Origin of the sequence: Candidatus Poriferisodalis sp., assembly GCF_965208555.1 — a bacterium.
GTDB lineage: Bacteria > Actinomycetota > Acidimicrobiia > Acidimicrobiales > Poriferisodalaceae > Poriferisodalis.
The window spans coordinates 572,551-629,736 of sequence record NZ_OZ242342.1 but is presented as its reverse complement, the minus strand read 5'-3'; the positions used below and the strand labels follow the sequence as shown (position 1 = coordinate 629,736).

Below are 57,186 nucleotides of genomic sequence, written 5' to 3'. Positions count from 1 at the left end.
CTCTACCTGGGTCGCGTGCGGCGTGTGCTTCCAGGCATGGAAGCGGCGTTCGTCGACATCGGCACGCCCAAGCAGGCCGTGCTGTACCGCGGTGATCTGACGGTTGCATCCGACGAGAGCGATGACGACGGAGGCTCCGAGCGCAAGCGGGCCGGCGGGAGGCGAGGACGCTCCGTGGCGGGGCCCGCGATCGGAGAGCTGATCAAGAACGATCAGACGATCATGTGCCAGGTCATCAAGAACCCGATCGGCCACAAGGGCGCCCGTCTGACCACCGAGGTGTCGCTGCCGGGCCGATTCGTGGTGCTGATCCCCAACAGCAGCGCGATGGGTATATCCCGTCGTCTGCCCAGCCGCGAGCGACGCCGGTTGCGCAGCCTGCTGGCCAAGGAGATCCCCGATGGGTTCGGGGTCATCCTGCGCACCGCTGCCGAGAACGTCACTGCCGCCGAGATCCGCCGCGACATCGAACGGCTGACACAGCAGTGGACGAAGATCAGCGAACTGGCCAAGCGCTCCGATGCGCCCACGCTGCTGTTCCGGGAGCCGGAGCTGGCGGTGCGCATCATCCGCGAGCAGTTCACTGCCGATTTCCGTGAGGTGGTGATCGACGACCCGGCACTGTTCTCCCAAGTCAAGGGCTACATGGAGGCGGTAGCGGCACCGCTGGTGGACCGCATCCGGCTCTATGACCCGGTTGCTGAGCGGCTGCCGCTGTTCGAGCGGGTGCACGTGGCGGAGCAGGTGCGCAAGGCCACCGATCGCAAGGTGTGGCTGCCGTCGGGCGGATCGCTGATCATCGAGCACACCGAGGCGCTGACCGTGATCGACGTGAACACGGGTCGCAACGTGGGCAAGTCCAGCCTGAACGAGACGCTGTTCCAGAACAACCTGGAGGCCGCCACCGAGATTGCCAAGCAGCTGCGGCTGCGGGACATCGGCGGGATCATCGTCGTGGACTTCGTGGACATGGATGACAAGCACCAACGCGAACGGCTCATGTCGACGCTGAATGAGGCGCTGGCCCGGGACAAGACCCGCACCGCCACGGAGCCGATTTCGGACATGGGCATTGTGCAGATGACCCGGATGCGCACCGGTGAGGGACTGCTGGAGTCGATGTCGGATCCATGCGATGAATGCGAAGGACGCGGCATCCGGTTGCGCGAGTCGCTGTTCGCCTGATCCGGCGCCCGATCCTGGGCAAGAAATCCACTCGCCGATCGAGCGACCTCATCGGTATCCTCTCCAACCGATGTACGCAGTCATCGCTACCGGCGGCAAGCAGCGCCGCGTCGAGCCCGGCCAGCGGCTCGACGTTGAGTTGCTCGCGGTGCCGCCCGGCGAGGAGGTCACCTTCGCGCCGGTTCTTGTGGTGGATGACGGCGCAGTGCTGGCGACGCCTGACGAGCTCGTGGGCGCCTCGGTGACGGGCCGGGTGGTCGGCGAAACCAAGGGGCCCAAGATCGACGGTTTCACCTACAAGAACGCCACGACCAACCGGCGCAGGTGGGGACACCGGCAGCGCTACAGCACGGTCGAGATCACTGCGATTGCGAGGGACTGACCATGTCGAAGACCAAGGGCGGAGGCTCGACTCGCAACGGCCGCGACTCGGTGGCAAAGCGTCTCGGCGTCAAGGTGTATTCGGGGCAGACCATCGACGCCGGCGGCATCATCGTGCGCCAGCGGGGCACCAAGTTCCATCCAGGACGGAATGTCGGGCGCGGCAAGGACGACACGCTGTTCGCGACGGCTCCCGGTGTCGTGCGGTTCGGCTATCGCCGTGGACGCCGGCTCGTTGACGTCGTCCCGTCGTAGTTCTCGCGCACTTCATCCCGCACCTGTAGGCGTCTGCGAGGACGCTGTACGGGCTCAGCCGAGAATGCCTGAGACGGGCGAACGCCGATGAGCGACTTTGTCGATGAGTGCCAGTTGCACGCGAAGGGCGGCGACGGCGGGGCGGGCTGCGTGTCGTTCCGTCGCGAATCCCACGTGCCGCGCGGCGGACCGGACGGGGGCGACGGCGGACACGGAGGTGATGTGTGGGTTGTCGCGGACCGCAATGTGGCATCGCTGCTGGCGTTCCGGGACTTCCCGTTCCGGCGCGCCACCGACGGCGGCCACGGCCAGGGGCGCAAGCGGCATGGCCGCAAAGGCGCCGATGAACTGGTGAGCGTGCCCGAGGGCACCATCGTGCGAGATCGTGATGGCACCGTGCTGGCAGACCTCGTCAACGCGGGTGACCGCTGGTTGGCGGCACAGGGCGGGCGTGGCGGCCGGGGCAACACCCGCTTCGCTTCGAACCGGATGCGCGCCCCTCACTTCGCCGAGCAGGCGGAGCCGGGCGAAGAGCGTTGGCTCGGTCTCGAGCTGAAGCTGATGGCCGATGTCGCTCTGGTGGGTTTCCCGAACGCGGGCAAGAGCACCTTCATCAGCGCGGTGTCGGCGGCGCGGCCAAAGGTTGCCTCGTACCCGTTCACGACCCTCACGCCCAGCCTCGGAGTCGTCCGGCTCGACGACGGCGCCGGAGCTGGCGCGGACAGCTTTGAGATGGTGATCGCAGATGTTCCCGGCTTGATCGACGGCGCGGCGCAGGGCAGGGGTCTCGGACACCAGTTCCTGCGGCACGTCGAGCGAGCCCGAGTACTGCTGATCATGGCTGACTTGGCGGAGGTCGCCGATCGTGATCCGCATGAGCAGGTTGATGTGCTGCTCGGTGAACTCGAGCAGCATGACCCCGCACTCGCGTCTCGCCGGCGGCTGGTCGTCGGCACCAAGGCCGACGTCGCCCATCTCGATTGGGACGGGCCCCGGCTCAGTGCCGTCACGGGCGAAGGCGTGGCCCCGGTACTCGGTCGGCTGCGTGACCTGGTCTGCGAAGCCAGGGCGGTCGACGCAGCCCCCGCCCAGTACGTCGTGCACCGCCCCGAGCCTGCCGGCATCACCGTGCTGCGTCTCGCAGACGGGGTCTTCGAGATCGAGGGTCGTCAAGCGCGCCGTGCCGTGGCGTTGTCGGATCTCACCGACCCTGCCGCGCTTGCCTGGGCGCAGCGCCGCCTGGAGAAACTCGGCGTGTCCCGGGCCCTGGCTCGCAACGGCGCCCAGTCGGGCGACCTCGTGCGCATCGGCAACTTCGAGTTCACGTACGAGCCCGACACATGAGACGCGGCACATGAGGCACGACACATGAGACATGACAGCATGACGCGGGTCGCTGCCATGAGCTCGGCGAGACGGCAGGATTGACGTCGATGGCTGCTCCCTTACGGCTGATTGCCAAGATCGGGACGTCGTCCATCACCACATCGGATGGGCGTGTCGACCTCGACGCCGTCGCGAAGCTGGCGTCGGACGTAGCGGATGTGCGCGCTGCTGGTCACGAAGTGATCGTGGTCACCTCCGGCGCGATCACCGCGGGGGTGCAACGGCTGAACGTCGAGCGGCCCGCTGAGCCTGAACGGCTGCAGGCATTGTCGGCAGTCGGTCAGATCGACCTGATGGCCTCGTACCGCGAGCTGTTCGCTGCCGAGGGCATGGTTGTCGGCCAGGTATTGATCGCCCCGCACGACTTCCGCGACCGGGACCAGTACCTCCACGCCCGGGCCACGTTCCATCATCTGCTCGATCTCGGCGTCGTGCCGGTGGTCAACGAGAACGACGCGATCGCCGACGACGCCATCCGCTACGGCGACAACGACCGGATCGCCGCGCTCGTCGCAAACCTCGTGCGCGCTGATGCGCTGATCCTGCTGACCGACATGCCCGGCGTTCTCACTGCAGACCCGAACATCGATCCCGACGCCTCGCTCATCTCGGAGATCCTTGAAGTGAGCCCATCGCTGCAGGCAGCGGCGGGCTCGGCGAATGCGGTCGGCAGCGGCGGCATGGCCTCGAAGCTGGCAGCCGCCCGGATGGCCTCATGGAGCGGCGTGCGCACGGTGATCGCCTCAGCCCGCCGCCCCGATGTCGTCGCCGATGCCGCCGCAGGCCGGGCGGGCGTCGGTACCACCGTGCCCGCACGGGATGCCCGAGTCTCCGCCCGCAAGCTGTGGATCGGCTTCGCTGTGGCGGCCCGCGGATCAGTGACCGTCGACGACGGAGCCCGCCGAGCTGTGTCGACAGGCGGCACATCGCTGCTCGCGGCCGGCGTTGTCGGGCACGCAGGCTCGTTCGCCGCCGGGGAAGCGGTCGACATCGTCGACTCGCAGGGGGAGATCTTCGCCAAGGGCTTGGCGGCCATTGACGCCGACGGCTTGCGGGTCACTGCAGGCCTGCGCAGCGACCAGTTGCCTGAGGGATTGCACCCGCTCGTCGTGCACCGTGACGACCTCGTCGTCTTGGGGTGATTCAGGGCGATGCCACTAGTCTGCTCGGGTGCCTGACGCCCAGACGCCCATCGCGGCGGCGATGCCAGCAGCCCCGGCAATGACGGTGCTCGGCGAGCGCGCGAAGGCCGCTGCGACGGTGCTTGCGCAGGCATCCGGCGCCGTACGCGACGAGGCCCTGCTGTCTGCAGCGGACCTGCTGGAGGCGGCAACCGACAGGATCCTCGCCGCCAACCGCGACGACGTGGCCAGCGCCGAGGCTGCCGGCACGTCAGCGACACTCATCGACCGGTTGCGGCTGGACCATGGCCGCATCTCGGCGATGGCTGCAGGCCTGCGCAATGTGGCGGCTCTCGCTGATCCTGTCGGTCAGGTTGTGGACGGGTGGGTGCGACCGAACGGGCTGGCGGTGGAACGGGTTCGGGTGCCGCTGGGTGTGGTGGCGATCATCTACGAAAGCCGACCCAATGTCACCTCAGATGCCTTCGGCCTCTGCCTGAAATCGGGGAACACGGCGTTCCTGCGGGGCTCGAGCGCCGCGCTGAACTCCAACATGGCCATCGCCGAAGCGCTGCGCGAAGGACTGGTCAAAGCCGGCTTGCCCGCAGACGCCCTGGTGCTCGTCACCGATACCCGCCACAGTGCCGCCGCTGAGTTCATGGGCTTGCGCGGCTACATCGACTGTCTCATCCCCAGGGGCGGTCCGGCGCTCATCGCCTCGGTCCTCGCCAATGCCACGGTGCCCTACGTCATCGACGGCGATGGCAACTGTCATGTCTACGTCGACGCCCAGGCAGACCTGGACATGGCTGCGGGCATCGTCTCCAACGCGAAGCTCAGTCGGCCATCGGTGTGCAACGCAGCCGAATCGCTCGTTGTGCATAGGGATGTGGCCGCGGATTTCCTGCCTCGGATCGTCGAGGACCTTGAAGGCGTCGAGCTGGTGGGCGATGAAGCCTCCCGCGCCATCTCGCCCCAGATCGGTCCCGCCAGCACCGAGGATTTTGCCACGGAGTTTCTCGCACTCAAGATGAGCGTGGCCGTCGTCGACGATCTCGATGGGGCCATCGATCATGTCAATCAGCACGGCACCGGCCACAGTGAGGCCATCGTGACCGGTGATCTTGCCGCCGCTCAGGAATTCACCCGCCGGGTGGACGCCGCTGCCGTGCTCGTCAACGCCTCGACACGCTTTGTGGACGGAGAGGAATTCGGCTTCGGCGCAGAGATCGGCATCAGCACCCAGAAGCTGCATGCCCGCGGCCCGATGGGCCTCGAGCAGCTCACGACCACCAAGTTCGTAGTGACCGGGACGGGTCACACGCGGGGCTGACCGTGCCGACAGGTGGCCGCGGCTGCCACACTGTCTGACCGGCCCTACTGCCGACAACCCGGCCAGCGACCCAGCCCCGGCGGTCCAGCGCCCCGCCCACTGCCCAACCAGACAGGGGAGACACCCAGAATGAACGAGACAATGTTCGGAGACCTCTCGGGTGTCCGCGAAGGCCTGGCCAAGGTCGAGTATCTCGCCGACGACGGCATCGCCAGCGTGGTGTTCCTGGCGGAGCGACTCGGCAAGCCGGTGCTCATCGAGGGACCCGCTGGCACCGGCAAGACCGAGCTGGCCAAGTCGGTGGCAGCCATGAGCGGCGCCCGTCTCATTCGACTGCAGTGCTACGAGGGTCTCGACGAGGCCAAGGCGCTGTATGAGTGGAACTACAAGAAGCAGCTCCTGCGCATTCAGGCCGACCGGGGCGTCGATGCCGAGCACGAGGACTGGGTAGAGCTGCAGGACGACATCTTCCAGGACGAGTTCCTGCTCACCCGACCGCTGCTCGAAGCGATCAGCGCCGAGGACAAGGTGGTGCTGCTGATCGACGAGGTGGACCGCGTCGAGATCGAGACCGAGGCGCTTCTGCTGGAGATCCTGTCGGACTACCAGGTGTCGATTCCCGAGCTCGGCACGATCATGGCCAGCCAGATCCCGCTGGTGTTCCTGACCTCCAACAACACCCGCGAGCTGTCCGAGGCGCTCAAGCGGCGCTGCCTGTTCTTGCACATCGACTATCCCGATCTTGAGCGCGAGAAGCAGATCGTCCTCACAAAGGTTGCGGGCATCAGCGAGAACCTGGCCGAGCAGATTGCACGCGTCGTGCGCTCCATCCGCCAGCTCGAGCTGAAGAAGGCGCCGTCGGTGTCGGAGACCCTGGACTGGGCTCGGACCTTGGTGCTTCTGGGCATCGAGAACATCGACGTCGAGCAGGCCAAGGAGACACTCCACATCCTGCTCAAGTACCAATCCGACATCGAGAAGGCCGCCAAAGAGCTGACGGTCGAGGCCTAGCCGGCACCGGCACAGGGACGGAGGTCAGCCATGCTGGACCTGCTCAGCGGTTTCGTGGGGGAGCTGCGCAACGCCGGCCTGCCGGTCTCGTTGACGGAGAACCTCGACGCCATGGAGGCCGTCAAGCACATACCCATCGAAGATCGCGACGCCTTCAAGTACGCGCTCGCTGCCACGCTCGTGAAGAACGAGCAGCACTGGCGGGCCTTCGAGACCGTGTTCGAGGTGTACTTCTCGCTGCGCGGACCGGAATACAACGTCGGCGACGAGGAAGGCAACGGGGAATTCGATCCCGACAATCTCGAAGAGTGGATGTCCCAGCAGATGCAGGGCATGGGCGGTCGCGGGGGTGGACAGGACATGTCCCCCGAGGAGATCGCCGAGATGCTCTTTCGGGCGCTGCTGAACGCGGATGAGGCGATGATGGCGGCCATGGCCCGAGCAGCGGTGACGCAGTTCGCGGGCATGGAGCCGGGCCGGCCGGTCGGCGGCACCTATTACCTGTACCGGACGCTGCGCAATCTTGATCTCGACGGCATGCTCGATCGGCTGATCGAGGAGTCCTCTGAGCGGTACGAAGGCGAGATGACGCCGTTGGCAGAACGGCTCGAACGCGAGGAATTCGAGAACCGCATCGAGCAGCTCAAGCGGGAGATCGAGGCCGAGATCCGGCGTCGCCTGGTGGCCGACAGGGGCGTCGAGGCGATGGCCAAGACCCTGCGCAAGCCGCTTCCCGAAGACGTCGACTTCATGCATGCCAGCCGGGAGGAGATGGCCAACATCCGCAAGGCCATCCAGCCGCTCACCCGCAAGCTGGCAGCGCGCCTGGCGCGCAAGCGCAAGCACAAGCGCCGCGGACCCCTCGACTTCCGGGCCACGGTGCGGCGCTCGCTCAGCTACGGCGGTGTGCCCGCCGAGCCGCGCTTTCGCCACCCGCGGCCGAACAAGCCCGAACTCATCGTGGTGGCGGACATCTCGGGCTCAGTCGCAGCATTTGCCCGCTTCACCTTGCACTTGGTGTATGCGCTGCAGAACCAGTTCTCCAAAGTGCGCTCGTTCGTCTTCATCGACGGCATCGACGAAGTCACCCACATGTTCCAGAACGAAGAGGACATCACCAATGCGGTGCACCGGGTGAACACCGAGGCTGACGTGGTCTGGGTCGATGGCCACTCCGACTACGGCCATGCCTTCGGCGTCTTCTGGGAGAACTTCGGCAAGGACGTCAATGCCAAGTCGACGATGATGTTCCTGGGCGACGCCCGCAACAACTACCACTCGACGAACGCATGGGTGCTCAAGGAGTGCCAGAAGCGGGCCCGTTCGGTGTTCTGGCTGAACCCCGAGCCGCGCTCGTACTGGGACACGGGCGACTCGGTGATCACCGAGTACTCGACCTACACCGACGGCGTGTTCGAGTGCCGCAATCTGCGCCAGCTCGAGGGATTTGTCGACAACTTGGCGTAGCCGACCGGCTCAGCCGGCTCCGTTTCTCGCTGACGCGAGCAGGTCGGAGGCCAAGAAGGCCAAGTCGAGTGACTGGCGGCCGTTCAGGCGAGGATCGCACATGGTTTCGTAGCGGTCGCCGAGCTGATGCTGCGCCAGCTCGTCACCGCCGCCGATGCACTCGGTCACCGCATCGCCGGTGATCTCGAGATGAATGCCTCCAGGCCATGTCCCGGCAGTGGCGTGAGCGGCGAAGTACTGGCGGATCTCGGCCAAGATCGCATCGAAGTGGCGGGTCTTGACCCCGTCATCGGTGCTGAACGTATTGCCGTGCATGGGGTCGCACTGCCAGACCACCGGGTGGCCGGCGTCGGTGACTGCTCGCAGGATGGGATCGAAGCACTCCGAGACGTTGCCTGCTCCCATGCGGCTGATCAGGGTCAGCCTGCCCGGGATCCGGTATGGGTTCAGCGTTTCGCACAGCGCCAACGCCTCGGCGGGTGTGGCGGAGGGACCCAGCTTCGCCCCGATCGGGTTGTGCACCCCTCGCAGGAACTCGATGTGTGCGCCATCGAGCTCGCGCGTGCGCTCGCCGACCCACAGCATGTGAGCGGAGCAGTCGTACCAGTCGCCGGTGATGCTGTCGGTGCGGGTGAGCGCTTCCTCGTAGCCCAGCAGCAGCGCCTCGTGGCTGGTGTAGAGCTCTACTTGGCGCATGGCGCTGTCGTCGGTGTCGAGCCCGCAGGCGTTCATGAACCGCAGCGCCGCGTCGATGCCACTGGCCAGTACCTCATAGCGCTGACCAGCTGGGCTGGACGCCACGAACTCTTGATTCCAGTCGTGCACCTGGCGCAGATCGGCGTAACCGCCACGGGTGAAGGCCCGCAACAGATTGAGCGTTGCCGCAGAGGTGCTGTACGCCTCCAGCAGGCGGGAGGGATCAGGCGTGCGGGCCTCGGATTCGAACGCGATGTCGTTGACGATGTGGCCTCGGAAGACGGGCAGCGTCTCGCCGTCGCGGGTCTCGGTGGCTGAACTGCGCGGTTTGGCAAACTGGCCGGCGATCCGGCCCACCTTCACGATGGGCAGCCCTGCCGAGTACTGCATCACTACGGCCATCTGCAGGATCACCTTGAGACGGTCGCGGATCTGGTCTGCGGTCGAGAGCTCGAACGACTCGGCACAATCGCCGGCCTGCAGCACAAAGGCTTTGCCAGAGCACACGTGCCCGAGCAGCTCGGTCAGCCGCCTTGCCTCGCCGGCAAACACCAGCGGGGGCCGCCGCCGCAACTCGGCCAGCGACGCTGCCAGCGCGTCGGCGTCGGGCCAGATGGGCTGCTGGCCGGCGGGCCGTTCGGCCCATGAGCCCGGATGCCAATCTGGAGCGCGCTGCGAAGACCCGGCGGGGCTGGGCGCGCCGGATGGTGAGGCTGCGTCGTCAGACAGCGTCTGCGTCGGCATCGATGTCTACAAACTCGCCGTCGGCGGCGAGGCTCTGCAGCTCATCGACGGCGCGCTTGACCAGGCGACGTGCCGCCTCGGCGGTTACGCCGAGTTCTTCGCCGATCTCGCGGTAGCTGCGCTGCTCGCCGTCGATGAGGCCGTTGCGGCGCTTGACCGCATATTGAGCCCGCTCGTCGAGGCGACCGAGCATTGAGTGCACCATGGTCTTGCGCGCCGATTCGATGGCGTAGTGCTCCGGGCCGGGCGCATCGTCACCGATGAGGTCGATGAGCGCGCTGTCGCCGTCGTCGCCGACGGTCTTGTCGAGCGACGTGGGAGTGCTGATTCGCTGCAGCCATGCGTTCTCGTCGTCGAGCGAATCGCTGTCGCCCCCGTTGTGCCGCAGCGCGGCCCGCAACGTGGCGGACCGATCCGAAGGCAGGCGGATGAGGCTGCCCTTCTGATCGAGCGCTCGCCCGATGGACTGGCGGATCCAGAACGTGGCGTAGGTGGAGAACTTGAAGCCACGGCGCCAGTCGAACTTCTCGACTGCGTGTTCGAGGCCGAGGTTGCCTTCCTGGATCAGGTCGAGCAGTTCCAGCGTCGGGGGCAGCGGGTAGCGGCGGGCGATGGACACCACGAGGCGGAGGTTCGCCCGGATGAAGCGGTCACGTGCGGCCGCGGCCGTCTGCACCGCCTTGCGCAGTTCGCGCCGCTCGGCCACGGACAGTTCCTCGTCGCTGTCGAGGCGCGCCCTCGCATCGCGTCCTGCTTCGATCTGCTGGGAGAGCATCCGCTCGTCTTCTGCTGTGAGCAGCGCCACCGCACCGATCTCGTTCAGGTACTGGCCAACTGAATCCATGACATTCACTCCAACCGGCAGGGGGCAGCCGGTTCTTCGTCTTCGGTTGCATGCCGCCCTGGCATGCCACCCGGTGGGGGGCACCGGGTATGTTCGGCCCTCGCCGGACTGCCGCAGCCCAGACTCAGGCGTGGAACCGCCATGGCGGCGGAACCGATCTTGCTTGTACGCCCGCATGCGATGCCAGGCCCGAGAACCCGGACCGTGTGCAGCACTGCTTTGGGCGGACGTTCAAAAGTAGCACACAGCGCATGACGCGCGCAAGCAGCCGCCACCGGCGGGTGCCAAGAGAGGCAGCCGAGCGCCGGTGTGCGGTGCAGATGTGATGTGAGGCGTGACTCTACACTGCTGCGGTGCCGCCGCGACAAGCGATCTTCGGGGGCACGTTCGACCCGCCCCACGCCGGTCACGTTGCCGCTGCGATCTGCGCGCGGGAGCAGCTTGATGCCGGCGCGCTCCACGTCATCGTGGCGAACGATCCGTGGCAGAAGTCAGCCGAGCGGATCGTGACCCCGGCCCATCACCGGTTCGCCATGGCGCTGCTGGCCTTTCGCGACCTCGACGGCGTCGTGGTGAGCGATCTGGAGATCCGGCGAGGCGGGCCGACCTACACCATTGACACGGTCGCGGAGCTCGAGCGACCGGGAACCGAGACGCTGCTGGTGATGGGTCCCACTGCAGCGAGCGGCGTGTCGACCTGGCACCGTGCCGACGAGCTGGCTGAGCTGGCGACGCTCGCAATCCTGCAGCCGCGAGGCGAGCCGCCCCTTGGTGTCGAAGGCTGGCGCACCTGCACGGTGGAGATGGAACCCATTCCGGCGTCAGCCACGCAGGTGCGCGGACTGCTGGCCCGACGCCGCCGACAGGACATCGCCTCCGAGGCGGCGCGGCTCGTGCCACCTGCCGTCATGGGCTACATCGCGGAGCACAGGCTCTATTCTCCGTGAACGTGGCATCGGTTCCGCAGGCGTCCCCGGCTTCTTCCGGGGTTCACGCCGTCGGACAGGGTCTGATCAGCCCGGACGTCGGCGTGCCACCGTTGGTTCAGGCCGCGGCGGACGGCGCAGCAGAGATGTCCGCCGAGCGCGTCGTGGCGCTCGACGTGGGCGATGTGCTGGCGATCACCGATTGGTTCATCATCGCGAGCGCTCCCAATGTGCGGCGCGTGCGACGCATCGCCGAGTTGATGGAAGCGCACGTGAAGGCGGCCGGAGGTTCCGGACCGATCCGAACGGAGGGTCTCGACGACGCGCAGTGGGTACTGCTCGACTTTGGTGAGTTTGTGGCGCATGTATTCCACGAGCCCAGCCGCGAGTACTACGACCTCGAGCGCCTGTGGTCAGATGTGCCTCGACACGAGTTCACCTGAATCCAGATCACTGAATCACTTCGGCCGTGCCCGCCCGGGCGAGGGCGATCCAGGTACGTCCCGGTGTCAGCGGCACGATGAGGGCGTTGTCGGAGCGGAACACCGTCACGTCGAGCTCGGACCGGCGCTCCCAGGTGCCCCGCACCAGCATGCCGTCGCTGAAGATCCAGGCTTCCCCGCTGCCGGTCAGCACCGGCTCCGGTGTTGCGGCGTTTGCGGGGCTCTGGCGATACCGAACGAATTGCACGATGACGTTCTCGGGCGCAATGCGCACGCCGTTGAAGTCGGTGTGGTCCTTGCCGTTCTGTGTGCGAGCCCAGCCGCTCGCAGCGGCGTCCCAGCGGTATGACGCCTTGATCTGGCCGAAGTCGACATCCACGCCGCTGACCGCTGTGCCTCGCGGCAGCGGTTCGCCCTCGGCACGGAACCGCAAGTACTTCGGCGGCGTCCTGCCCTCAGCAGCGCCTGCGGCATAGATGCGAGCAGTGTCGGTGATGAGATTGTGGGGTGCGTTCTTTTCCGGCGAGCGCTCGAAGACTCCCTTGGCGATGGGGGCCCCGTCGATGATGGCGATCGCGTCGACCCTGCGGAGCGCCCGCGCGGTGTAGTCGTTGGCGCCCGAGTTCACGAAGATCGGCCGGTTGAGATTGGACAGCAGCGCAAAATCGCCGGTGCGAGCCGATCGGACAGGGCCGACCACCTCGGCATTCGTGGAATGGAAGATCGCTGCGAATCGTGTGAGCCGGGCTTCGACGAGTTCCTCGTAGACGACGTCGGCTTGGTTGAGACCCCATTGGGGCAAGGCGCGGGGGTGGTTGTCGATCTTCACGACTGCGGCGGGTCGCAGCAGTTCGGTGGGTGTCGGCAAGCCGGTGAACGGCGCGGTGAACTGCGGCGCAGCCGTCGTGGTAGCGGCAGCAGGCTCGGCAACGGCCACCGACGTGACTGGCGCACTGGTGGTCGCCGGAGCGGTGCTGGCGGAGGGTGCGACCGTCGTCTGTGTCACGGTCGGAGCTGTTGAGGTGGTCGGCAAGGTATCGACGACGGTCGTCGGCGGCACCGTGATGGACGAGCACGCCGAAAGCAACATCAAAACTGCGAGCCAAGTCACCCAGCTCCGGTGCGCCATGACTGCAGAGGCTCGCCTATTGCGACAGATCCTCACCGCGCCCGGGTTGCCTTCGGCGAACGGTTCACGGACACGCTCCAAGGGTCTGCTCCTCGACAATTGCAGCAGGGCCACCGGGGCCATCCGACCGAACATTCACCATACCGGTCGCCTCTCGACCGACGGTGGCACACTGCCTCCATGACGACGCTCGTCTCCGGCGGAGCCGGATACGTCGGAAGCCACGCAGTAGTTGCCCTTCATGCGGCAGGACGCCATGTCGTCATGCTCGATGATTTCTCCAACGCCCGCCCAGACGTGGTCGCCGAGCTTCGAATGCTGACGACTCCGGATCTGACCGTCATCGAGGGCGATGCAGCAGACGGCACCGCAGTCCGGCGGCTCTGCGACGAGCACGACGTCGATTCGATCGTGCATTTCGCGGCGCACAAGAGCATTCCGGAGTCGTTTGCTGATCCGCTGCGGTACTACCGGAACAACCTGCTCTCGACGCTGAGCCTGGCCGAGATCGCGGTCGAACGCGGCATCGATCGCTTCGTGTTCAGCTCGTCGGCAGTGGTGTACGGCACCGCCGGGCAGTTGCCCGTCACTGAGGAGACACCCCCTGCGCCTCAGAGCCCGTACGGCACCACGAAGCTGATGTGCGAGCGCATCCTCGCTGACGCAGCGGCATCCTCCGGTCTGCGGGTCGTCATCTTGCGCTACTTCAACCCTGTCGGGGCGCACGGTTCGGGACGCATCGGAGAGCTGCCGGTCGCCGCCGGCCAGAATCTCGTGCCCGCCGTCATGCGCGTGGCGCTGGGGGAGAGCGACCGGTTGCAGGTCTTCGGCGATGACTACGACACCCGCGACGGCACGGCCGTGCGCGACTTCGTCCATGTGATGGATCTCGCCGAGGGGCACCTGGCGGCGCTGGAGGCCGATCTCGGCTCCCATCAGTGCCGCGTATTCAACCTGGGCACAGGGGTGGGCACCACGGTTCTCGAGCTGGCTGCCGCGGCCGAAACCGCCACCGGTCGGCCGATCCCGTACGAGATCACGGCCCGCCGGCCGGGTGACATCGTCGAGTCGTGGGCGGACTGCAGTCGCGCTGCCGATGAACTCGGCTGGAATGCGGAGCGCGACGTGGCCCAGATGCTGGCCGATCACTGGCGATTTGTGAACTGCCGCCCCGATGCCTCCGCGTACTAGCTGAGGCAGTGCCGCGAACGCTGCGCAGCAGACCCGCCTCACTCTGCCAACGCGGCCCCCGAGATCAGCGTGTACTCCTCGCCGACGGCGAGCGGCGCGGCCATCGATTCGGGCGGCACGAAGGAGGGCACCCGGTCGTTGCGAACCAGGATCACATCGGTCGCGGCGACTTGGCCGAGGTTCGACTCGTCGAGCATCCACACCGGCAGGTCGAGGTAGTACGAGATCCAGCGGGGTGTCCAGATGCCCGAGGTGAACCACGCCACCTCGGCCTCGGCGACCCGTGGCTCATCCCGTGCCTGTTCCAGAACGGCGCCGGCGTCTGCTGGACGCTCGAGATAGAAGTCCCGCGTTGAGCCTGTCACCACGAATGCCAGCGTCACCAGCGTCACTGCCGCCGCGGCAGCTCCGAGCGGCGCTCGGAACCTGGCAGTGGGGCCGCGCAGCAGTCGACCGACTGCGTCAGCAAGCGCCGCTATGCCGATGGATGTGGGGGCCACCCATGGGAAGTTCCACAGGCGATGGATCCACGCACCCTGCTGCAGCGCGAACGTCAGCGACATGGCCACGGCGAGCGTCACCACCACCGGGCCGCGGGTTCGACGATCGACGAGTCCCGCAATCAGCGCTGGGAGGAACAACAGGCGCAGCCACCATGACGTCAGCAGCTCGTGACCTGCGAAGGTCCACTGGCGCTGGAGGAATTCGCCGAAGGTAAACTGGGCCTGTTCGGCGGCGGTCGAGACGTCGTTGCCGGTCCGGAACGCGACTCTCTCGCTGAGCTCGGAGATGTCGGTCGCGTTCAACAGCCAGCCGGCGGTCAGCAGGCAGCCCAGCAGCGCCCCTGCGGTGACCGCGGTCAGGGCCGGTGACCACCCGAGGCGCAGCCACCCAGCCATCCCTGTCTTTGCCATCGTGAGAGGGCTGTGGCCGGCTTCGGTACGTCGCCGTCGCAGCGTCCCGATGAACAGCCAGGGCAGCAGCAGTCCCAGCGATGCGATGGCAATCCAGGAGTGCATCGCCGTGAGAGCAGCCAGCGCGCCGGCGCCTGCGAGCGCCCAGGGTGATGGCCGTTCGGCCTGGCGCAGCCATGCGATAGCCGCTGTCAGCGCCAGCAGCATCGAGAAGCTGATGCCCATGCGGGCGTACACATAGAAGAAGCCCGTGCTCACCATGACCAGCAAGGCGAGCAGCGTCGGTCCCCATCGCATGCCCACGGCGCGCAGCAGAGCGGCCATGAATGCCACGGTGGCGGCGCCGAGCAGGAAGTCGGTGATGCGCACCGCGGGCGGGCTGTCGCCCAGCGCGCCGACCGAGACGATGGTGAGGAACTGCTTCAGCGGTGGGTGATGTGCGTAGGTGACTGCTTCGATCGGCGGCTCGGCACGTGGCGGCACCTCGAATTCGGCCCGGATGAACGGGTCAGTCCTCGCACCCAGGCTGGAGTCAAGCGGTCCGAGATCCCAGAAGTTGCGTGCCTGGATTCCCGCACGGCCGAAGATCCGGCCGTCATCGCTGTTGCCCAGCGGCAGGTTGAGGTCGGGTGCCCACAGCAGCAGCACGCCGAGGCAGATGAGGACCACGACGGTCCAGCCCGAACGCAGTCGAGCCATGGGTCGCCTAGACGCTGCGCCGCTGGGTGAACCGTCCCGCTGTTGCACCAGTTGCTTTCCGCTCTTGTTCGCTGCGATGCCGATCGCCGCACCCACCGTCCGGAGGGGCGCAGCGTAGTATCGGCCCGATGGTGGTCCAGGAGCAGCATCGACTGCCGGACGCCACACCGGACATCGCCGCAGGACGTGTTCCAGCCAACCATGAGCACCGCGTGAGCGCATCCGTTGTGCCGTCCCGACGGCGGGGGTTCCGATTCCTGTACGTCGTCGACGCCGCGACGCTGTTCGGCCTGATGGTGGCCATCACCGTGGTCCGCTTCGGACTCGACTGGCCCACCTACCCCCGCACCCACTACCTGATCGGGTTCGGGGTGGCCACGTTCCTGCACATGACCGTCTACTACTTCGGCGGGCTCTACGAGTTCGAGCAACGCCTGGGACATCGGCCGTGGCTGCCGCGCGCCATGCTGCTGACGTTCATGGCGGTGGCTGGCGATGCCACGGTCACGCTGCTGACGGGCCGTTACCTGATGCCTCGGGGCAATCTGGTTGTGCTCGCCGTGGCGGGGGCCGTGCTGATCTCGTTCAATCGCTGGGGTGCCCGCCGTGTGCGCCTCATGCGAATCGGCCGGCCTCGGATGCTGCTCGTTGGCACGCCTGACGACATTGGGTCGGCCACTGAGCACCTTGCTGACGCTGAAGCCGATGCAGTGGTCGCGGGCAGCTTGACCGATCCTGCGCTGATCATCCCCGAAGCGGATCGCCTGCGTGCCACCGAGCTGCTGCTCCTGTCCGGCCAGCCGCTCGAGACCATCTACCCGGAGCCGCTCGGTGAGTTGGAGCTGCGCGATATCGGCGTCTTCCGCCGGATCACGCCGGCCGACACCTTGCTCGGACTGCAGCGCAGCCGCCAGATCGGCGGCATGCCCTTCGTGGCGCTCCGGGAGCACGCACTGCCGGTGTGTCGCCTGCGCTTCAAGCGGATCTTGGACCTGGCGTACCTGGCTCTGCTTGCCCCGTTCGCGTTGCCGCTCACTGCGGCAGTTGCCGTCTACGTCAGGATCGCAGGTGGTCAGGGTGTGGTGTACCGGCAGGAGCGAGTAGGGCGCGGCGGGGTGCCGTTCGTGCTGCCGAAGTTCCGCACGATGGCGCGGGACGCGGAGACCAACGGTCCGGTGCTGGCTGCCTCGAACGATCCGCGGGTGATGAGGGGCATGGGTTGGCTGCGCCGCACCCGTCTCGACGAGTTGCCGCAGCTGTGGAACGTGCTGACGGGCACGATGTCACTGGTGGGGCCCCGGCCCGAACGACCGCAAATCGTCACCCGGCTGGAACGCGAGATCGCCGGCTACGGCAGGCGCCATGACGTGCCGCCAGGCATCACGGGGCTCGCGCAGACGCAGGGCCACTACCAGACCGATCCGGGCTACAAGCTGGGCCACGACCTGCAGTACGTCGTGAACTGGTCGCCGGTGCTCGACTGGGAGATCATGGCGAAGAGCCTCGTCGTCATGGCTCGTCGCAACGCCCGGTGAGCGAATCGGCCCCGGCCGGCCAGCCGCATGTGACCGTTGTGATTCCGGCGCGCAACTGTGCCGCGGAGCTGCCCGGATGCCTGGATGCGGTGAGCGCGCAGACGTACCGGGGAGAGCTCGACGTGGTTGTGTCGGTGGCATCGAGCGCCGACCACACCGGCCGTGTCGCTGCGTCGGCCAGCTGCGCGTGGCCGTTGCTAGTCATCCAGAATCCCGCTGGCAACACGTCATCAGGACTCAACGCGGCCATCGGCGCTGCCGCCGGCAACGTCATCGTGCGAGTCGACGCCCAGGCCCGAATCCCCGCCGACTACGTGGAACGGGCGGTGGCGACCTTGAAGCGCACCGGCGCCGCGAACGTGGGCGGCGTGCAGCGGCCCGTGGGCAGAGGCGAATTGAGCCAAGTCATTGCCGCAGCGCAGTCCTCGCCATTCGGGGGAGGCCCGGCCGCCTTCCGGCGGGGGAGCGACGAGGGGCCTGCCGACACGGTCTACCTGGGGGTGTTCGACGCCGCGGCGCTCGAGTCCGTCGGCGGATTCGATGAATCATTGGAGCGGAACCAGGACTACGAGCTGAACTGGCGTCTGCGCGAGCAGGGCCACGTGGTGTGGCTCGACCCTGCACTGGTCGTCGACTACCAGCCTCGGTCGAGCTGGGCGGGGCTGGCGCGCCAGTACTTCGACTACGGGGCTTGGAAGCGCGTGGTGATCGGCCGCCATCCTCGCTCGACCCGACCTCGGCAGCTCGCCGCACCGGCCCTGGTGGCTGGCTTGGTGCTGTCGGCGTTCGAGCTGCTGCGTGGCCGCCTGCGCGGGGGGCTTGCACCGGCCGCGTACCTCGCCGCGTGCGCGCTCGCCGCGGCCCGGCTGCACACCAGGCTGCCTGCAGCTCGCGACCGGCTGCGAGCTGTGGCGGCGTTCGCGGTCATGCATCTCTCGTGGGGTGCGGGCTTCTGGTTCGGGCGGCGAGCCGGGAGCCGGTCTCAACCGGACCGCGGCGCAGACCCCGCTTCGGCCTGATTGCGCCGACCCGCGGGCCGCAGCCGGCTTCGGAAGCCGGGTGTCGCCACTCAGTACGCTCACTGCCATGCCGCCCACTTCCATGAACGACATCGTCATCCGGAACGGGACAGTGGTGGACGGAAGTGGTGGTTCGCCCCGCATCGCAGACGTTGCTGTCTCTGATGGCGTGATCACCGATGTCGGCGCGGTGACCGGCCGGAGGCGCCGCGAGATCGACGCCGATGGTCACCTCGTGCTGCCGGGCTGGGTGGACATCCACACCCACTACGACGGCCAGGCCACCTGGGACCCTGAGATGACACCGTCGTCGTGGCACGGTGTGACCACTGCGATTTTCGGCAACTGCGGCGTCGGCTTCGCTCCGCTGCAGCCCGGCACTGAGGACTACCTCATCAACCTGATGGAGGGAGTCGAGGACATCCCGGGCACGGTGCTCGCCGAGGGCATCGACTTCCGCTGGACCAGCTACCCGGAATACCTCGATGCGCTTGCGGCGACCCCCCGGGTGATGGACGTCGGCAGCCAGCTGCCCCATGGCGCGCTGCGGTTCTTCGTGATGGGCGAGCGCGGGGCAGATCACGCGGAGGTGCCGACGGCCCCCGAGCTCGATCGCATCACCGATCTCGTGACCGAGGCGCTGGACGCCGGGGCGCTCGGCTTCACTACCAGCCGAACCACCAAGCACAAGGCTGCAGACGGTCGTCTCACGCCGTCGCTGTCGGCAGGCGATCCTGAGCTTGCTGCCGTCGCCAGCGCGATGAAGCATGCCGGTGCCGGGGTGCTGCAAGTGAATTCCGACTTCGGGCCCGGCGAGTTCTCCACACTGAGGGCGGCAGCTGAGTTGTCAGGCCGGCCGCTGTCGGTGTTGCTGCTGCAGGTCGACAACGCACCGGAGCTGTGGCGCGAGACCCTGGCCGAGATCCACGCGGCCAACGCGGACGGCGTTGCAGCGAACGGCCAGGTCGGCTGTCGCCCGATCAGCGTGCTGCTCGGGCTCGATGTGTCGGTCAACCCTTTCGGCAATCACCCGGCGTACCGCGACATCGCGCACTTGCCGGCGAAGCAGCGAGCGGCCCGCATGCGCGACGACGAGAGCCTGCGTCGGGCGCTGATCGAAGATCGGCCGGCGGACGGGTTCAGCAAGTGGATGGATTACGCGCTCACCCGTGCTTTCGAGCTTGGCGAGGTGCCCGACTACGAGGCCGATCCCCGTGCCTCGGTCGCGGCCCGCGCTGCCGAACTGGGCGTCAGCCCGTGGGAGCTGGCACTGGACCTGCTCTCGGACGGCGACGGCGACGCCCTATTGCTGTACCCATTCGAGAACTACACCGGCGGCAGCCTCGATGTGATCCGCGAGATGCTGGCCGATCCGCACACCATCTGCGGCATCGGCGACGCCGGTGCGCACGTCGGCACGATCTGCGATGCGTCATACCCGACGTATCTGCTGACGCACTGGGCTCGCGACCGCACCCGCGGCGAGGGCCTGCCGCTGGAGTTTCTGGTGCACAAGCAAACCCGTGTCAACGCGCTTGCGTACGGGCTCGCAGATCGCGGCCTGCTCGCACCCGGCTATCGAGCCGACATCAACATCGTCGACTTCGACGCGCTCGGTGTGGGTCGGCCGGAGTTGGTGTACGACCTGCCGAGCGGCGGCAAGCGCCTGATCCAGCGGTCGACCGGTTACCGCCACACGTTCGTGGCCGGGACCGAGGTGTCGGCCGACGGCGAGTTCACTGGCGCCCGTCCCGGGCGGCTCGTGCGCGGCGCCCAAGCGGACCCAGCGAATCAGTGAACCAGTGACGGCTTCGCCATCGCCGGAGGCCGCTGGCGGATCCGAGCTGCCACTGGCTGGGATGGTCGTACTCGATCTGACGATCGCACGTGCAGGGCCTACGGCTGTGCGCCAGCTCGCGGATTGGGGCGCCGACGTCATCCGGGTGGATGCTCCCGTCGACGGCTTCGAGGAAGGCCGGGAGGCCTCGCCGGATCACCTCAACATCCACCGCAACAAGCGCTCTGTGGTCATCGACCTGAAGAACCCATCGGGCCAGGAGCTGCTTCATCGGCTTGTCCGCTCGGCCGATGTGCTGATCGAGAACCTGCGGCCGACGGTCAAGTACCGGCTGGGATTCGATTGGAAGACGCTGCACGACGTGAACCCTGCCCTTGTGATGGGCTCCATCTCGGGGTTCGGCCAGGACGGCCCGTACGCCACCCGGGGCGGCGTGGACCAGATTGCCCAAGGCCTCGGCGGGATGATGGCGGTCACGGGACTGCCGGGACACGGTCCGGTGCGTGCCGGCGTGGCGATCAGCGATGTGACCGCCGGGTTGCAGCTTGCGATCGGCGTGCTCGTTGCGCTCCTCGAACGGGGTCGTACCGGTGAGGGGCGTTGGGTGCACACGTCGCTGCTGGAGTCGATGATCGGCATGCTCGATTTCCAGGCAGCTCGCTGGACGGTGGCGGGGGAGGACCCGCCGCAGGCCGGCAACGACCACCCGACGATGATCCCGATGGGCACCTACGAGGCAGCCGATGGCTACATCAACATTGCGGCACCCGGCGGGCGGCTGTGGCGGGCGTTCTGTGCCGAGATCGGCAGGCCTGATCTGCCCGATGACGAGCGTTTCTCGTCAACCAAGCTGCGCTCGGCCAACCGGATGGAGCTGAACAAGCTGATCAGCGAACGGCTTGCCACCGCAAGCAGCGACGAATGGGTTGAGCGTCTCAATGCCGTGGGCATCCCGTGCGGACGTGTCAACAGCGTGGCCGAGGCGTTCGCCGATCCGCAGGTGGAACATCTGGGCATGGCCGCGCCGGTGCATCACCCGGTGATGGGCGACATCCGCATCGTGCGCAATGCCACCCAGATCGACGGGGTGCCCGGAGACATCCGGCGGCCCAGCCCCGCGCAAGGCGAGCACACCGACGAGATCCTGACCCAGTTCGGCCTGGAGCCCGACGAGATCGCAGCCCTGCGCGAGGCCGGCGCCGTTCATTGAAGCAGCCTGCAAGAACCAGCGGGAACTACCCCGCAGTTTCCTCCATGAACTGCGCGATGGCAGCCGGCGAAGTTCGCCGACCGCGACAGGTCTGACGCCTTAGATGCTGGCAGCGGCCTCGAAGCCGATATCGAGGTCGGCGATGATGTCGTCGATGGTCTCGATGCCGACCGACAGGCGCACCAGGTTCGGCTCGACGCCGGTGTCCGACTGCTCCTGGGGAGTCAGCTGGCTGTGCGTCGTGCTCGCCGGGTGGATCGCCAGGCTGCGCACGTCGCCGATGTTGGCAACGTGGCTGTGCAACCGCAGGCTCTCCACGAACTTCTGACCGGCCTTGATGCCGCCGTCGATGCCGAAGGCCAGCACCGAGCCTGCGCCGTTGGGCAGGTACTTGCGTGCACGCTCGTGGTACGGGCTCGATTCCAGCCCCGCGTAGAGCACCCACTCGACCTGCGGGTGACCCTCGAGATAGTCGGCCACCGCCACGGCGTTGGCCACGTGCCGCTCCATGCGCAGCGACAGCGTCTCGATTCCCTGCAGGAACAGGAAGGCATTCATCGGCGAGACAGCAGCGCCGATGTCACGCAGCAGCTGCACCCGAGCCTTCAAGATGAACGACCCTGCGCCGAGAGCGGGCCAGTAGGCCAGCCCGTGGTAGCTGGGGTCGGGCTCGGTGAACATCGGGTGCCGGCCCGAAGCGCCGAAGTCGAACGTGCCGCCGTCGACGATGAGACCGCCGATCGAGGTTCCGTGACCGCCGATGAACTTCGTCGCCGAGTGGACCACGATGTCGGCCCCGTGTGCCAGCGGCTGGCACAGGTAGGGCGAGGGCACCGTGTTGTCCACGATCAGCGGGACGTTCACGTTGTGCGCTGCATCAGCGACTCCCTCGAAGTCCAAGATGTCGTTCTTGGGATTGCCGATGGTCTCGCCGTAGAAGGCCTTGGTGTTGTCCCGCACCGCATCACGCCACGAGTCGATGTCGTCGGGGTCCTCCACGAAGGTGACCTCGATGCCCATCTTCGGCAGCGTGTAGTGGAACAGGTTGTAGGTGCCCCCGTACAGCGATGGGCTTGCGACGATGTGATCGCCTGCCTCTGCCAGGTTGAGCACCGACAAGGTCTCGGCCGCTTGGCCCGAAGCCACTGCCAGCGCCCCCGGAAGCCCGACGGCTGTGCGCACGCCGCCCTCGAGCGCGCTGATGCGCTCCTCGAGCACGTGCTGGGTCGGGTTCATGATCCGGGTGTAGATGTTGCCGATCTCCGCCAGCCCGAACAGGTTCTGAGCATGCTCGGAGCTGTCGAAGGTGAACGACGTGGTCTGGTAGATGGGCACCGCGCGGGCGTTGGTGGCGCTGTCAGGCGCTTGGCCCGCGTGGATCATTCGTGTCTCGAACCCCAACTCGGTGAGTGGGTCTGTAGGTGTTTCGCTCATGTTGAGCTCCATTTCTTACGCCCCATAAGGCGGGCTGTGCCTGACCCGGCGGGATTGCCGAGCGCGCAGCACTGTACCGGCAAAACCCGACCTGTCCAGTCGGATTTTCTGTGACAGGTCCGTGTCGGATTTCAGGCGAATTCTGGGCGGCTCAGAATCCGGTCTGCTTGTCCACGACGCCTTCGAGCGGCCTGCCGTCACGCAGGGCCACCAGATTCCGGCAGAAGCGTTCAAGATTTCGCCTGGCGCGGTGCTGGCTGGCGCCGGCGGTATGCGGGGTCATGACGCAGTTGTCGAACGTCCACAGGGGGCTGTCCGGAGGCAACGGCTCGACCGGTGCGACATCGAGAGCGGCCCCGCCGATCCTGCCCGCTGCCAGGGCCCGCTCCAGCGACGGTCCGTCGATGATCTCGCCCCGGGTCACGTTCAGCAGGATGGCGCCGTCGGGCATCAGCGCGAACATCTCGTCGTTGAACATGCCCTTGGTCTCGGCGGTCAGGGGCAGTCCCACTGCCAACACGTCGCTCGTGGAGACGATGTCACCCAGCGCCTCAGGTCCGCCGACGGTTTCGACGCCCTCGCCGGGCGGCACCGGGTACAGATCCATGGCCTGCACACCCATGCCGAACGCGGCGGCCCGGCGGGCGATGTGCCGGCCAGTGCCGCCGAATCCCAGGATGCCCATGGTGAGGCCTTCGAGTTCCAGCTCGCTGTAGCGCATCTGTTCCCGGAGCTCGTTGTCCCATCCGTCCGGGCCGAGTTTCACCGCCGTCGCGATGCGCCTCACCAGCGCCAGCAACAGGCCAAAGGCGTGGTCGGCCAGATGGCTGCCGACCAGGCCCTTCTCACCGGTGAGCACGACGTCGCTGTCGAGGAACTTGGGGTACATGAACATGTCGACGCCCGATGCCGTCGCATGGATCCAGCGCAGCTTCGGGGCGGCGTCGAACAGCCACTCGGGAACGATGCCGAGGATCACCTGTGCGTCAGTCGCCAGCGGAACCCCGTCTCGGGGCCGGTCCACGATGTTCACGACGGCGTCCGGCCCTGCTGCGTCGCGAATGGCAGCCTCGTCGGCGGGACTGACATCGGGCAGCGTAAGCGTCTTGGTGACGAGCACGTTGAGCGGCCCGACAGGCACATCGAGAACGGTCGGGCCGGGGAGCCCAGAGCTCATAGGACTGGCACTCATGAGATGACCGCCTCGACTGCGCCGATGCCGCTGTAGTCGGTGGACCACCTCTGCCCGGCCTCCACCCGGAAGCGGGCATATGCGCCGGTGATCACGCACTGGCGCGGCTCGAGCGCCAGACCGAAGCGGTGCAACGTGGCTGCGAGCCGGGCGATCGACAGGTAGGGGTTGTCGACTTCGTCGACCGCCGTGCAGCTGAAGCGTTCCTCGCCGTCGCAGGTAACCGTCACGACGCAGCGGTCGAGTTCTTCGGCGGCCGGTGCGTCCACGCCCGAGCCGCGCACGATGGCCCAGTTGGTCAGGTTGTCTGCCACGAGCATGGCGAGATTGCCCCCGACCGCTACCCGCGCCTCGTTCACCTCGTAGCCGGCGCACACCTGCGAGATGCGGGCAGGCACCGAGGCCGGATCGACATCGTCGCCGGCGATGCGCTCACCGATAACGAAGCACATCTCTGGCTCGATGCTCACCTTGCTGATCTCCGCCGACGGGAGATCGGCGGGCGATGCGAGCACCCGGTTGACGTGCCCGAACGGCCGGTCGTCGATGCCCACCGTCGTACGGGCCCGGTCCGACGTGAGCCCCACCTTCCAGCCGGCATGCACAGCGCCGTTCGAGACCGCCCGGCGCTGCATCTCGCACTGGATGGCCAGCCCATCCTCAAAGCCCAAGTCCGCAAACGCCTCCGAAGGTGCCTCGCCTCCCCCGGCGAGATAGGCGGCCAGCGCGTCTGCGGCAGCGAGTTGCGCGGGGTTGAGCTGTCGTGGCGGAGTCACAGCGGCGCACCTTAGAGCAAGTGCGGAGAGGTGAACTTTCCCGTAGTCGCAGCCGTTGTACCCCGCTCATGTCCGCCATCGCTCGCGGGCTACCCGGCCACGGCTTCGCTTGGCGGCGCAGCCACCGGGAGGCAGTACGGCACGTGGGCCACATGTCCGGGATCGTCCTTTGCCGTGCTGCATGGTCGCCGTAGTGTGATCTCATGCGGTTGCAGCTGGCACTCAATGTGGACGACATCGACGAAGCAGTCGACTACTACTCGCGGCTCTTCGGTGCCGAACCGGCCAAGCGGCGTGAGGGCTACGCCAACTTCGCGATCGACGAGCCGCCGCTGAAGCTGGTGCTGTTCGAGAATCCCGGCAACGGGGGCACCATCAACCATCTCGGGGTCGAGACCGAGTCGGCTGGCGAGGTGGAGCAGGCTCATGCCCGCATGGTCGCCGCTGGCCTCACCACCTCCACCATCGACGAGACGATGTGCTGCTACGCCGAGAAGGTGGAAACCTGGGCCACCGATCCGCACGGCATCGACTGGGAGTGGTACGTGAAGCAGGGCGACGTCGAGGTGATGAACAACGTGGTGCTGTCACGACGCGGTGACGGCATGGAGCGGGCGAGCCACTCCGACGAGACGTGCTGCGCCTGAACCTGGGTTGACCGTCGCGCTGCTGGCTCGCCGATCGCCGCGCCGCGCTCGCCGCGACATGAAGCGAATGGGACAGTCGGTCGATACTGCGGCGATGGTGGTCGTGCGTCAGCCTTGAGGCCGGCGCTCTCGGAGCAGCACTTCTTGTGCGATGGTGGCAACGTGGCGACCGTCAGGAGCGAACAGGTTTCCGACGGTCATGCCCCGGGCGCTCGTGAGGCCGTGGCAGTCGAACTGATACAGGTGCCACTCGTCGGCCCGCATCGGGCGATGGAACCACATGGCGTGGTCCAGCGAAGCGCCCATGAACGTCTCTTGGTAGCGCTCGCGGGCCACCTGCAGCGGGTGCAGCGAGCGTGCGGCGTTGAATTGGATCGCGTCTGACGTAAACGCCAGCCCGCAGATGTGCAGGCGCGGATCGTTTTCGATCGGATCGATGATGCGCACCCAGCCCATTGATTGACCAGCGCCGGGATGGCTCGGCAGCGGACGTCGTTCCATGATCCACGGCCAGCGCTCCTCGTCCGCGTTGCGGCAGTCCTCTGGGTTGGGCGCCAAGGGAATGCGCGCTGTCTGCACCTCGGCATCTTCTTCCGCTACGTGGAACGAGCACGAGAGGTTCAAGATCGCACCACCGCTCTGGCGCGCTACCACCGCCCGCGTGCAGAACGAGCGGCCGTTGCGCAGCCGGTCGACCTCGTAGCGGACTGGTTCGTCGAGCGTGCCGCCCCGGATGAAGTACGCGTGAACCGAATGGGGCACGAACCGCTCGTCGACGGTTTGGAATGCAGCCCACAGGCCCTGGGCGATGACCTGCCCGCCGTAGATCCGGCCCCACATGTACGCAGGGCTGACACCGACGTAGGTGTCGGGGCCGTGATCCTCGAGAAACATCATCTCGCCGTACGTGGTGGGTGTCGGGTTCATGGCGATCCTTCGTCGGCGCAGGTCTCGGCGCCGTTCAGTGTCTAGCGCGGCGCGCCGAAGCGCCTTCCTACAGGAGTCCCTTGCGGGAGTCGCGCCAGGGCACATCGCGGTCGAGGCGAGGCTCGCCGGGGAGGCCCAGCACGCGCTCGCCCAGGATGTTGCGCTGGATCTCGTCGGTGCCGCCGCGGATCGACATCGATGGTGCGGTCACCGTCTCGATATGGCCGGGGCCGTCTTCGAGCATGCCCGCTGCTCCTGCTGCGCGATTAGTCAGGAAGGCACGCCGTTTGTACGACGAAACCGTCCTCAGCTTTGCACCGCTACCGGCTGGCCCTGGACTGCCGCCCGAGCGGGCCTCGTCTGCCGCGCGCTGCGCGGTCCAGCGCGATGCCATATCGGCGGCGTAGATCGACATGGCCTCGTCCCGGCGCGCTGTGTCCATTAACGCTGTGTCCGCTGGCGTCGTGTCGCTGAGCGCGTTGTCGCTGCGCGTTCCGAGCGCGCCCAGAGCGACCAGGTCGGCAATCCATGGCGGAACCCGGGCGCCTCGTCTCGCGCCGTCGCCGCCGCCCCGGCTGCCGGCGCCGGCTCGCTCGTGCGAGAGGATCGTCATCGCCACGCGCCAGCCCTCGCCGACATCGCCCACCCGCCACGAATCGGGCACCTCGGCACCATCGATGAACACCTCGCTGAAGTGGGCATCGTTATTCATCTGGCGCAGCGGCCGGACTTCCACGCCGGGGGCGTCCATGGCGACCACGAACATCGTGAGTCCCTTGTGTTTGGGCTGGGCCGGATCGGTGCGCGCCAGGCAGATGCCCCATTCGGCCCACATGGCGCGGCTGGTCCACGTCTTCTGGCCGCCGAGACGCCAGACTTCGCCGTCGCGCTCCGCGCTCAGCGCCACATTGGCGAGGTCTGAGCCGGCCTCGGGCTCGGAGAACATCTGGCACCAGATTTCGGCGCCCGATGCAATCGGCCGCAGCCAGCGGTCCTGCTGTTGCGCCGTGCCGTGCGCCAGCAGAGCGGGACCGACCATGCCGAGCCCGATCGCAAACGGGTAGAGGTCGGGCACCACGTACTCGCGCAGTACCGAGCCGATGAGCTGGTTCTCGGCCACCGATGCGCCGCGGCCGCCATGAGCCGCCGGCCAGGTCGGCACGTGCCATCCGCCGTCGACCGTGGCTGCCAGGTACGCCCGACCGTCGTCCAGATCATCGCTGCCCGCACCCATCGACGTCAGCCGTGTCTGGTCGGTGCGACGCTCGAGCAAGCCGTCGAGCGCCGCACGAATGTCCTCAGGCGCGAGTGCGGTTTCCATCGATGAGGGTGCAGTCATCAGATCGGCATCAGTTCAGTCATCAGTCGCGGCCGAGCGTAGGCGTGCGGGGGTGACGGAACGGCTTCAGGGGACGGCAACCTGTCCGCCGTCAGTGCAGCCGTCGGGAGGTGCCGCTGCCCTGACGAGTCGAAAGCGCCCCGCAACGGCACTCAGCCTGCTCTCGGCGCGGCTTGAGCAAGCGAGCGCGTGCCAGCAATGCTCGGCATCAGCTGCGGGTGAAGTTGGGCGTGCGCCGCTCGTTCATGGCGTTGACACCCTCGCGCCAGTCGTTGGTGGTGCGCAGCCGGTCCTGCTCGGCCTTCTCGTTGTCGGTGGCGACCTTGATGGCATCGGCGAGGTGGCCGCGCATCGTGTACCGGATGGACTCGACGGCCAGCGGAGCCGAGCCCGCGATCTCGCAGGCGAAGTCATAGGCCGCCTGGCGCAGCTCGTCGAGCGGCACCAGCTTGTCGGCCAAGCCGATCTCGACGGCCTCGTCGCCCTTGACGCGCCGGCCGGTGTAGAGCAGGTCGAGGGCCTGCTGGTTGCCGACGAGCAGGGGCAGCGTGACCGTCAGGCCGAAGCCGTGGTGGAAGCCCAGCCGGGCGAAGTTGGCCGTGAAGCGCGCCTCGGGGGCAGCGATGCGGAAGTCCGGAAAGCAGGCCACGCCCAAGCCGCCGCCCACTGCGGCACCCTGGATGGCTCCGATCACCGGCTTGCGCTTGGAGAACAGGTCGAAGGCTGCGTCGTAGAGATGGCGGGGACTGCCGTCGGCATTGGTGGCGGTGATCTCGCCACCTCGGCGTCCATCGTTGCCGAACTGGGCGCCGGCGCAGAAGTTCTTGCCCTCCGAGCACAGCACGCTGGCGCGGCAGCCGCCCTCTTCGTCGAGATCGCCGAACGCGGCCACCAGGCCGTCGATCAGCTCGAGGTCGAAGAAGTTGTTCGGCGGCCTGTGAATCTCCACGACCGCCACGTGGTCGTCGCCCAGCTTCACCGATACGTCGCCGTACTGGCCGTAATCGTCGAGGTTGCTCGCGACTGTGCTGTTGCTGCTCATGCGGCGAGCGTAGATGCGCCGTACCAGCGCCGCGCAGTGCGCTCATCTGTTTGGGCCCACGGTGCCCAATCGTGCGTACGTTTGAAAGGCGAGGTCACTGCCAAGCCAGCACCTGCGGAGCGTTCGGCTCTCAGGCTGCGGGGTCTTACCACAGCGGTTTGGCGGTGGGCGAGGGTCTGGTGGTGGTGGGAGTCCGCGGCGTGCGGCGCATGGGCTTGCGCTGCGGGGCGGGTTGAGCGGGGTGTGCTGGGTCGGGGGGTGCGAGCCGGTAGCGGCCGTCGCGGACGGTTACCTGCCAGTTGTGGTCGTGGACGAGGTCATGGCAGCGCCAGCACACGAGCACAAGGTTGTCGAGACGGGTCTTGCCGCCGCGTTGGCAGGGAGTGATGTGGTGGGCTTCGCACTCGCCGGGCGGCTCGCCGCAGCCGATGCACGCGCCGTCTCGGGCGATCAGCGCACGTCGCTGTGCTGCGGTGGGTGCTCTGCTGGCGACGGTCTCATACAGCGGCGTGAGCTCGTCGCCGAAAATCTCGACCGAGACATCGGAGTTGCAGGCCAGCCGCCCCAGGGTGCTGGGCGGGATCGGGCCAACACCGCAGATCTCGGCAATGCCACCGGGCTCGCCGACGAATGCAGCGAGGTCGGCGCGCACGATGATCTCCGCGGTCTTGCTCGCCGCCGGGGACGACGGCCTGGCGTCGAATGCCGGCCCGGTTTCAGCATCTGATTCGGTGTGATGGGCGTCGTCGGCCTCACCGGTTGAGCACAGTGCAGCCGCCTCGATGCCCGGTTCGCCGGGTGCTGTTGAGACGTTTGTGGGCTCGGACGGGGTCGCAACCCCGGAGAGGAGTGCATCGAGGGCGTCGGCCATGCGCTGGTCGCGGGTGCGGACGGCCCCTGCAGGCACGGAGCCGACGTCGCTGTCGCCATCGCGGGGTTCGTCGCCGTCGGGAGCGGCGTCAGCGCCCGGCGATTGGGCCTGCCGGCGACGGTCTGCTTGGCGGAGCTGTTCGGCTTGTTGGCGGAGGCGTTGCTGGATGCGGGCACCCATCTCTGCGTCGAACGAACCGCGCATCTGCACCGAGCCGTCCTCGCCGTTCCAGAACCGCACATTGCGGTTGCGCCGGTTACGACGATGCTGCGCAGCGAGATCGTCGGCGCTCTGGTGCTGGATTGTCCAGCGTTGCGCGGCCCGGGCGAACTCGTCTTCGGGGAGCGTCTTGGCCATCTGCACCAGATCGGCATCTCCCTGCACCGCGTCGGGGCTTGTCTTGCGTGCTGCTTGGGCCAGCTTGGCGGCGTTGGCGAGACTGATCTCTCCCTCCGCGACCCCGGCGCGAGCATCAGGCAGTTCAGCGAGCTCGGCCTCGGTGTGCACGTTGCGGGCGGCCTCCCAACGCGACCGCCCGCCGACCTGGTTCAGCAGCCCTGCACCGCCGTCGCCGTGGCACTCTCGCCGTGCGACCGCCGATGCAGCCTTGGTCTCCAGCAGCTCGACACGCGCGCGCAGCGACTTCGCCAGCCCAAGCGAGCGACGCAGTTCCCTAGTCGGTGCCGCCTCGACGCCGTCGAGCGCTGCGGTGAGGCATTCGAGCGCCTGCTGCACCTGCGAGAACATGCGTTCAACTTAGAAGGGGGCTGTGACACGAATACGTTCGTATTGCTCCGGGTTGCTTGTTGGCCGCTATCGCCGCGGGCCGAGGCGGCAACGGACAGATCAGCTCAGAGCGGGGGTGCCGGAGGTGATGAGGGGGTAGAGGCCGTCGGCGCCGACGCCGGTGGCCATAGTGCCGAGCACGGCTGACCAGTGGGCGTCGGAGCCGTATTCCTTGCGCCAGCTCCACAGGCGACGGCTGAAATGGTGCAGCGGGTACTCCTGGGTCATGCCCATGGCGCCATGGGCTTGGTGGCACGCCTTGGTGGCCCGCGCGGCCGCCTGGTTGGCGATGAGCTTGGCCGCCGCGATCTCGAAGGGAGCCTCGCCACGGGTGGCTTCCCGTGCCGCCACTTCGGCGGCCATGCGCACCAGCGCTGCGTCCTGCGCGGCCCAGACCAGGTGCTGCTGCACGGCCTGGAAGCGGGCCACTGGGCGGCCGAACTGCACTCGCTCGTTGGTGTAGCTGACCGTGAGCTGGCACATCTTCTCGATGGCGCCTGCCATCAGCGCCACCCGGGACAGCGCGCCGCGTTGCGCCAAGGCCTCAGCATCTACGCCGTCGGGGGCGGGGGCCGCAACACCGGTTGCTCCATTGAAGCGGACCGTGTCGCGGGGCTCGCCGGCCATGTTGGGCAGCGGCGTGATCTCGCACTCCGACGCCGGCACGGCGACGACCGTCGTCTGACCATCGCACTCACAGACGCACACGATCATCTCTGCGGTGCGTGCCCACGGCACCCGCGCCGCCGTGCCGCTGAGGTGAGCACGGCCGTCGTCTCCGATCTCGACAGTGCAACTACCGGTGCCGGCTCCGGTCATGCAGCCGGCTGCGCTGTCGCATGCCGACTGACCCTCGCTCGCTGTTCGGTCGTCGCTGGTCATCCGCAGCCCGCTTCCGACGCGCGGTGGGACAACCGTGACCAGGCCATCGGGCCGCTCCAGCCCGGCGCTGGCCAGCAGCCAGCCGCCGAGGATTCCGTTCTCGGCCGCCGGGATCGGTGCTGAGTGGTAGCCGACCAGGCGAAGCACCTCGATGGCCTCGGCGAGCGTGCCACCCGAGCCGCCGGCCTCCTCGGGCACGGCGATCAGGTCGAAGCCGGTCTCGCAGAACGCATCCCAGATGTCGGGCGCGCCGCCCGCTTCTTCGGCCGCTTGCACTGCCTCATGGGTGCACAGCTCGCCGAACAGCCGGTCAGCCGTCTCGGTGATCAGCTCGTCGACCACGACAGCCTCTCGAACTGTGGCCGCCGTCATGCCGGCACCTGACTCGTTGAGGTTGCCGTCATGCCGGCAACCCTTGCAAGCCCTTCGAGGCGACCGAGCGCAGGATCTCGATGGTGCCGCCCCGGATCGTGTTGCCCGGGAAGGTCACCACGCACTGCGCCAGCAGCCGCTCGAACAGCGACTCGGACTCGGGTGAGTATTCCTCGTCGATGAGCTGCACCAGCTTCTCGACCACTTCCTGCTCGTAGCGGGTGCCCATCTCCTTCACCAGCGCCGATTCCACCGACGGGGCCTCGCCCTCGTCGATCAGCCGGGCCACCGACAGCGACAGGTTACGGATGCCCCACCAGCGAGCCGCCAGCTCGCCGAACAGGTCCGACACAGCGGCTTCCATCGGCGTGCCGGCGGCCTCGCGCAGCAGCTGCTCCACCGTCGAGAACGGTGACAGCCAGCGGTCGGGCCCGCCCCGCTCGTACGCCATCTCGGTGGTGTTCTGGTGCCAGCCCATGCCCGGCTGGCCCACCACGTTGGCGTCCGGCACGAACACGTCGTGGAACGTCACCTCGTTGAAGTGGTGGCTGCCGTCGAGGAACGGGATCGGGCTGATCTCGAGGCCCGGCGAGCGCAGGTCGATCAGGAACTGCGACAGCCCGGCGTGCTTGTTGCCGTCTTCCATGGGCGCCGTGCGCAGCAGGCAGATGAACCAGTCGTTCATGTGCGCGTTCGACGTCCAGATCTTGGTGCCGTTCACGACCCACCCGTCGTCCGCACGCTCTGCACGAGTCGTCACCGAGGCCAGATCCGATCCGCTGTCGGGCTCGCTCATGCCGATGGAGAAGCCCAGCTCGCCCCGGCAGATCGGCGGCAGGAACCGCTCGCGCTGCTCGTCGGTACCGAACTTCAGAATCACGTTGCCGGTCTGACGGTCTGCCACCCAGTGGTGCCCCACGGGTGCGCCCCAGCGCAGCATCTCCTCGACCACGATGAAGCGCTGCACGGCCGTGCGGTCCGACCCGCCCCAGCGGGACGGCAGCGCCATACCCACCCAGCCCCGGGCGGCCATCTTGGCGGAGAACTCCCGGTCGTGATCCGCCGCCATGCCCAGGCACGGCTCGTGAGTGCCGGGCGGCAGCTCGGCGGCCAGGAATTCGCGCACCTCCGCCTGGAGGTCAAGTTCGGGGCCGGTCAACTCGGTCGGCGTGAATCTCATCTGCAACCTTCGGGACGGTCCGGGCTCTGGGTCGATCAGGCTCTGGGTCGATCAGGCGAGGACAAACCCGCGGTAGTTGTCCGACGCCACGTCCTCGCAGATCTCAACGTAGGGCGGGAAGCCCGGCAGCGGCATGAAAACCCGGGTTTTGCCCGGGATGTTCGCCCCCAGGTACCACGAGTTGCAGGTGGGAAACAGCGTGAGATCGGCCACGGCGTTGACGTAATCGACCCAGTAGGCCTCGGCATCGGGCTCGGGCTCGATCGTGGCGGCACCCCGCTCGCGCAGGTCCACCAGGCACCGGGCGATCCAGTCGACGTGCTGCTCGATGGACGGGATCATGTTGGTCAGCACCGACGGGCTGCCGGGCCCCGACACGGTGAACATGTTCGGGAAACCGGTCACGCCCAGTCCGAGATAGGTGCGCGGCCCGGCGTCCCAATGATCGGCCAGTCGAGCGCCGTCACGTCCGGTGATGTTCATCCGCAGCAGGGTTCCGGTCATGGCGTCGAAGCCTGTGGCGAACACGATTGCATCCACCGGGTACTCCTCGCCGCCGACCACAACGCCGGCTGCCGAGATTCGCTCGATCGACGTATCGGACACGTCCACCAGGTGAACATGCGGCAGGTTGAAGGTCTCGTAGTAGTTCGTGTCGAGGCACGGGCGCTTGCACGCAATGGTGTTGTGCGGGGTGAGCTTGGCTGCGGTCTCGGGATCGTCGACGATCTCGGCGATCTTGCCGCGGACGAACTCCGCCACCCGGCCGTTCGATTCGGCGTCGAGGCCGATGTCCCCGTAGGCCCGGTAGAAGGTGAAGCCGCCCACCTCCCACCGCTCCTGCATGCGCTCGTCGAACTCGGTCGCGCCTGCTTCCTTCGCGGGTTCTTCGCCATCGGGCAGTCGCTGCACCATCGCCGCTTGCTGAGTCAGCATCCTGGCCCGCCGCTCGCGGTAGTTGGCCTTCCAGTCGGCCTGATCGGCTGCATCCAATGGCTCGTTGCGGGCGGGCACCGAGTAGTTCGGCGTGCGCTGGAAGACCGTCAGCTCACGGCACTCGGCAGCGATGACGGGAATCGCCTGGATCGCCGACGACCCCGTGCCGATCACGCCCACCGACAGCCCGGAGAAGTCAACGCCTTCGTGCGGCCAGCGACCCGTGTGGTACGTGGGCCCCTCGAAGCACTCGACGCCGTCGAAGTGCGGGACATTGGCCGTCGACAGGCAACCGGTTGCCATGACGACGAAGCGCGACCGGAACTCGCCGCGGTCTGTTTGCAGGCGCCACTGGCTGCAGGCGTCGTCCCAGTCGACCTGGGTGACCGTCGTCTCGAAGCGGATGTCGCGGCGCAGGTCGTAGCGGTCGGCGACATGGTTGGCGTAGCGGAGGATCTCGGGCTGGCCGGAGTAGCGTTCGGTCCACTCCCATTCCTGCTCGAGTTCGGGATCGAAGGAGTACGAGTACTGCATCGACTCGACATCGCAGCGGGCACCCGGATAGCGGTTCCAGTACCACGTGCCTCCGACGCCGCTGGCTCGCTCGACCACCGCCACGTCGAATCCGAGCCCGCGGAGCTTGTGGAGCATGTACATGCCGGCGAAACCGGCGCCGACCACGACGACGTCATGGACGCTCGGCTCACCGTCGTTCATGCTCACTCCATCGGTGCCGCTCATCGCCGCAGAGACTAGCGATGCGTCGGAGGCTGAGCCCCGGGTCTGAGCGGCCCGCGAGCCCGCATCGAGTCGAAACTGGGAGCCTGAGCGGCAGGCACAGCATGAACACGCGGCCTGAAGTGTGGCGATGTGGCACGCTCCGGAAGATGGCTCAACCGTGCGACCTTGACGCGACTCGTGCGATAGCGCTGCTGGAAGCTGGCGAGCTGTCTGCCACAGAGCTGCTGGAGTCGTGCCTCGCGCGGGTAGATGCCGTCGACCCCGCGGTGAACGCCCTCGTCATCCGCGATCGCGATGCGGCGCGTGCGACAGCACGGCAGATCGACCGTGCCCGTGCGCAGGGCGAACCGCTGGGGTCGTTGGCAGGACTGCCGGTGGCGATCAAGGACATCCAAGCAACGGCCGGGCTGACTACCACCTACGGTGCCGTGCCCTTCGCCGACAACGTGCCGGCCGCCGACGACGGGATCGTGGCGCGAGTGCGGGCAGCCGGCGCCGTCATCATCGGCAAGACGAACACACCGGAGCTCAGCATCGGCGCCAACACGGTGAATCGCCTCTTCGGCGCCACCGGCAACCCGTTCGATCCGTCGCTGACCTGCGGGGGCAGCTCCGGCGGTTCCGCTGTGGCGCTGGCATGCGGGATGGCGCCCCTTGCCACGGGGTCCGATCATGGCGGCAGCTTGCGCATCCCGGCCTCGTATTGCGGGGTGGTCGCCCATCGCTCCACGCCCGGCACTGTCGCGCACGATGAGCGCACGATCGGGCGGACCAACTACAGCGTGCAGGGACCGATGGCTCGTACGGTCGCCGATGCTGCGCTGCTGCTGTCGGTCGTCGCCGGTCGCGATCGCGCCGCCCGCCGCGATCCCATGGCGTTCCCGCTCGACGCAGCTTCGTTGGCTCACCTGCCGGTCGTCGACGTGACGTCGTTGCGGGTCGGCGTCAGCGCCGATCTCGGCGGTTTGCTGGTCTCCGGAGCTGTCAAGACGGCGTTCGCTGACCGCATCGAGCGGCTGGCTGGCATCGTCGGTTCGGTCGAGGAGGCCGACATCGACCTCAGCGACGCGCTGGAGGTGGACTGGCAGCTCCGCTCGGACATCTTCGCCACCAACTATCACCGCAGCATTCACCGGTTCGACCCCGATGCGGCCGGCCCAGACGCCAAGAACCCAGACGGCGGTTTCAACCCCAATATCCGCGCCACCTACGACGAGGCGCTGCGGACGACAGTGCTCGACATCGCGAAGGCGCGGCGCCGCCAGGTGGAGCTGTACCGGGCGACCGACGCCTTGTTCGACACGTTCGACGTCCTGATCTGCCCCGGAGTGAGCGTGCCGCCATTCGACTGGCACCAGCTCTATCCCGCCGAGATCGACGGGCAGCCAGTGCGCAACTACATGGCATGGCTCGGCCTGTCGGCGGCGCTCACAGTGGTGGGTCATCCGGTGACCGCGTTGCCGTGCGGTCTCGACGGCCAGGGCACCCCGTTCGGTCTGCAGTTCGTCGGCCCGAGCTACAGCGACCGGCGGCTGCTGGGCGTCGCAGCGGCGTTGGAGGCTGCGTTTGCCGATGACCCGACCATGGCGCGGCCCGTACCCGATGTGGAATGGCTGGCAACGGTGGAGACCACCTGCCGGACCGAAGGCAAGCTCGTCCACGCAGCCTCGCCGCCCCAACAAGGAGCCGGCGGGGCTTCAGGTCAGTGAGGGGCGACCGGCGACGGTGACCCGCAGTGTCGCCTCGACGAAGAGCTCGCGGCCATTGCTCGGGGCGGTGCGAGTCTGGAAGTCGACGGTGACCTCGGGATCGAGCGCACCCGCCTCGGTCGCCTCGGACCTCGCCGCCTCGACTGCCTGCGTTGTTGCCCACTCCCGGGCCTCGGACAGGCTGTGCCAGATCGGCGGATCCTCGCCCCAGTGCGCCCGGTAGCTGCCGCGGCGGGGAGCCGTCACGGTGACGTGCTTGGTGATCCGTATGCGCGCCACCGCTGCGCCGACGGCATTCGCCACTTCGGCGTGAGGGGGGACCACCGAGACCGTGCCCAGTAGATCTGCGATCAGGGGTGCGTAGGTCACGGCGGGCGCGCCGATGACCACGATCGGAACGGCCACGCCGGCGTCGATCCGCGCGAGCGGCACCGGATCGGACGGTTCCGATACGACATCGCCGGCCACGGGCACGCCTGCGGACTCGCCGAGGTCAAGCAGGCCCCAGAGCGGGCTTGCGCCGCTACGCGCTGCATCGCCGGGCGCCGCATAGCCGAGCGGCACCTCGTCGGGCGCTGCGCCATCGGACGCTGCACTATCTGACGCTTGGCCAACGGACCCAGGCGCAGCGGGACGGCCGAGGGTGCGCTGCCGGCGGTCGAGCGCGGCCTGGGCGAGCGGCCGCCGAATCTCGGTGGGGACAATGCCGTCAGAACCGAGCGCCACGCCTAGCAGCGCCTCTGCGGCGTCACGCAGCACCACCCCCAGCACCCGCCGCGACAACTCGACGGCCCCCGTGCCGATCTCGACGCCGTAGCGGTCGCGCTGGCGGCTGAACAGCTCACTGCCCAGCCGCGCCGCCTCTGCATCGCCCACCGCTTCCGCATCGACCAAGCCGAGCACGACGCAGGCATCGGTCGGCGTCAGCGCCGCACGCCGCAGCGCGCCGCTGCGTTCGAGCCGTCCCAGCGCACCACGCCAGCGGGCCGATCGCTTCAGGTCGGCCAACTGGAGCGCCCCTCCTGCCGCCTGCACCAGCCGCATGACTTCGCCATCGATGCCGCCAGCACCGTCATTGCCGCCAGCGCCGGCGTCGGGGCCCTCGGGTCTCGCGTCGAGCAGAACCTGTCCGAATTCGGCCAGCGGAGTGTCTGCGGCGAGCTGCTGGCGCAGCATTCCCAGCACGACATCGGGATGCCGCCGGGCTGCGACGCACAGCGGGATGACCCGGCGCGGCCCGATGGCCAGTTCGCCGCTGGCGCCATCGGCGGGGATCCAGATCTCGCTGTCTCCGCCCAGCCCGACGGTGGTCGTGGGAAGCGCCGTCACCATCGTGGCGTGACCGGCCACGACGGCCGTGTCGTCGTCGTCGGACGACCCTGCCACGGCAACGCCGTCGCGGATCGCGGCGATGTCCGTCGTGGTGCCGCCGATGTCGGCGATGAGACAGGCCGCGTCGATGTCGGGTCCACTCTCAGGGGCCGACGTCGCAAGGTGGCGGGCGCCGATCACGCTCGCCGCAGGTCCAGAGAGCACCGTTTCGATGGGGCGCAGCGTCACGAAGTCAGCCCCCACGAGCGAGCCGTCGCCGCGTACGACCATGAGCGGCGCGTTGAGTCCGAGCGACGCCATGGCTGCCCGGATCGCGTCGGTGAACCGCGCCGTGACCGAGATGAGCTGGGCGTTGAGCAGCGTCGTCACTGCGCGGCGCGGGCCGCCGAGCCGCGGCGACAGCTCATGGCTGCACGTCACCGGCTTGCCGGTGAGCTGGCGAATGGCGTCACGCGCCGCCAACTCGTGCGAGTTGTTGCGGACGCTGAATTGGGCCGCCACCGCATACGCATCGACAGCTCCGTCGATGAGTTCCGTAGCCCGATGCAGTTCGTCCAGGTCCAGGGGGGCACGCATGTCACCTTGGGCGGTGTGGCCGCCGCCGACCAGCACCACCGGCGCGGAGGCCAGATTCCCGCTCGCGCGCTCGTGGTCGGGGCCGCTGCCCCGGTCACCGGACGGGGAGCCCGCCCGCGTGCCGCCTCGCTGCGCGTTGCCCACTCCCAGGCCGACGCGCGCCAGCGCTTCGAGTTCGAAGCCGATGGCGACCAAGCCGGCGGGACGGCCCGCACCCTCCACGAGCGCGTTCGTTGCCAGCGTCGTCGAGACCGCCACCAGCCCGATGTCGGCTGCGCTCGGGGGGCTGCCTGCAGGGGCTGATGCAGCTGATGGATCTGCTGATCCGTCGCCTCCGGCAAGCACGCGCGTCATGGCCTCGACCACGCAGCCGTAGAGGTCATCGTGCCTGGTCGGGGTCTTGGCAGCCGCCACGACGCGGTCGGCGGCTCCATCGGCGCCGAATGCGTACACGACGGCGTCGGTAAACGTGCCGCCGGTATCGATGCCCAAACAGAAGCGGCCTGGCGCCGGCCCGAGCGGTGTCGTCACCGCAGAAAGTGTGCCAGCGAGAAGCCGGCGGGCGCGGCGACCTGCGGGTCGAGTGGACTCGAATGCTCGCGTCGGTGAGACTGCGGGCACGGTGGCAGGCTGGCCGCCGGAACAAGCGCTGCTAGGAGGAACCGATGGGCGTCAAGTCAGTGAACGAGATGGTTGCGGAGGCCAAGACCCGCATCGACAACATCTCACCGGCGGAGGCGCACCGGCGTGTCACCGAGGAGAACGCGTTGATCGTGGACATCCGCGATGTCCGTGAGCTCCAGCGAGACGGTGCCATCGTGGGCTCTACGCACGCACCTCGCGGCATGCTCGAGTTCTGGGTTTCGCCCGATTCGCCGTACACCAAGGCAGAGTTCCAAGAAGGCCGAGAGCTCATCTTGAGCTGCGCGGCCGGTGGCCGGTCCGCCCTGTCTGCTGACACGCTGCAGGACATGGGAGTGGCCAAGGTCAGCCATATCGAGACCGGCTTCGCCGGCTGGAGAGCTGACGGGTTCGCAGTCACCGACTACGAGTCGTTCAGGTCGCAGCGCTGATCACCGCAGGATTGCCTGCCCACCGGAGGTCACAGCGGTGACGGACACTGACGCGCCCGAGGCCAAACGAGTCACCGGCTATTGCGAGCCGTGGTCGCTGCGCGCCGGCGAGCCGATCCGGTTGATGGCATCGTCGCATCAGCCGGGCCCGGCTCAAGTCGACATCACGCAGATCGTCTGCGGAGACCCCACCCGATATGGCCCCGGTTTCGACGAGCGGCCGGTACCTGCAGCCGGAAGCTGGTCGGTCGAACTCGACGAACAGCCGCTCACCCCTGGCTCGTACGGCGTTGCATCCCTCGACAGCCTTCCGGGCGGAGGACGGGTGGCCCTGCAGGCATGGGTGATGCCGACACTGCCTGATCGGCCGGCGCGCATTGCGACACTGACGGCACGGCCCGCAGCGGCACCTCAGGGATCGGCAAGCATCGACATCCTGCGGCTCGAACTCGACGGAGGTCGAGCGGTTGCGGTGAGCGCGGCGACCGGGCCAGAGACTCGAGTCGTCATCGACGAGGTACCGCTCACCCGCAACCGGTGGTACCTGATCGCAGCCGATCTCGACCCCGAGTCGGCGACGCTGAGCGCCGTGCTGGTGACACCGCTCTCGGACTCGCCTGGTCGAGACGCCGTCGAAGGAGACCGGCTCAGCGACAGATCTGCAAGCGACCTGTCGTCGGGTTGGGCCTTGCACGCCGACCACGGCGTGCGAGCAGCGACAACCTTGGGTTCGACGGCTCCCGCTGCGGGGTTCGCTCCCGATGAGCTGTGGCTCGCTGCCGGCCGCGGCGGCGAACGATACGACGGCCGCATCGCGAGACCGGTGCTGCAGTGCGGCGAAACCACCGCTCGCTGGGATCTCAGCGCCGACATGGCCGGTCGCACAGTGCCGGCCAGCGAGGGGGCCGCCGGACCGCTCGTGCTGCACCAGCTGCCGACCCGTGGGATCACCGGACCCGCGTGGGACGGTTCTGCGCACCGGTGGTCCGACAATCCAGCGCACTACGACGCCGTCCACTTCCACCACGACGACCAGTACGACGCCGGCTGGGAGACCACCGTCGAGGCGACGCTGCCGGAGGATCTGCCGAGCGGGATCTACGCCTTCCGGGTGCGCGGCGCTGCCGGCGACGACCGGGTGCCGTTCTTCGTCCGCCCCGCCGCAGGCGCACGCGCCGCCGACGTGGCCCTGCTGATGCCGACAGCGACATACATGGCCTACGCCAACCACCGGATGCTGATCGACGGTGCCGACTTCATGTCCACGCGCGTCAAGCTGCGGCCAGAGCACGCCTATGTCCGGGATCATCCCGAGCTCGGCCTCAGCCACTACGAGAAACACCCTGACCGCAGCGGCGTCATGTTCAGCTCGCGCCTTCGGCCGGTACTGAACCTGCGCCCCGGCGCAGACGGCTGGAACTTCACGCCTGACACCGACATCAACGCCTTCCTCGAGCACCTTGAAGTCGGCCACGACATCGTGACCGACGAGGACCTGCACGCCGACGGCCTGGCTGCCATCGCGCCGTACCGGGTGCTGGTGACCGGCAGCCACCCTGAGTACTGGTCCACCGCCATGCTGGACGCGCTCGCCGATTGGCAGCGAGACGGCGGCCGGCTGATGTACCTGGGCGGCAACGGCTTCTACTGGCGGGTGGCGTTCAGCGACGCCTGGCCGGGTGCCATCGAGCTGCGCCGGGCAGAGGACGGCGTACGGAACTGGCAGACCGGGCCGGGGGAGAGCTACCACGCCTGGGGCGGCGAGTACGGGGGGCTGTGGCGCCGCCAGGGCCGTGCCCCCAACGAGATCTGCGGCATCGGCTTCGCGGCGCAGGGTTTCGAGAAGGCCACCTACTTCGTCCGCGATCCCGGAGCGGACAGCTCGCGCGCGGCGTGGATCCTCGACGGGGTGCCGGGCGAGCACATCGGCACCTCCGGGTTGGGCGGCGGCGCAGCTGGTCAGGAGGTGGACCGCTACGACGAACGGCTCGGATCACCAGGCCACGCTGTGGTATTGGCCTCGGCGACCACGTTCGGGCCCGACATGCTGCGCACCAAGGAGGAGTTCGAGGGCTCGGTGTTCTTCCCGACTCCCGACCCGATGGTGCGCGCCGACATGGTCTTCTACGAGACGCCGAACGGCGGGGCGGTGTTCTCGGTCGGTTCGATCTCGTGGTTCGGCGCGCTGGCCCGCGACGGGTACGACAACGACATCGCACGCATCACAGCCAACGTCGTGCGACGCTTCGCCGACCCTGAGCCTTTCCCGCCGCCGGCTGCCTGACGGCGCAAGGCGGTGGGTCAGCCGTCCTTGCGTGCTTCGGAGATGAGTTCGCTCACCCGATTTGCCGCTGGGGTGTAGTCGGGATCGACTTCGGGGCCGGGCACGAACTCGGGTATCTCGACGCGTTCTGGGCCCGATGGCGGCGCTGAGCGAGCCGGCTTGGCGGGCTCGGCCGCTTCCGGCTGCGCGGCGGGAGCGGCGGCAGGAGCGGGGGCCTCCTGCTCTGCAGCAGGAGCCGCAGCAGTCGCTGGTGCGGGCTCCTCTGTCGTGGTCTCGGGTGTCTCGGGTGCCGCTGCGGCGGTGCTCTCCGGCGCCGCAACACCGGTTGCGTCGCGCGCGGACTTGGAGCGGGCGAGCAGTGCGGCCAACCGCGGATCGCCGTCGCCTTCGTCGCCGGACAATTCTGCGGGTGTCTCGGCTGCCGGTGCTGCGCTTTCTCCCGCAGCCGGCTCCTCGGTGCTCGCTGCTGGCAGCCCGCGGGACTCGGCGGCTGCGGCGCGAGCTTCGGCGAGGCGAGCACGCTCCTGCGCGGCCTCGATCTCCTCCCGGGCCCTGCGGGCCAGGAATTGCGGCCACTCGTCCTCGGGCACCAGCTTGCTGTGGGCGACCGAGATTGCCTCGACGTCATTGTCGAACCGCACGCGATACCGCTTGATGGCGAATCCGAGGCCCCTGCCGCACTTGCCCGGCGTGCCTTCGGGAACTCCAGGGATGTCCTCGGTTACTACTACCCGGGTGCCGCGCCTGTACTCGCTCATGACCCGGTTCCGCTGACACTCGCGCTCATCGTTGCGGGAGCGTACCGGCGAATCGAGCTTGCTTCACTGGCCCGGCACCTAGATTGCTTCGGCGTGAGCGAGCGAACGGCGTTGGTCGTGGGCGGCACCGGCCCGACAGGGCCCCACGTGGTGAAGGGCTTGCTGGAGCGCGGCTACCGGGTGACGATCTTGCACACGGGACGCCATGAGGTCGACGAGATCACCGATCTCGTCACCCACATCCACACTGATCCGTTTGACGCCGCCCAGTTCGCCGAAGCCATCGGCCCGGCCACGTACGACCTGTCGGTGGTGATGTACGGCCGGCTGCGTGAGATCGCACGGGTGATGGCGGGTCGTGTCGCCAAGTTCGTGAGCATCGGCGGCTTCCCCGTCTACAGCGGCTGGGGCGACGCCGATGCCTTGTGGCCCGCCGGCATGCGAGTGCCGACGCGCGAGCTCGATCGCCTGGTCTCTGACGAGCCGCCGGACTTCAGGGTGAACAACAAGGTGCGCCAGATCGCCAACACGGAGCTCGTCGTGTTCGGTGAGCACCCGACGGCCTCGCACCTGCGCTACCCGTGGATATACGGCCCCGGACAGATCAGCCCGCGCGAATGGAAGATCGTGCGCCGCGTGCTCGATGGCCGCACTCGCATAGTGCTGCCCGACGGCGGTGTGACGTTGCAGGCAATGGCCGATTCGCGCAATGCCGCAGCGATGGTGCTGGCGGCCGTCGACGCCGGCGCACGCTCGTCCGGTCAGGCCTACAACGTGTCCGATGAGTGGACGCCCACGCTGCTGCAGTGGGTCGAGATCATCGCAGCGGCGCTGGACCACAGCTTCGAGATCGTGTCGATCCCGTGGGAATTCGCAGCCGTGTCCCACCACCTCACGCAGCGCAGCACACCGCATCACCGGGTGATCAACTGCGACAAGGCGATTCACCAGCTCGGCTATCGCGATGTCGTGGACCCGGTGGAGGGGCTGACGGACACGGCGCGCTGGCTAGCTCGCGAAGAGCATCACCCGGAGCCCGGCGGTGTCATGGAGCGCTCGCTGGTCGACCGGTTCGACTACGAGGCCGAGGACCGTCTCATCGACGTGTGGCAAGCAGCAATCGCGCGTGACGACATCGCGGCGGCCGCGGCTGCGGCCGACCCCGGTTTCTTCGACCGCTACGCCGCCGAATTCGACGATCGTCCCGGCGCCGGCAAGGGGTGGACCTCCGTCAGCCGCTCCGGCTGAGCGGGGTGACTGTCAGCCGCTCGGGCTAGTCGCGGCTGTCGGGAGCGAGCTCGACCTCGGTGGCTTTGACCGACACCCACAGTGTGGTGCCGGGTCGGATCAGGAGTTCGTGAGCCGCCCCTGGCGTGATGTCCGCTGTCAGCGGCAGCGGAGCGCCGAGCAGCACACGGGTGATGTCGCCGAGCGGTTCGACAGCCTCAGCAGTCGTGCGCCACACATTGCGCGGGCTGCCGCTGGGCCGCTCGCGGTGCAGTGCAATCGCCCGTGGATGGATCGTGGCCAGGACCGGCCCGCTCGCTGTCGTATCGGCGGCGTGAAGCAGCACCGCGCTGCGACGGCTGCCGCCGTCCGTCGCAGCACCGTCGTCGGGCGTCACGGTGATCTCGCCGCCTTGAACCGTGCCGCGTACCAGATTGATCCCGGACAGGTCGGCGGCGTAGTCGGTGGCCGGGGCGCGCCGCAGCTCATCGGGCGTTCCCGACTGGGTGAGTCGCCCGTCCTCGAGGATGTGCACTCGATCGGCCAGCACGAACGCGTCGGTCGGGTCGTGTGTGATCAACAGGCGGGGCACGTCGGGGGTGCCGTGCGGCGGTACTGGTGCAGTGGTGCCGCCGCCGTTGCGTCCGCTGGAGAGATGGGCGGCCAGGTTGCGCCGGAGTCGGTTGCGAGCGGTGACGTCCAATGATCCGAGCGGTTCGTCGGCGAGCAGCAGATCGGGACCGCAGGCGAGCGCCCGGGCGAGGGCCACCCTCTGGCGCTGGCCGCCCGACAGCGCCCGGGGCCGCCGGTGACCGAGATCGCCGAGGTCCATCGCATCAAGCCAGGCCTGCGCATGCTCGTGAGCCTCAGCGCGGCGCATACCCCGGGCGGTCAAGCCGAAGGCGACGTTGTCGAGCGCGTTGAGATGGCGGAACAGGACCTGGTCTTGGAACACCACGCCGATACGACGGCGTTCGGGTGCGATGAAGACGCCGGCGTCGGGATCGTCGAGGACCCTGCCGGCGAGCCGGACCATGCCTCCGTCCAGCGGCAGCAGCCCGGCGATTGCCGCAACGATCGTGGATTTGCCCGCACCGTTGGGGCCGAGCAGTGCCGCGGTCTCGCCTGCGGCTACCTGCAGCGACACGTCCAGCTCGAAATCGCCCCGCACCAGCCGGATGTCGGCCTCCAGCCCGCTGGCGTGCCTTTCGGTGACTTCGGTACTCATCGGCTCGGCCACCAGCGATCCCGCAGGGCGATCAACAGACCGAGGGACAGCGCGACCAGCACGAGGCTGATGGCAACCGCAGCGTCCCGGTCCGACTCCAGGGCCACGAAGACGGCGAGTGGCAGCGTCTGGGTCCGTCCGCCGAGATTGCCGGCGAACGTCACCGTGGCGCCGAACTCTCCCAAGGCGCGGGCCCAGGCCACCACCGTCGCCACACCCAACGCGGGCCCGATCATCGGCAGCGTCACCTTCCACAGCGTGCGCAGCCGCGATGCCCCGAGCGTGGCGGCGGCGGCCTCGTACCGCCGATCCAGGTTCCGCAGTGCTCCCTCGACGGTGAGAATCACCAGCGGCGTGGCAACGAACGCATTCGCCAGGATGACACCCCAGATCGAGTACGGCAGCAGCAGACCGGTGGCATCGTGCAGCGGCCCGCCGACGACACCGCGCCTGCCGAGTGCGAACAGCAGCGCCGCCCCGCCCACGACCGGCGGCAGCACCATCGGCAGCGTCACGAGCGCTCGCACCGCCGAGCGACCCCGGAAGGGCACCCTTGCCAGCACCCATGCGAGCGGCACGCCGACGATCGCGGCTACCGCGGCCGCTGCGACCGACGACACCACCGAAAGCACGGCGGCATCCACCACGAAGCGGCTCGACAGGTGCGTCCAGAGCCCGGTCCACGGGGCGCGCGCGGCGAGCCCGACGAGCGGGAGGGCGAACAGCACGACGCCGAGACCGGCGAGCAGCGCGACCGGCCACGGCGGCAGCTCCCGCGCCGCCCGGCGGACCGGTTGTTCGTCCGATTCGGATGCACTCAGAGATGTCGTGCCCGTCATGGTGCCCGAAACCCGTGGTCCTCGAAAGCGTCTCGGGCTGTCGCTGACAGCAAGAACTCCACGAAAGCCGCCGCGGCCCCTGGGTTGAGTGCATCGGTGAGCACTACGGCTTGGTAGGTCGTCTCGGGCGCTGCGCCGGCCGGCCAGCCCAGGTCCTCAATGTCCTCGACGGAAGCGGCATCGCTGGCATAGACCACCGCGGCGTCGAGTTCGCCGGCGGCCAGTTTGGTGACGAGGGCGCGGGCGTTGGGCTCGTCGGTATCGGGGGCCGCTGCGATGCCTGCCCGGGTCAGCCCGGCCCGAGCGTGGGTCCCGCAAGGCACTTCAGCGGCACAGAGCCCGATCAGCAGCTCGGGACGTGACAGATCGGCGAGCGATGCGACCCCCGCGTCGTTGCCGGCCGGCACCGCGAGCACGAGCGAGTTTCGGGCCACTGCTACCGGCGTGCCCACGAGACCCATCTCGTCGCTGATTGTCTCGAGATGCACCGGGTCGGCGGGAACGAAAACATCGGCCGGGGCTCCGGCGAGCACTTGCTCGCGCAACGCGGAGCTTCCCGCCGCCGAGATCAGCACTTCCACTCCTGAGTGGCGCCGCTCGAAGTCGGCCGCAAGCGTCTCGGCGACGGGCAGCAACGAAGCAGCGACAAGGACATGCAGATCGCCGCTGAGTGCGTCGCCGCCGGTGAGAGGAACGTCGTTGTTGCGCGTCGGCGAGCACCCGGTCACCAATGCCAACACCGTCAGCCAAGGCAGCATGAGCGTCGTTCCGAGGCGGGCCGCAGCCCGGCAGTTTCCCCCACGGCAGCCACCCATAGTCGCGCCAGTGTGCCCGGTGCCGGCGGCGGTCCAAATTGGGCGCGTCGTCCTGGATCAGCCGTTCTATGGTGTGCCCATGGCCGCCGGTTCCCTCGCAGCGACGTCGATCGTGGTCGAAGCGTGGGTCGTGCTTGTGGCGGCGGCAAGCATCGTGGTGGCTTTCGTCGGCACCGGATTGACGATCACGTACCACCTTGCCGGTCGCATCGACCATCAAGGTGCGCTGCTCGGCGGTCGCATCGACCATGTCGCCGGCGAACTCGTGCTTGTGAGGGAGCGAGTGGCGCGCGTGGAGGTCTTGTTCTCCGATCGAAGGCATCCCTCAGATCCCTCCAGCGAGCCGCCGCTAGCGGGCGCGTAGGGTCCCACCTGTGACAACGACGCTCGATTGGTATGGGTGCGCGACCTTCCGGCTGCGCACGGCCGGCCTGGTGATCTTCCTCGACGCCTACATCGACCGGGCGGACAACGCCGTCGGCCCGGGCCTGTCGGCCGACGATGTCACCGAGGCGGACTGGGTGCTCGTGGGCCATTCGCACTTCGATCACCTCTATGGGGCCGAGCGCATTGTGGCCAACACCGATGCCACCCTGATCGCGTCCTACGAGTCGGTGCGGGTGATGGCAGAAGCCGGAGTCCCCGAAGAAAGGATGATCTGCGTGGCCGGCGGCGAGACGGTGGATCTCAGCCGGGGTGATCGGGGAGCAGGCGTGCGGGTGTCGGTGTATCCCAGCCAGCACTCCTGCGTGTGGTCGCATACCGAGATGGACCAGCCCGACCACGTCTGCCTCGGCGATCTCGGCGTGACGTGGCAGGAGCAGCAGCAGAAGTTCGCGGAGCTGATGAAGTACCTGGCGACCGAGGTCGATGCCGCCACCAGCTCCCACATAGCGGCGTCAGCCGCCGGCCACAGCGACCGCGGCGATGGGGGAGCGCTGCTGTTCCTGATCGAGGCGCCGGACGGATCGGTGCTGTTCCAGGACACCTCGGGGCACTGGTCGGGTGTGATGCGCGACCTGCGCCCCGACGTGGCGATTCTGGCGGCGGCCGGCCGCGGCAACATCGACGGCGAGCCCATCCAGGGCTCGCTGGCGCAGTTCATCGGGCGCCAGGCCGACCTGCTGCGGCCCCGCAAGGTCATCCTCGGCCATCACGACAACTGGCTGCCCGGGTTCTCGGTGCCCACTGACACCTCGTCGATCGCGACGGAGCTGGCCCGCGTCACGCCCGGAGTCGAATTCCTCGAGCCCGGCTACATGGAAGCCACGCCGATCCTGCCGTAGTCGAAGTCGGGCAACGCGACTCGGCGCGTCAGCTAGCGGGCACGCAGCGGCTGCCAGCGGCGATAGGTGGCGCAGCGCCACAGCCACTCGACCGGGCCGAAGCTGAACCGGTCCAGCCAGGCCTTCGACCACCAGAGCTGCACCGCCCACACGGCCACCACGAACACGGCGGCCCAGGTGCGACTCAGCTCCACATCGCCCAGCAGCGCGCCGAGCACGATGAGGCCCAGGGCGGTCTGGCTGAGGTAGTTGGTGAGCGCCATCCGGCCGAGCGCACGGACGCGCTGCCGCAGGGCCGAGTCTCGGGCTGAGTTCCACAGCACGATCAGGCTGAGGTAGCCGAGGCAGAGCGGCACCGTGGCGATGGTGTTGGGGATGGTGCCTGCGACGGCCCAGTCGATGTCGAAGTCGGTTGCCGCCATGAGGGCTAATCCGGCGCTCGACAGCGGCAGCCCGACGCCGAGACCCCACACTGCGAGGCGGCGATAGAAGGCAGCCGGCAGGCGGCCGGTGATGATGCCGGTCCGGTAGAGCGCTGCGCCGATGAGCATGGCGCCCACTGCCCGTCCGAAGTAGTCGGCCAGGAACCAGGCTTCGATGACGTCGTAGTACTCGCCGTCGTTCCAGAAGTCGATGAGCACGGCCGAGAAGCTGCGCAGCGACGATTGCACGAGCCAGGAGATGACGGCGACAGCGGCGTAGCACGCGCCGCCAAGCGAGAAGAGCACCTTGGTCGGCAGGCGGCGCAGGGCCAGCACGATCGGCGCGCACAGCGCATAGACGAACAGCACGTCGCCGTCCCAGAACGACAGGTGCACGATGCCGATGACCAGCAGCAACCCGTTGCGCCACAGGCTCAGCAGCACGCTGCGCCGCCCTTTGGCGGCGGCCCGCTCGGCGAACAGCACGATTCCCGCGCCGAACAGCATCGAGAACAGGCCCATGAACTTCTGGTCGGCGAAGATCTCGCCCGCTCCGCCGATCATCCAGTCCAGGAAAGATCGCGATCCGCCGGCATCGAGATTGGTGTACGCGGCGGCAGGCAGGCCGAACGCCACGGCGTTCATGATCAAGATGCCGAGCACTGCGACGCCCCGCACCGCGTCCAGAGCGGTGTTGCGCTCGCCCCTCGGCGTTGCGGAACTGTCTGACGGCATCTCGGCCGCGGGGCCCTGCTGCCTTCGCAGGACGGTCGCTGGGTCAGTCGAAGGTGACGACGGTGCGGGTGGCCTCGCCGGCCTTCATCCAGCCGTAGCCATCGTTGATCTGGTCGAGGTCGATACGTGCTGAGATCATCTCGTCGAGCATCAGGCGCCCGTCGAGATACAGGTCGATCATCATCGGAATGTCGCTGCGGAACTGGTTCGAACCCATCATCGAGCCCTGCAGCTTCTTCTCCGACAGGAAGTCGATGCCGCGGAGCTCCACCTTGGTCTTCGACGGCACCATGCCGATCACGGTGGCGGTGCCGCCGATGTCGAGCATGTTGAACGCCTGCTGCACCGTGGTGGCCAGGCCGATGGCCTCGAAGCTGTACTCCACGCCGCCGCCGGTCATGTCCTTCACCGCCGTGACCACGTCGTCCACCTCGGCGGCATTGACGGTGTCGGTGGCGCCCATCTGGCGAGCGGTCTCGAGCTTCGTTTCGGTCATGTCCACGGCGATGATGCGCCCGGCGCCGGCAACCCGAGCGCCCTGCACGGCCGACAGCCCGATGCCGCCGCAGCCGATCACGCACACCACGCTGCCCACGCCCACGCCAGCGGTGTTCACTGCGGCGCCAAAGCCTGTGGTGACGCCGCAGCCGATGAGGCAGGCCCGGTCGAGCGGCATGTCTGGCCGCACCTTCACCACAGCGTTCTGGTGCACGAGCATCTGCTCGGCGAAACCGCCGAGCCGAGCCATCTGGCCAACCTCGGTGCTGTCGTCACGCTCGAGCCGGGCCGCGGCGCCCTTGGCCCGCGAGGTGGCCCGAATATTGGTGCAGCGGTGCGGGTTGCCCGACAGGCAGCGGTGGCATTGGCCGCAGAAAATCGATAGGCACGCCACCACGTGGTCGCCGGGCTTCACGTAGCTCACGTCGCTGCCCACAGCCTCCACCACACCGGCCGATTCGTGGCCCATCACCAGCGGGAGCGGCGTGCGGAACAGGCCCTCCATGAAGTGCAGGTCGCTGTGGCACAGCCCCGCGCCCTTGGTCTGGATGAGCACCTCCTGCGGCCCCGGCTTGTCGATCCGCAGGTCCTCGATTTCCAGGTCGCCTGGCTGTTCGCAGAGCACTGCAGCCTTCATGTCACGCCCCCTCGCGTCGATCGGTCGTGTCCCACGACCGTATTCGCATCCCGCTGAGACTACGCGCGATCGCTGAACCCTGTTCGGGCCCTGAAGCGCGGCAATGCTCTCGATAATGCGGCGGTCCTCGGCGGCCCATCGGTTTGAATAAGGCCTCCATGCTGGTTTCGCTGACCTCGACGACACCCGATGCCCGGGACCTGGGATTCCTGCTGCACAAGCATCCCGACCGGGTGCGGTCGGTTGATGTCGGTTTCGGGCAAGCCCACGTCTTCTATCCCGAAGCGACGCAGCACAGGTGCACCGCGACGGTCTTTGTCGAAGTCGATCCGGTCGGGCTGGCCCGCAGCCAGCGCCGGAATCGGCCCGGGGGCCTCGAGCCGTACGTGAACGACCGACCGTATGTAGCGTCGTCAATGCTCAGCGTGGCGCTCGCTCGGCTGTTTCGCACGGCGATGAGCGGCAAGTGCGATGCCCGTCCCGAGTTGGTCGAGCTGTCCTTGGATCTTGAAGTGGAGTTGCCGGTCGTGCCTGTGCGGGGCGGCTCCGAAGTGCTCCGGCGGTTGTTCGAACCACTCGGCTACGACGTAGAGGCCCAGCCCATCGCGCTGGACACGCACTTCCGGCCGTGGGGCGACAGCCCGTACTTCGGGGTGCGCGTGAGCGGTCGGCATACGGTCCGACGCGCGCTCGAACACCTCTACGTACTGCTGCCCGTGCTGGACGACCGCAAGCATTACTGGATCGGGCAGGACGAGATCGACAAGCTGCTGCGACGGGGCGGCGATTGGGTCAAGTCGCATCCCGAAACTCAGATGATCTCCCGGCGGTACCTGCGCTTTGGCGGCTATGCCCGCGAAGCGCTGTCCCGCCTGGCGGATGCCGGCGAGGACTGCGATGCGGTGGCCGAGCGTCAAGAAGGCCATGAGCAGGCGATCGAACGCCCGCTCAAACTGAGCGAACAGCGGTTGGAGGCGGTCGCCGACGCTGTCCGCGGGCTCGGGGGAGGCCGGGTTGTCGACCTGGGATGCGGTGAAGGCCGCTTGCTGGAACGGCTCGTCGCCGAGCCCGCAGTCACCGAGGTGCTGGGCATCGATGTCTCGATCGCCGCACTGCAGCGAGCGCAGCGACGCCTGAGCGTCGATGAGTTGTCGGAGCGGCGCAGGGAACGGATCTCGCTCCAGCAGGGAGCGCTCACCTACACAGACCCGCGCGTATGCGGTTTCGACATAGCGACGATGGTGGAGGTGATCGAGCATGTCGACATCGAACGGCTCGATGTGCTCGCCGAGGTCGTCTTCGGTCATGCCGTGCCGGGCGCCGTGGTGCTGACGACGCCGAACCGGGAATACAACACGAAGTTCGAGCATCTCAGTCCGGCAGGCCTGCGGCATGGCGATCATCGCTTCGAATGGACCCGGAGTGAATTCGCTGCCTGGGCTCACAGCGTGTCAGACCGGTTCGGCTACAGCTTTGAGATCGACGGCATCGGCCCGCAGGACCCTGATTGCGGATCGCCGACCCAGATGGCGATCTTCCGGCGGTGAACCCGGTTCGATGAGAACAGCACTCACCAGCATCAAGATCCCCGAACTCGGCCTCGTCGTGCTCTGTGGCGCATCGGGCTCCGGCAAGTCGACGTTTGCCCGTCGACACTTCGCTGAGACCGAGATCGTGTCGAGCGATCGATGCCGAGCCTTGGTCGGCGACGACGAGACGGATCAATCGGTGACGCCTGCCGCCTTCGAACTGCTCCACAAGATTGTCGACAAGCGTCTCGAGCTGGGACGCCTCACCGTCGTCGACGCCACCAGCGTCAAACCCGAGGACCGCACGTCACTGATCGAACTGGCGCGCCGAACCGACGTGCTCGCAACGGCGCTCGTGTTCGACCTTCCGCTGGCGCTGTGCTTGGAGCGAAACGGCGAACGCCGGGATCGCACAACGCCCGAGCACGCAATCAGACGCCAGCACGCGACGCTGCGCCGCACTGCCAAGCGCCTCCGCAAAGAGGGCTTTGCGCGGGTGTACACGATCGGGTCAGCGTCCGAGCTCGACTCGGTCGAGATCGTCCGCACCAAGCTCTGGAACGATCGTCGAGACGATGCCGGGCCGTTCGACATCATCGGCGACGTCCACGGCTGTCACGCCGAGCTCGTGGAGCTGCTCGGCGAGCTGGGCTACGACACGTCGGCCGAGCCCATCGCTCATCCCGAGGGTCGCAAGGCGGTCTTTCTGGGCGACCTTGTCGACCGCGGTCCCGGTGTGGCCGAGGTGCTGGAAGTGGCCATGTCGATGGTTGCCGCCGGCACCGCGCTGTGCATCCTCGGCAATCATGAGAACAAGCTGCGCCGCGCCCTCGCTGGGCGCAGTGTCCAGCTGTCCCACGGGCTCGCTGAATCACTGGAACAGTTCGAAGCGCGCGGCCCCGAATTCTCTGAGCAGGTCGCCGGGTTCATCGACAGCTTGGTCAGCCACTACGTGCTCGACGGCGGCCGCCTCGTCGTGGCCCATGCGGGACTGCCCGAGCGGTACCACGGGCGCTCATCGGGCCGCGTGCGCACGCTCGCGCTGTATGGCGATACCGACGGGGAGACCGATGAGTTCGGCCTGCCGGTGCGGTACGAGTGGGCCGCCGACTACCGGGGTGAGGCGGCTGTCGTGTATGGCCATACTCCGGTACCGGCGGCGGGTTGGGTCAACAACACCATCTGCCTGGACACGGGGGCGGTGTTCGGCGGTGAGCTGACCGCGCTGCGCTGGCCTGAACGGGAGCTGGTGTCTGTCGCCGCCGCGCGGGAGCACTATGCGCCGATCCGGCCTGCTGCGGACGATGCGCCCCGGCACTCGACGCGTCACCTGAGCCTCGACGATGTCCTCGGCAAGCACCACGTCGACACCGGACTGATGGGGCGCGTCACCATCGACGCAGAGCGTTCGAGTGCTGCTCTGGAAGTCATGAGCCGGTTCGCCGTGGATCCTCGGTGGCTCGTGTATCTGCCGCCCACGATGGCGCCCGCTGCCACCAGCAAGCGTGAGGACTTTCTGGAGCATCCGGATGAAGCGTTCTCGCTGTTCCGCGAGGCCGGCGTCAGCGACCTCATCTGCCAGGAGAAGCACATGGGTTCGCGGGCAGTGCTCATCGTCGCCCGCGACGCGGCTGCAGCGCAGTCGCGTTTCGGCATCACGAACGACGACGCAGGCGTCATCGTGACCCGCACGGGCAGACCCTTCTTCGGTGAGCCCGGTGCGGCCCGGATCCTGCTCGAGCGCCTGCGGGAGGCGGCCGAGGCAGCCGGCACCTGGGATCAGCTCGGCACCGACTGGCTCGTCGTGGATGCGGAGCTGCTCCCGTGGTCGGCGAAATCAGCGGGGCTAGTGCAGGACCTGTACGCCGCCGTCGGAGCAGCAGGCACCAGCGTGCTTGCGGCCGCTTCGCATCTGCTGTCCGGCGCCCGAGGCCGGGGCATAGATCTGGATTCCCTCGCACAGCGAACCCGCAAGCGCGCGGAACACGTCGAACAGTATGTCGATGCGTACCGGCGCTATTGCTGGCAGGTCGAAGGTGCCGAAGGGATCGAGATGGCGCCGTTCCAACTGCTTGCGGCCGAGGGCGAGGTGCTGGCTCGTCGCCCGCATAGCTGGCATCTCGAACAGATCGATGCGTGGATCTCGGCGAGTCCCGACGGATTCCGCCGGACAGCTCGTCGCTCTGTCGATCTCGACGTCGATGCCTCCGTGACGCAGGCGACGGATTGGTGGTTGTCGATGACCGAGGCCGGCGGCGAAGGAATGGTCGTCAAGCCGGCATCGTCCATCGTTCGCACCGGTGACGCCCTAGCGCTGCCGGGTGTCAAGTGCCGGGGACGTTCGTATCTCCGGATCATCTACGGGCCCGAGTATCTCGAACCGGCGAATCTCGAACGGCTTCGCGGCCGATCGCTGGGTCGCAAGATGTCGCTGGCACGACGGGAGTTCGCGCTCGGGATTGAGGCACTCGACCGGTTTGTCGCCAACGAGCACCTGTCCAGGATTCACGAGTGCGTCTTCGGCGTGCTCGCGCTGGAGAGCGAACCGGTCGACCCACGGCTGTAGCCCGGCTGCAGCGCGCTGGAAGCGCTGGATGTGCCGGCCTGCGGTAGCGTCGTTTCCAGCGAGCCTGCCGCCAAGGGGGAGTCATGGCGAACAAGCACGGCTACTTGCCGAAGGTGACCGAGCTGGACGACAAGCAGCAACGCCGGCTCGACACCTGGTACGCCAAGGCCTACACCGACGACAACCTGTTTCGGACGCTCGCCGCCGACGAGACCACCATCGACCTGTTCCTCGGTTGGGTCGGCGCTGTGTACGGCGGCCATCCCGACGAGGACGCCGGTGCGCTTGACCGGCACATGATCGAGCTGTGCCGCATCCGGATGGCCAACCGCAACGAGTGCTTCCACTGAAGCCTCGTCAAGAGCGCATCGTTGGTGCGCACCGGACTGACCGACGAGGTCGTCGCCCAGTTGGCCGACTACGAGGCGTCGGACTTGCCCGAGTCGTGGAAGGCCGCGCTCGCGCTGTGCGATCGGCTCTCGGGTTACGAGCACAAGGGCGTGATCCCGCCCGAGCTGTACGAGCGGCTCGCGGATCACTTCAACGAGCAACAGATTCTGCGCCTCGGCGCGCTGCTTGCCTCCGCGAGCGGGTGGCACCGGATGATCGAGGCGTTCGGCATCCGGCCCGACCACTACCAAGCCGACCAATCTGCCCCTTGGGCTGCAGCAGCGGGTTGAGCTCGGGCGAGGAGCCGCTGTCGCCAGGCGATCGGCTCGCAGACGTCGTCGAGTTCTTCGGCGTGCAGGCCACCGACGACGAGTTGTGCTGGCACCTGCCCATCTCGCCGAACGTCGCCAACTATCTCGGTGTGATGCACGGCGGCTGCGCTCTCGCTGCTGTCACCGCGGCCGCCGAGACATGGAGCGAGCGACCGCTCGCAGCGGCTTCGGCGCAGTTCATGGCCCGTGTCCCGCTCGGCGGCAGTGCGGAGATCACCTTCGACATCGGCTCGGCCGGCAAGCGGATGACGCAGGTGCTCGCACAGGTCACCGATTCGGCCGACGGCCGAGTGCTGATGCGAGCGTTGCTGGCACTGGGCGGTCGCCGGCTCGGCATCGACCAGGACTGGGGACAGCCGCCCGACGTTCCGGGGCCGGATGAATGGCAGCGCCGTACGGTGCCGGACAACGCCGTTGCGTCGTTCAGCACTGACGCCGACATCCGGTTCGGGCCTCACCGTGCCGGCGATCGGAGGATTCTCTGCTGGGCGCGGCTCGCCGGCACGCTGGCATCCACACGCCAGGGGCTGATTGCGCTGGCGGACACGCTCGCAACGGGGATGCACCGCAGCCTTGGCCTGAAGTGGCGTGGCGGCAGCATCGACAACACCGTGCGCATCGCCGGCGATGCCGACTGCGAGTGGGTCCTGCTGGATATCGAGACCGACGGGTTCCACAACGCTGTCGGCCACGGCGTCGTGCGGATCTACACGCCCGACGGCGGGTTGCTGGCCACCGGGAACCAGTCGTTCGCCGTGGCGCGGGTGTCCGGGCCGGTAGAGGGCTTCCGGCCGTAGTCAGCACTAGCTTTCGGCTGCGTGAGCGCCGAGGCTGCCACCAGCGACGCTGCGCCGCAGGATCCGCACGTCGGCGAGGTGATCGAGTTCTTCGGTCTTCAGCCGACAGCCGAAGAGCTGCGCTGGCTGCTGCCAGTCACCTACGACGTGGCGGGCGCCACCGGCACGCTGCATGGCGGGTGCGCGCTCGCGTCCGCCGTGGCAGCCCTCGAGAGCGTCACGGGCCGGCCGATGGCCGCTGCCTCGGCCCAGTACCTGGCGCGGCTGCCGGTCGGGGGCTGTGCGGCCATCGCCCTCGACATCGGCGCCAGCGGCAACCGCATGACCCAGGCCTCCGCTGAGATCACCGACGCTGCCGACGGCCGGGTCATTCTGCGTGCGCTCGTGTCGCTCGGCGGCCGGCAGCTGGGCATCGACCAGACATGGACGACCGCCCCGGACGTGCCGCCGCCGGAGTCATGCGAGCTTCGCGGCCCGACGTCGATCGAAGGCCGCTCGTTCACCGACCACGCAGACATCCGGCTCGCCGGCCAGCAGCCGGGCGAGCGTCACGTCCGGTACTGGGCGCGCCTCGACGGCACGCTCGCATCGACCGGGCCGGGCCTGACGGCACTGGCCGACCTGCTGCCAAGCGGGATGCGGGTCAGCCTCGATGCCGGATTCAGGGGGTCCAGCCTCGACAACACGGTGCGAATCTCCGGAGAAGCCGAGAGCGAATGGGTGCTCTTGGACATCGAGTCGGACGCCGTGCACAACGCCATCGGCAACGGCATCGTCCGCATCTATGCCGCCGACGGCGGTCTGCTGGCAACCGGCACCCAATCATTCGCGATCACCCGTATCACCGGCCCCCTGGGCTCGCCGCAGCAATGACCGGCGCACGCACGTGGCTGGCCGGCGCTCGGCCCCGCACCTGGCCGGCTTCGCTGGTGCCGCCGTTTGTGGGCACCGCAGCGTCGGATGCGGCGGCCGACGGCGCCATCGTGTGGTGGCGAGCGGCGTTCGCGCTGATCGTGTCGCTGTGCATTCAGATTGCTGTCAACTACGCCAACGACTACAGCGACGGCGTGCGCGGCACCGACGTTGCCCGCGTGGGTCCCCAGCGCCTGGTGGCCTCCGGAGCGGCGACTCCGGCTGCCGTGCGAAACGCGGCATTCGCGGCCTTCGGCGTCGCTGCGGCGTTCGGCATCGTGGTGGCAGCGGCGGTGTCGTGGTGGCTGGTTGCCGCTGGCGGCGCATCGATGCTCGCGGCCTGGTACTACACCGGGGGCCGCCGTCCGTACGGCTACCGGGGTCTCGGCGAGCTGTTCGTCTTCGTCTTCTTCGGACTGGTGGCCACCGCGGGCTCGGCCTTCGTCCAGGACGCCCACTTGACGGCGCTGGGCATCGCAGCCTCCGTTCCGGTGGGGCTGGGGTCGGTGGCCCTGCTCATCTCGAACAACCTGCGCGACCTGCCCACCGACGAGCAGGCGGGCAAGCGCACGCTGGCCGTGCGGGTGGGGGATCGGGCGACTCGGGCGATGTATGTCGTGGTGGTGTTCTTGATGGTGTTCTCGCCGCTGTATCTCACGGTGCTGCGGCCCTGGGCGATTCTCGGCGTCGCCGCTGCGGTGGTGGCGATCAGCCCCGTCCGTGCGGTGCTGCGCGGCGACACCGGCCCGGCACTGGTGGCGGTGCTGGTCGCGACCGGTCGCCTGCAGATCGTCACCGGAGTGTTGCTGACCGTCGGCCTGGCACTGGG

General features: G+C 68.0%; 50 protein-coding genes (2 of these 50 cut by a window edge). 29 read left to right on the top strand and 21 right to left on the bottom strand.

The genetic code is table 11. The annotated features are described in order from the left end of the window. The 8 genes from ACOGXE_RS02945 to ACOGXE_RS02910 form a co-directional block, all read left to right on the top strand. On the top strand, positions 1–1,185 hold the 3' portion of the coding sequence (locus tag ACOGXE_RS02945; protein ID WP_419932460.1) for an Rne/Rng family ribonuclease. Its footprint begins 408 nt before the window's first position; 1,185 of the gene's 1,593 nt are visible here — the last part of the coding sequence; the start codon falls outside the window, past its left edge; the stop codon is at positions 1,183–1,185. Positions 1,186–1,255: 70 nt separating this feature from the next. Further along, positions 1,256–1,567 (top strand): 50S ribosomal protein L21, encoded by a 312-nt coding sequence (gene rplU / locus ACOGXE_RS02940; RefSeq protein WP_419932459.1) that lies wholly within the window; start codon positions 1,256–1,258, stop codon positions 1,565–1,567. Between the two features lie 2 nt (positions 1,568–1,569). After that, entirely contained in the window at positions 1,570–1,821 is a 252-nt protein-coding gene (gene rpmA / locus ACOGXE_RS02935; protein ID WP_419932458.1) for a 50S ribosomal protein L27, read from the top strand. Between the two features lie 87 nt (positions 1,822–1,908). After that, positions 1,909–3,165 carry a GTPase ObgE gene (obgE, locus tag ACOGXE_RS02930; protein ID WP_419932457.1) on the top strand — a complete coding sequence of 419 codons (1,257 nt, stop codon included), beginning with the start codon at positions 1,909–1,911 and terminating at the stop codon, positions 3,163–3,165. A gap of 89 nt (positions 3,166–3,254) precedes the next feature. Next, entirely contained in the window at positions 3,255–4,349 is a 1,095-nt protein-coding gene (gene proB / locus ACOGXE_RS02925; RefSeq protein ID WP_419932456.1) for a glutamate 5-kinase, read from the top strand. Between the two features lie 61 nt (positions 4,350–4,410). Beyond that, entirely contained in the window at positions 4,411–5,661 is a 1,251-nt protein-coding gene (locus tag ACOGXE_RS02920; protein WP_419933472.1) for a glutamate-5-semialdehyde dehydrogenase, read from the top strand. A gap of 129 nt (positions 5,662–5,790) precedes the next feature. Continuing rightward, the gene (locus ACOGXE_RS02915) at positions 5,791–6,672 is read left to right on the top strand and encodes a MoxR family ATPase (protein ID WP_323673529.1); all 882 of its coding nucleotides are present in this window, start codon (positions 5,791–5,793) and stop codon (positions 6,670–6,672) included. Between the two features lie 30 nt (positions 6,673–6,702). Then, positions 6,703–8,139 carry a vWA domain-containing protein gene (locus tag ACOGXE_RS02910; RefSeq protein ID WP_419932455.1) on the top strand — a complete coding sequence of 479 codons (1,437 nt, stop codon included), beginning with the start codon at positions 6,703–6,705 and terminating at the stop codon, positions 8,137–8,139. Positions 8,140–8,148: 9 nt separating this feature from the next. Here the strand turns inward: ACOGXE_RS02910 and ACOGXE_RS02905 are convergent, their stop codons facing one another. Continuing rightward, positions 8,149–9,579, bottom strand: coding sequence for a class II 3-deoxy-7-phosphoheptulonate synthase (locus tag ACOGXE_RS02905; RefSeq protein WP_419932454.1), 1,431 nt, complete (start codon positions 9,577–9,579; stop codon positions 8,149–8,151). Beyond that, positions 9,557–10,423 (bottom strand): sigma-70 family RNA polymerase sigma factor, encoded by an 867-nt coding sequence (locus ACOGXE_RS02900; RefSeq protein WP_419932453.1) that lies wholly within the window; start codon positions 10,421–10,423, stop codon positions 9,557–9,559. Before ACOGXE_RS02900 ends, ACOGXE_RS02905 begins: the two co-directional genes overlap by 23 nt. A gap of 353 nt (positions 10,424–10,776) precedes the next feature. Between ACOGXE_RS02900 and ACOGXE_RS02895 the strand changes: the two genes are divergently transcribed. Beyond that, positions 10,777–11,370 (top strand): nicotinate-nicotinamide nucleotide adenylyltransferase, encoded by a 594-nt coding sequence (locus ACOGXE_RS02895; protein ID WP_419932452.1) that lies wholly within the window; start codon positions 10,777–10,779, stop codon positions 11,368–11,370. Between the two features lie 83 nt (positions 11,371–11,453). After that, the gene (rsfS, locus tag ACOGXE_RS02890) at positions 11,454–11,792 is read left to right on the top strand and encodes a ribosome silencing factor (protein WP_419932451.1); all 339 of its coding nucleotides are present in this window, start codon (positions 11,454–11,456) and stop codon (positions 11,790–11,792) included. Between the two features lie 7 nt (positions 11,793–11,799). Here the strand turns inward: rsfS and ACOGXE_RS02885 are convergent, their stop codons facing one another. Continuing rightward, on the bottom strand, positions 11,800–12,798 hold the full coding sequence (locus tag ACOGXE_RS02885; RefSeq protein ID WP_419932450.1) for a DUF3048 domain-containing protein: 999 nt from the start codon (positions 12,796–12,798) through the stop codon (positions 11,800–11,802). Between the two features lie 303 nt (positions 12,799–13,101). Between ACOGXE_RS02885 and galE the strand changes: the two genes are divergently transcribed. Next, positions 13,102–14,112 (top strand): UDP-glucose 4-epimerase GalE, encoded by a 1,011-nt coding sequence (gene galE, locus ACOGXE_RS02880; RefSeq protein WP_419932449.1) that lies wholly within the window; start codon positions 13,102–13,104, stop codon positions 14,110–14,112. A 38-nt stretch (positions 14,113–14,150) separates the two neighbouring features. Here the strand turns inward: galE and ACOGXE_RS02875 are convergent, their stop codons facing one another. After that, on the bottom strand, positions 14,151–15,725 hold the full coding sequence (locus tag ACOGXE_RS02875; RefSeq protein ID WP_419932448.1) for a hypothetical protein: 1,575 nt from the start codon (positions 15,723–15,725) through the stop codon (positions 14,151–14,153). A 212-nt stretch (positions 15,726–15,937) separates the two neighbouring features. Here ACOGXE_RS02875 and ACOGXE_RS02870 point away from each other — a divergent pair, with 212 nt between their 5' ends. From ACOGXE_RS02870 to ACOGXE_RS02855, 4 genes are all read left to right on the top strand, one after another. Then, the gene (locus tag ACOGXE_RS02870; protein ID WP_419932447.1) at positions 15,938–17,260 is read left to right on the top strand and encodes a sugar transferase; all 1,323 of its coding nucleotides are present in this window, start codon (positions 15,938–15,940) and stop codon (positions 17,258–17,260) included. After that, on the top strand, positions 17,257–18,279 hold the full coding sequence (locus ACOGXE_RS02865; protein ID WP_419932446.1) for a glycosyltransferase: 1,023 nt from the start codon (positions 17,257–17,259) through the stop codon (positions 18,277–18,279). The genes ACOGXE_RS02870 and ACOGXE_RS02865 overlap by 4 nt, the downstream gene beginning before the upstream one ends. Positions 18,280–18,346: 67 nt before the next feature. Beyond that, complete coding sequence (locus tag ACOGXE_RS02860; RefSeq protein ID WP_419932445.1) at positions 18,347–20,077, top strand: N-acyl-D-amino-acid deacylase family protein; 1,731 nt, start codon at positions 18,347–18,349, stop codon at positions 20,075–20,077. Positions 20,078–20,138: 61 nt separating this feature from the next. Then, entirely contained in the window at positions 20,139–21,287 is a 1,149-nt protein-coding gene (locus ACOGXE_RS02855) for a CaiB/BaiF CoA transferase family protein (RefSeq protein ID WP_419932444.1), read from the top strand. Positions 21,288–21,386: 99 nt separating this feature from the next. On the opposite strand, the gene ACOGXE_RS02850 is transcribed toward ACOGXE_RS02855, so the two are convergent. The 3 genes from ACOGXE_RS02850 to ACOGXE_RS02840 all read right to left on the bottom strand — a co-directional run bounded on the left by ACOGXE_RS02850 (position 21,387) and on the right by ACOGXE_RS02840 (position 24,689). Then, entirely contained in the window at positions 21,387–22,721 is a 1,335-nt protein-coding gene (locus ACOGXE_RS02850) for a bifunctional o-acetylhomoserine/o-acetylserine sulfhydrylase (RefSeq protein ID WP_419932443.1), read from the bottom strand. A 151-nt stretch (positions 22,722–22,872) separates the two neighbouring features. Next, positions 22,873–23,913 (bottom strand): D-2-hydroxyacid dehydrogenase, encoded by a 1,041-nt coding sequence (locus ACOGXE_RS02845; RefSeq protein ID WP_419932442.1) that lies wholly within the window; start codon positions 23,911–23,913, stop codon positions 22,873–22,875. Further along, a complete protein-coding gene (locus tag ACOGXE_RS02840; RefSeq protein WP_419932441.1) occupies positions 23,910–24,689 on the bottom strand; it encodes a 2-keto-4-pentenoate hydratase in 780 nt (259 codons plus the stop codon). The genes ACOGXE_RS02845 and ACOGXE_RS02840 overlap by 4 nt, the downstream gene beginning before the upstream one ends. Before the next feature lie 203 nt (positions 24,690–24,892). On the opposite strand from ACOGXE_RS02840, the gene ACOGXE_RS02835 reads away from it, so the two are divergent. After that, positions 24,893–25,336, top strand: a complete 444-nt coding sequence (locus ACOGXE_RS02835; protein WP_419932440.1) for an ArsI/CadI family heavy metal resistance metalloenzyme — start codon at positions 24,893–24,895, stop codon at positions 25,334–25,336. Between the two features lie 108 nt (positions 25,337–25,444). On the opposite strand, the gene ACOGXE_RS02830 is transcribed toward ACOGXE_RS02835, so the two are convergent. The 7 genes from ACOGXE_RS02830 to ACOGXE_RS02800 form a co-directional block, all read right to left on the bottom strand. Further along, positions 25,445–26,263 (bottom strand): acyl-CoA thioesterase, encoded by an 819-nt coding sequence (locus ACOGXE_RS02830; protein WP_419932439.1) that lies wholly within the window; start codon positions 26,261–26,263, stop codon positions 25,445–25,447. Positions 26,264–26,330: 67 nt separating this feature from the next. Then, a complete protein-coding gene (locus ACOGXE_RS02825) occupies positions 26,331–27,602 on the bottom strand; it encodes an acyl-CoA dehydrogenase family protein (RefSeq protein WP_419932438.1) in 1,272 nt (423 codons plus the stop codon). Between the two features lie 208 nt (positions 27,603–27,810). Continuing rightward, positions 27,811–28,644 carry an enoyl-CoA hydratase/isomerase family protein gene (locus ACOGXE_RS02820; protein WP_419932437.1) on the bottom strand — a complete coding sequence of 278 codons (834 nt, stop codon included), beginning with the start codon at positions 28,642–28,644 and terminating at the stop codon, positions 27,811–27,813. Positions 28,645–28,789: 145 nt separating this feature from the next. Beyond that, positions 28,790–30,262: an HNH endonuclease gene (locus ACOGXE_RS02815; RefSeq protein WP_419932436.1), complete on the bottom strand. Its 1,473-nt coding sequence runs from the start codon at positions 30,260–30,262 to the stop codon at positions 28,790–28,792. A 99-nt stretch (positions 30,263–30,361) separates the two neighbouring features. Further along, positions 30,362–31,555: an acyl-CoA dehydrogenase family protein gene (locus tag ACOGXE_RS02810; protein WP_419932435.1), complete on the bottom strand. Its 1,194-nt coding sequence runs from the start codon at positions 31,553–31,555 to the stop codon at positions 30,362–30,364. Positions 31,556–31,583: 28 nt separating this feature from the next. After that, a complete protein-coding gene (locus ACOGXE_RS02805; RefSeq protein ID WP_419932434.1) occupies positions 31,584–32,735 on the bottom strand; it encodes an acyl-CoA dehydrogenase family protein in 1,152 nt (383 codons plus the stop codon). Between the two features lie 51 nt (positions 32,736–32,786). After that, positions 32,787–34,412 (bottom strand): flavin-containing monooxygenase, encoded by a 1,626-nt coding sequence (locus tag ACOGXE_RS02800; RefSeq protein WP_419932433.1) that lies wholly within the window; start codon positions 34,410–34,412, stop codon positions 32,787–32,789. A gap of 146 nt (positions 34,413–34,558) precedes the next feature. Between ACOGXE_RS02800 and ACOGXE_RS02795 the strand changes: the two genes are divergently transcribed. Further along, positions 34,559–36,121, top strand: a complete 1,563-nt coding sequence (locus ACOGXE_RS02795) for an amidase (protein WP_419932432.1) — start codon at positions 34,559–34,561, stop codon at positions 36,119–36,121. Here ACOGXE_RS02795 and ACOGXE_RS02790 read toward each other — a convergent pair. After that, positions 36,110–38,560 carry a hydantoinase/oxoprolinase family protein gene (locus ACOGXE_RS02790; protein WP_419932431.1) on the bottom strand — a complete coding sequence of 817 codons (2,451 nt, stop codon included), beginning with the start codon at positions 38,558–38,560 and terminating at the stop codon, positions 36,110–36,112. The genes ACOGXE_RS02795 and ACOGXE_RS02790 overlap by 12 nt on opposite strands. 134 nt (positions 38,561–38,694) lie before the next feature. On the opposite strand from ACOGXE_RS02790, the gene ACOGXE_RS02785 reads away from it, so the two are divergent. Further along, a complete protein-coding gene (locus tag ACOGXE_RS02785; RefSeq protein ID WP_419932430.1) occupies positions 38,695–39,102 on the top strand; it encodes a rhodanese-like domain-containing protein in 408 nt (135 codons plus the stop codon). 37 nt (positions 39,103–39,139) lie between these two features. Next, positions 39,140–41,386 carry a N,N-dimethylformamidase beta subunit family domain-containing protein gene (locus tag ACOGXE_RS02780; protein ID WP_419932429.1) on the top strand — a complete coding sequence of 749 codons (2,247 nt, stop codon included), beginning with the start codon at positions 39,140–39,142 and terminating at the stop codon, positions 41,384–41,386. A gap of 17 nt (positions 41,387–41,403) precedes the next feature. On the opposite strand, the gene ACOGXE_RS02775 is transcribed toward ACOGXE_RS02780, so the two are convergent. Further along, complete coding sequence (locus tag ACOGXE_RS02775) at positions 41,404–42,144, bottom strand: hypothetical protein (RefSeq protein ID WP_419932428.1); 741 nt, start codon at positions 42,142–42,144, stop codon at positions 41,404–41,406. Between the two features lie 93 nt (positions 42,145–42,237). On the opposite strand from ACOGXE_RS02775, the gene ACOGXE_RS02770 reads away from it, so the two are divergent. After that, complete coding sequence (locus tag ACOGXE_RS02770; RefSeq protein WP_419932427.1) at positions 42,238–43,392, top strand: NAD-dependent epimerase/dehydratase family protein; 1,155 nt, start codon at positions 42,238–42,240, stop codon at positions 43,390–43,392. A 25-nt stretch (positions 43,393–43,417) separates the two neighbouring features. Here the strand turns inward: ACOGXE_RS02770 and ACOGXE_RS02765 are convergent, their stop codons facing one another. Genes ACOGXE_RS02765 through modA form a run of 3 tightly spaced genes read right to left on the bottom strand, consistent with a single transcriptional unit; the run spans position 43,418 to position 46,196 of the window. Then, complete coding sequence (locus ACOGXE_RS02765; RefSeq protein ID WP_419932426.1) at positions 43,418–44,599, bottom strand: ABC transporter ATP-binding protein; 1,182 nt, start codon at positions 44,597–44,599, stop codon at positions 43,418–43,420. Beyond that, entirely contained in the window at positions 44,596–45,438 is an 843-nt protein-coding gene (gene modB / locus ACOGXE_RS02760) for a molybdate ABC transporter permease subunit (RefSeq protein WP_419932425.1), read from the bottom strand. The genes ACOGXE_RS02765 and modB overlap by 4 nt, the downstream gene beginning before the upstream one ends. Then, positions 45,435–46,196 carry a molybdate ABC transporter substrate-binding protein gene (modA, locus tag ACOGXE_RS02755; protein ID WP_419932424.1) on the bottom strand — a complete coding sequence of 254 codons (762 nt, stop codon included), beginning with the start codon at positions 46,194–46,196 and terminating at the stop codon, positions 45,435–45,437. The genes modB and modA overlap by 4 nt, the downstream gene beginning before the upstream one ends. A gap of 136 nt (positions 46,197–46,332) precedes the next feature. Between modA and ACOGXE_RS02750 the strand changes: the two genes are divergently transcribed. Together ACOGXE_RS02750 and ACOGXE_RS02745 are read left to right on the top strand one after the other, a co-directional pair. Then, positions 46,333–46,617, top strand: a complete 285-nt coding sequence (locus tag ACOGXE_RS02750) for a hypothetical protein (protein WP_419932423.1) — start codon at positions 46,333–46,335, stop codon at positions 46,615–46,617. Between the two features lie 10 nt (positions 46,618–46,627). Then, entirely contained in the window at positions 46,628–47,539 is a 912-nt protein-coding gene (locus ACOGXE_RS02745; RefSeq protein ID WP_419932422.1) for an MBL fold metallo-hydrolase, read from the top strand. A 32-nt stretch (positions 47,540–47,571) separates the two neighbouring features. Here the strand turns inward: ACOGXE_RS02745 and ACOGXE_RS02740 are convergent, their stop codons facing one another. Together ACOGXE_RS02740 and ACOGXE_RS02735 are read right to left on the bottom strand one after the other, a co-directional pair. Beyond that, complete coding sequence (locus ACOGXE_RS02740) at positions 47,572–48,696, bottom strand: DUF418 domain-containing protein (RefSeq protein ID WP_419932421.1); 1,125 nt, start codon at positions 48,694–48,696, stop codon at positions 47,572–47,574. A 43-nt stretch (positions 48,697–48,739) separates the two neighbouring features. Further along, positions 48,740–49,831: a Zn-dependent alcohol dehydrogenase gene (locus ACOGXE_RS02735; protein WP_419932420.1), complete on the bottom strand. Its 1,092-nt coding sequence runs from the start codon at positions 49,829–49,831 to the stop codon at positions 48,740–48,742. Between the two features lie 158 nt (positions 49,832–49,989). On the opposite strand from ACOGXE_RS02735, the gene ACOGXE_RS02730 reads away from it, so the two are divergent. From ACOGXE_RS02730 to ACOGXE_RS02700, 7 genes are all read left to right on the top strand, one after another. Then, a complete protein-coding gene (locus ACOGXE_RS02730; RefSeq protein WP_419932419.1) occupies positions 49,990–51,378 on the top strand; it encodes a 3' terminal RNA ribose 2'-O-methyltransferase Hen1 in 1,389 nt (462 codons plus the stop codon). Between the two features lie 10 nt (positions 51,379–51,388). Continuing rightward, the gene (locus ACOGXE_RS02725) at positions 51,389–53,926 is read left to right on the top strand and encodes a polynucleotide kinase-phosphatase (RefSeq protein ID WP_419932418.1); all 2,538 of its coding nucleotides are present in this window, start codon (positions 51,389–51,391) and stop codon (positions 53,924–53,926) included. 83 nt (positions 53,927–54,009) lie between these two features. Further along, on the top strand, positions 54,010–54,276 hold the full coding sequence (locus ACOGXE_RS02720; protein WP_419932417.1) for a hypothetical protein: 267 nt from the start codon (positions 54,010–54,012) through the stop codon (positions 54,274–54,276). Between the two features lie 24 nt (positions 54,277–54,300). Continuing rightward, positions 54,301–54,606, top strand: a complete 306-nt coding sequence (locus ACOGXE_RS02715) for a carboxymuconolactone decarboxylase family protein (RefSeq protein ID WP_419932416.1) — start codon at positions 54,301–54,303, stop codon at positions 54,604–54,606. Beyond that, positions 54,603–55,445, top strand: a complete 843-nt coding sequence (locus ACOGXE_RS02710; RefSeq protein WP_419932415.1) for an acyl-CoA thioesterase domain-containing protein — start codon at positions 54,603–54,605, stop codon at positions 55,443–55,445. Before ACOGXE_RS02715 ends, ACOGXE_RS02710 begins: the two co-directional genes overlap by 4 nt. Positions 55,446–55,466: 21 nt before the next feature. Next, on the top strand, positions 55,467–56,318 hold the full coding sequence (locus tag ACOGXE_RS02705) for a thioesterase family protein (protein WP_419932414.1): 852 nt from the start codon (positions 55,467–55,469) through the stop codon (positions 56,316–56,318). After that, a protein-coding gene (locus ACOGXE_RS02700) for a 1,4-dihydroxy-2-naphthoate polyprenyltransferase (RefSeq protein WP_419932413.1) crosses the window boundary here: on the top strand, positions 56,315–57,186 show its 5' portion. It continues 7 nt past the right edge of the window; 872 of the gene's 879 nt are visible here — the first part of the coding sequence; it begins with the start codon at positions 56,315–56,317; the stop codon falls past the right edge of the window. The genes ACOGXE_RS02705 and ACOGXE_RS02700 overlap by 4 nt, the downstream gene beginning before the upstream one ends.

Excerpts from the sequence above, each read along its gene's own strand:
- rplU (WP_419932459.1), top strand. The coding sequence starts at position 1,256 with ATGTACGCAGTCATCGCTACCGGCGGCAAGCAGCGCCGCGTCGAGCCC.
- rpmA (WP_419932458.1), top strand. The coding sequence starts at position 1,570 with ATGTCGAAGACCAAGGGCGGAGGCTCGACTCGCAACGGCCGCGACTCG.
- obgE (WP_419932457.1), top strand. The coding sequence starts at position 1,909 with ATGAGCGACTTTGTCGATGAGTGCCAGTTGCACGCGAAGGGCGGCGAC.
- proB (WP_419932456.1), top strand. The coding sequence starts at position 3,255 with ATGGCTGCTCCCTTACGGCTGATTGCCAAGATCGGGACGTCGTCCATC.
- ACOGXE_RS02920 (WP_419933472.1), top strand. The coding sequence starts at position 4,411 with ATGCCAGCAGCCCCGGCAATGACGGTGCTCGGCGAGCGCGCGAAGGCC.
- ACOGXE_RS02915 (WP_323673529.1), top strand. The coding sequence starts at position 5,791 with ATGAACGAGACAATGTTCGGAGACCTCTCGGGTGTCCGCGAAGGCCTG.
- ACOGXE_RS02910 (WP_419932455.1), top strand. The coding sequence starts at position 6,703 with ATGCTGGACCTGCTCAGCGGTTTCGTGGGGGAGCTGCGCAACGCCGGC.
- ACOGXE_RS02905 (WP_419932454.1), bottom strand. The coding sequence starts at position 9,579 with ATGCCGACGCAGACGCTGTCTGACGACGCAGCCTCACCATCCGGCGCG.
- ACOGXE_RS02900 (WP_419932453.1), bottom strand. The coding sequence starts at position 10,423 with ATGGATTCAGTTGGCCAGTACCTGAACGAGATCGGTGCGGTGGCGCTG.
- galE (WP_419932449.1), top strand. The coding sequence starts at position 13,102 with ATGACGACGCTCGTCTCCGGCGGAGCCGGATACGTCGGAAGCCACGCA.
- ACOGXE_RS02875 (WP_419932448.1), bottom strand. The coding sequence starts at position 15,725 with ATGGCTCGACTGCGTTCGGGCTGGACCGTCGTGGTCCTCATCTGCCTC.
- ACOGXE_RS02860 (WP_419932445.1), top strand. The coding sequence starts at position 18,347 with ATGCCGCCCACTTCCATGAACGACATCGTCATCCGGAACGGGACAGTG.
- ACOGXE_RS02855 (WP_419932444.1), top strand. The coding sequence starts at position 20,139 with ATGGTCGTACTCGATCTGACGATCGCACGTGCAGGGCCTACGGCTGTG.
- ACOGXE_RS02850 (WP_419932443.1), bottom strand. The coding sequence starts at position 22,721 with ATGAGCGAAACACCTACAGACCCACTCACCGAGTTGGGGTTCGAGACA.
- ACOGXE_RS02845 (WP_419932442.1), bottom strand. The coding sequence starts at position 23,913 with ATGAGTGCCAGTCCTATGAGCTCTGGGCTCCCCGGCCCGACCGTTCTC.
- ACOGXE_RS02835 (WP_419932440.1), top strand. The coding sequence starts at position 24,893 with ATGCGGTTGCAGCTGGCACTCAATGTGGACGACATCGACGAAGCAGTC.
- ACOGXE_RS02830 (WP_419932439.1), bottom strand. The coding sequence starts at position 26,263 with ATGAACCCGACACCCACCACGTACGGCGAGATGATGTTTCTCGAGGAT.
- ACOGXE_RS02825 (WP_419932438.1), bottom strand. The coding sequence starts at position 27,602 with ATGACTGCACCCTCATCGATGGAAACCGCACTCGCGCCTGAGGACATT.
- ACOGXE_RS02820 (WP_419932437.1), bottom strand. The coding sequence starts at position 28,644 with ATGAGCAGCAACAGCACAGTCGCGAGCAACCTCGACGATTACGGCCAG.
- ACOGXE_RS02815 (WP_419932436.1), bottom strand. The coding sequence starts at position 30,262 with ATGTTCTCGCAGGTGCAGCAGGCGCTCGAATGCCTCACCGCAGCGCTC.
- ACOGXE_RS02810 (WP_419932435.1), bottom strand. The coding sequence starts at position 31,555 with ATGACGGCGGCCACAGTTCGAGAGGCTGTCGTGGTCGACGAGCTGATC.
- ACOGXE_RS02805 (WP_419932434.1), bottom strand. The coding sequence starts at position 32,735 with ATGAGATTCACGCCGACCGAGTTGACCGGCCCCGAACTTGACCTCCAG.
- ACOGXE_RS02800 (WP_419932433.1), bottom strand. The coding sequence starts at position 34,412 with ATGAGCGGCACCGATGGAGTGAGCATGAACGACGGTGAGCCGAGCGTC.
- ACOGXE_RS02795 (WP_419932432.1), top strand. The coding sequence starts at position 34,559 with ATGGCTCAACCGTGCGACCTTGACGCGACTCGTGCGATAGCGCTGCTG.
- ACOGXE_RS02785 (WP_419932430.1), top strand. The coding sequence starts at position 38,695 with ATGGGCGTCAAGTCAGTGAACGAGATGGTTGCGGAGGCCAAGACCCGC.
- ACOGXE_RS02775 (WP_419932428.1), bottom strand. The coding sequence starts at position 42,144 with ATGAGCGAGTACAGGCGCGGCACCCGGGTAGTAGTAACCGAGGACATC.
- ACOGXE_RS02765 (WP_419932426.1), bottom strand. The coding sequence starts at position 44,599 with ATGAGTACCGAAGTCACCGAAAGGCACGCCAGCGGGCTGGAGGCCGAC.
- modB (WP_419932425.1), bottom strand. The coding sequence starts at position 45,438 with ATGACGGGCACGACATCTCTGAGTGCATCCGAATCGGACGAACAACCG.
- modA (WP_419932424.1), bottom strand. The coding sequence starts at position 46,196 with ATGCTGCCTTGGCTGACGGTGTTGGCATTGGTGACCGGGTGCTCGCCG.
- ACOGXE_RS02750 (WP_419932423.1), top strand. The coding sequence starts at position 46,333 with ATGGCCGCCGGTTCCCTCGCAGCGACGTCGATCGTGGTCGAAGCGTGG.
- ACOGXE_RS02740 (WP_419932421.1), bottom strand. The coding sequence starts at position 48,696 with ATGCCGTCAGACAGTTCCGCAACGCCGAGGGGCGAGCGCAACACCGCT.
- ACOGXE_RS02735 (WP_419932420.1), bottom strand. The coding sequence starts at position 49,831 with ATGAAGGCTGCAGTGCTCTGCGAACAGCCAGGCGACCTGGAAATCGAG.
- ACOGXE_RS02730 (WP_419932419.1), top strand. The coding sequence starts at position 49,990 with ATGCTGGTTTCGCTGACCTCGACGACACCCGATGCCCGGGACCTGGGA.
- ACOGXE_RS02725 (WP_419932418.1), top strand. The coding sequence starts at position 51,389 with ATGAGAACAGCACTCACCAGCATCAAGATCCCCGAACTCGGCCTCGTC.
- ACOGXE_RS02720 (WP_419932417.1), top strand. The coding sequence starts at position 54,010 with ATGGCGAACAAGCACGGCTACTTGCCGAAGGTGACCGAGCTGGACGAC.